This window comes from Paractinoplanes atraurantiacus, from assembly GCF_900215205.1.
Taxonomy (GTDB): domain Bacteria; phylum Actinomycetota; class Actinomycetes; order Mycobacteriales; family Micromonosporaceae; genus Actinoplanes; species Actinoplanes atraurantiacus.
Window position 1 is genome coordinate 55,178 of sequence record NZ_OBDY01000038.1, and the last position, 41,466, is coordinate 96,643.

A 41,466-nucleotide genomic window follows, 5' to 3' on the forward strand; every position below is an offset into this window, starting at 1 on the left:
CCACGACTGGTCCTGGCCGGGCCCGCTGGTGGTGGCGGCGGTGCTCTACCTTCCGGTCGGCGGGTTCATAGCCACCCAGGTGTGCGCGCTCTACCTGCTGATCGCGAGCCGCTTCGACGTCAACGTCAACGAGCTCTTCGCCGGCCAGGGCATCGAAGACGCGAAAAGCTTCCTGCGCCTGCACATCGACCGCGACGGCACCCTCACCATCCACCCGATTGGCATCGACAAAATCAGCCGCAAGTGGAAAGCCGACCCGGAGGGCGCCCCAGATGCCTCCTGGCTGCGCCCGGCCGAGCCCCTCGTCGCCCGTCGCATCGAGGAGCCGATCCAGGTGCGTTAGCCGCCGCCCTAGCCGTATTGCTCGTCGTGAGCCTGGCGAGGCCCGCAGACCGAGGCGCGGCTGCACGAGCAGCGGGAGCCGTCGGCGTCGAGACGGACGACGACCGAGTCTTTGGGCACGCTGTGCGCGACGACGCGGCCGTCGCCCTCTTCAGTGGTGACCCGGCTGCCGATCGTCGGGGCCGACGCCTGAAACTTTTGATACAGAGGATGTTCGTATTTGAGGCAGCACATGAGGCGGCCGCAGGCGCCGGAGATGCGCAAGGGGTTGAGGGGCAGGTCCTGGTCTTTTGCCATGCGGATGGTGACCGGCTCGAAGTCGGTCAGGAAAGTCGCGCAGCAGAGGTCGCGGCCGCATGAGCCGATGCCGCCCTGTACCCGGGCCGAGTCGCGGGCGGAGAGCTGGCGCAGCTCGACCCGGCAATGCAGGGTGGCGCCCAGGTCGCGTACGAGAGACCGGAAATCGACGCGGTGGGGCGCGGTGAAGTAGATCGTCGTGCGGGCGCTGTTGCCGCCCGTCGGGTCGAGCACGTGATCGACGGCGACGACCTTCATCGGCAGCTCGTGCGCCTTGATCAGCTTTTTGGCGGCGACCTTGGCCTCGGCCTTGCGTTTGCGCAGCAACTCGTCGCGCCGCAGATCGTTCTCGTCGGCGATGCCGGCGACCTTCGGGAAGCCCGAGGTCTCCTCGCTCACCCACTGCGCCGCCCAGACGCACTCCGCCACCTCGGGGCCGTCGTCCGTGGGCACCAGCACACGGTCGCCGACCTGGGGCGAGAACTCGCCCGGGTCGAGGTAGTAGAGGCGGCCGTACCGGTTGAAGCTGACCGCGCACAGCATGCCCATGGTCACCACCCTACGACTTCCGAAAGCGCGCACCAAATGCCTGTTTTGGGCTACCCGGCAGGGTTGTCGCATAGATGCGGCACAACCGCCCCAATCGACCGTCGTTGGGCAGACCCGTAGACGTCGCTCAACACGGAACACTTCGGGAGGGAACTACCCATGACGCCCGCCAGATCGCTGGCCGCCAGTGTCGTCGCGCTCGGTTTCACGGGTGCTCTCAGCGCCCCGCTGCCCGCGTTCGCCGCTCCCGCACCGTGCGAGCGGGCCGAGAGCTACGCGGCCCAGTCCGGCGCCGAACTGCTGCGCATCGAGAAGCTCGCCGTCCAGGTTCCCGAAGTCCGATACAAGAAGCCGAAGACGGAGAGCGCCCGCGACACCGGCGCCGCGGCCCGCGTGCTGGGCGCCGTGGACGATCCGATCGCCGACCCGGAGGACAGCGACACCCTCAGCGAGGGCATCGGCATGCTGGGCACGGCGGTCCTGGGCACCCTGACCCCGCGCCCCAACCCCAAGGCGGCCACCGACGGCGAGGCCGACGTCGTCACCCCGGCCAACGAGGTGACCGGCCACCTGGGTCAGGCCGCCGAGCACGGCGAAACCCTCGTGAATGGGCTGAAGGCGGCCGGAGGTGCCTCGCCCCTTTCGAGCGGAAGCGGCGCCGGAGGGCCGCTGGAGGGCGGAGTCGTTGGGTCGCAGCTGAAGGCAGCCGGCGTGGCGGCCGCACGGAACCCCGCCTCGGCCGACGACGACAGCGACGACGCCGATTCCGGCGACACGGACAGCGCGGACGCGAACGACGACTTGGACGCGCCCGGAGCTGACGGCAACGGCTCGAACGCGCGCGGCTCGGACGGCAACGGCTCGAACGCGCGCGGCTCGAACGCGCGCGGCTCGGGCTCGCACGGTTCAGGCGCGCACGGCTCGGCCGCGCGTGGCGACGCCGCGGGTGCCGGCGATGACGGCGCGGCCGGGGATGGCTCCAGCAAGGGCGCCACCGACAGGGACACCGGTCGGAACAAATCCGGCGACGAGGGCGATTTCGAGGACGACGGGGATTCGGCCGGGTCGACGAGTGCCGAGGAGTCGCCCGAGGACGGCGTCGCGGAGAAGGGTAGGACCGCGACTCTGTCCGATGTGGGCGTTGGGGAGACGCGGACGGCGATGATCGCTGAGGCCAAGGTTTCGGCGGCGGCCTATGGGCGGCTGCTGGACGGGGAAGCCCAGGGCAACGGCGGGCTGAGCAAGCCACTGCTGCAGAAGGCGCCGCCGACCAACCCGAAGGCGGCGCACCGGTCCACGCCGGCCGGTAAGGCAGGGCCGCTGAGGCTCGGTGCCGGGCAGATGACGGCGCACGCACAGTGGGAGGCCGGCATGGCCTGTGGTCGCGCCGCGGGTGAGACGACCCGCTCGGAAGCCGGGATCTCGGGTCTGCGGCTGTTGGACGGGCTTGTCCGCGTACCGCAGAAACTCTCGAGCGAAAGCACGACGGCGCTGGAGCGTAACGGCGAAGCCGCCCGGTCGGTGGCCTCGTCGACCGTGAAGGCGGGCCGGATCGAGCTGGCCGGTGGCAAGGTCGTGGTGCGCGTGCTGCGGGCGCCGGCGCTGACCACCTCGATGTCGGCCGCCGATGGTGGCAAGGTCGACTATCGTCCGGCCGTCGTGGAGGTCTCCGGCGACGGCATCGCCACGAAGCGGCTGGAAGCGCCGGGCGACCACGCCGACATCACGCTGGCCCCGGAACGCCACGCGACGGAGTCGGTGCCGTTGAGCCGCCTCTCCGAGCTGACCAAGGGCGGACGGCTGCCCGTGCCGGCCGTGCCGGGCCTGCCCCCGGTGGCCGCGGCCCCCGACCTGCCCCCGGCGACGGGCACGCCGAAGACCGAGTCGGCCACGAACGCTGGGACGCGGCTGCGCATCGCGCTCGGCGACGTCCGGCACGCGACCAAGGGCACCGCCATCGCCGCCCGGGCCTCGGCCGTCAAGGTCTCACTGGTGCAGGCCGCCTCGGGCAAGCCCGGCTCGAAGGACCGGGGCAAGCCCGGCTACGGCCCTCGAGCCACGACCACTTTGGACATGGCGTTCGGCGTGCTGGAATCCGCCGCGGTCTCCCCCGCGGCCGACCGCCCCGCCGGCGCGGGCACGGGCGGCGCGGGCGGCGGCCTGCCGGTGACCGGCCCCCGCCTGGACCGCCTGGCCATGGCCGGCGGAACCCTGCTGGTGGCGGGCATCGCGGCGGTGGCCGTGACCATGCGCCGCCGGCGCTCCCGGCACTGATGATCCGGAACCGGTCTCGACCGTATGGAGAGTTGTCGATCTCCTGACGGATGAGTACCGGTCGACGGACGTCCGGTCCTGCTCCCCCGAGCGGCCCGAAGCCGCCGCAACCCCGAGACAACCATCGATTGATGGCGTTGAGTAATCGGTACGCCTGCGGGGGGTGCAGGAGATCGCGGCGCCGCATTCGGACACGAGTGCGGCGCCGCGTCCATGTCCGCCCTACACCGGGATCGGCTTGGTCAGGTGGGTGGAGTTGTGCATCAGTTCCTCCGCTTCGGTGTAGAGACCGGCGATCACTCGCAGGACGTGGGCGGCAACCGCGGCGGCGGCCTCGATCTCGGCCGGCTCGGGTGGCTCGGGGTGTTCGGGTGGCGAGGCGGCCGGCGAGATCTGCAGGGTCAGAGCCTCGGTCGACAGCAGCACCTCGGCCAGCGTCGCGGCCAGGGCGTCGCGGGCCCGGGTCATCCAGTCGCTCAGGGCGTCGGCCAGGTCGGCCGTCGCCTCCAGTCGCTCGTCGAGGCTGTCGTCAGCGCCAGCTAAATGGGCGGCGACCCGGTGACGGAGGTCGTCGTACGCCTCGGCGGCCTCGCCCTCCCAGTCGCCGGGCGGCGGCAGGTCGGCGGCGGCGCCGGCGCACGAACGGGCCGCGGACCGCAACTCGGGCACAGCCTCGGACAACGCGCCGGGCCGCAGGGCGGCCACGGCCTCGACGGCGTCGGCGGGCAGAAGACGTACACACCGAAGCTCTTGCCAGATCTCATGCTCCGCGGGAGCCCCGGCCGCGTCGAGCACCCGCTCCGCGCGCCGCAGCAAAGGTGTCGCCGCTTCGAGCACCTGGTCCAAGTGATCCATCACAGCTCCAAGCGGCGGCGGACCGCGTCGTCGGTCTCACGATAGGCGTCGCGCGTGGCCCGGACCGAGGTCGCAATGGCGGTCAGGCGGGCCGACGCGCCGGAGGCCTCGTGAGCGCGGGCGGCGACGACGGCTGTCCAGTGCTCGCGCAGGGAGCGGCCGACGCGGCCGGGCAGACCAGGGCCGGTCTCGGCGAAAGCGCCGGGCGGGACGGTCAGCGGGGCCACCGCCCGCTCGGCGGCCCGCAGGTCGTCGGACGCGCGGTCGAGGCGATCGGCGAGGTGGTCCATGTCAGTCCTCTCCCAGGGAACGCGGCTGCCCGAAGATCTCGCCGCGCAACTTGTCGCGGGCCCAGCGGGCGGCGTCGGCGGCCGTCGACACCACGGCCTGGAGCTCGCGGGTGAACTCGGAGGACTCGCGGTGATGCAGGCCCCCGTGGACGCGCATGTCCGTTATGCGGCCGGCGGCGGTCACGGTGGCCTCGATCGAGCCGTCGGGCGAGTGCACGGAGACCGTGTGCGACTCGACGGCGCGCTCGTAATCGGCCCGCAACTGCTCGACGCGACGATGTCGGTCGATGGCTTCGCTGATCCACGCCTCGTCGATCTCACGCGCCATGCCCGAGACTCCTCACCGTGCGTCACCTGCCGGGACCAGAACGTACCCGGAAGAGTGAGGGCGCCGCTACGGCAACTTCTCCACTGTGGATAACCCTCCTGTGGATAACTTCGAGAACTGTCGGACCGGCGCAATACCATCGTGTGCGTGAGTGAAGTCTTCGCAGACCTGGTGGGTCAGAACGACGCGGTCGCCACGCTGCGCCAGGCAGCCTCGGCGGCGGCGCGGGTCGTGGCCGGCGAGCAGGTGCCGGCCGGCGCCATGACCCACGCGTGGATCTTCACGGGCCCACCCGGCAGCGGCCGCTCGGTGGCGGCGCGGGCGTTCGCGGCCGCGCTCCAGTGCGAGCGCGGGGGTGTGGGCTGCGGCGAGTGTCATGGCTGCCACACCGCGCTCGGCAAGACCCACGCCGACGTGCGGTTCGTGGTGCCCGAGGGCCTGTCGATCGGCGTCAACGAGATGCGGACCCTGGTGCTGCGGGCGGCGAGCGCGCCCTCCGGCGGCCGGTGGCAGGTCGTGGTGATCGAGGATGCCGACCGTCTCACCGAGCAGGCGGGAAACGCGCTGCTCAAGGCGATCGAGGAGCCGCCACCGCGCACGGTCTTCCTGCTCTGCACCCCGTCGACCCATCCCGACGACATCTCGGTGACGATCCGGTCGCGCTGCCGCGTGGTGGCGCTGCGCCAGCCGCCCGCCGACGCGGTGGCCGAGGTCCTGGCCCGCCGCGATGGGGTCGCGCCGGATGTGGCGGCGTGGGCCGCGGCGGCCGCTCAGGGCCACGTGGGCCGGGCGAAAAGGCTGGCCGGCGACCCCGAGGCGCGCAGCCGGCGCGAGGCCGTCCTGGCCGTGCCGAGGCGGCTGAGCAGCGTGGGCGCCTGCTACGAGGCGGCGTCGGCGCTGATCAAGGCGGCCGAGGCCGAGGCGGCGGAAGCGGTGGTCGAGACCGACACAGCCGAGCGGGCGGCGCTCGAGCAGGCCCTCGGCGCGGGCGGCACGGGCCGGGGCGCCGCGGGTGCGATGCGGGGCGCCGCCGGTCAGCTCAAAGAGCTGGAGAAACGCCAGAAGTCCCGGGCCACCCGCTCGAAGAGGGACGCGCTCGACCGCGCGCTGGTCGACCTGGCCGGCTTCTACCGCGACGTCCTGATCACCAACCTGCGCGCGCCGGTCTCGGTCGTGCACACCGACACCGCGACCCAGTCCGCGGCCGCCGCCGAGAAATGGACCGCCGAGAGCACGCTGCGCCGCCTCGAGGCCGTCCTGGCCTGCCGCGACGCCATCGACCAGAACGTCAAGCCCGACATCGCGGTCGAAGCGATGATGCTCACCCTCTGGAGAGGATAATTCGGATATACGGAATTAGCGGGCTCCGCCAAATCTTGGCTGATACCCGCCGCAGCGACCGGCTGAGTGCAACACCGGCCCGTCACCGGGCTTCCGGCCGGTTCGGTGGTCACCGCACGGCTGGTTGCCACACCGGCTGGGCGCCGGGCCTGCGCTGAGCCGGTGGTCACCGCACAGCTGGCTGCCACAACGGCTGGGCGCCGGGCCTGCGCTGAGTCGGTGGGCGCGGTCAGCGGTGGCCGGCGCGGGTGGGGCCGTCCGGGGTCTCGTCGTCGTTGACGCCCAGCAGTTCGGCCATCTCCTCGAGGGGTGGCTCCTCGTGCCGCCCGTCCCGGGGGTGGGCGGCCGAGGCGTGGTTGGGGGCGACGCCAGCGGCTGGGACGTGGCTGGAGGCGCCGGCGGGTGAGGCCTGGCCTGAGGCGTCAGCGGCTGAGGCGTGGCCGAGGGCGCCGGCGGCTGGGGCGTGGTCGGGGGCGTCGACGGCTGAGGCGTGGTCTGCGGCTTCGGCGGCCACGAGGTCGGGGGCCTCGAAGTCGGGGGCCGGGGGGACTGCGGTGGAGGCCGGAGCGGGAGCTGGGTGTACGCCGTCGCCGGTCAGGAGGGGGGTCAGGCGGTCGGTTACCGCGGCGCCGATCTCCGATGGGGGGCGGGCCGCGTCCAGGACCAGGTAGCGGCGCGGGTCGGCGGCCGCCAAGTCCAGGAAGGCGTAGCGGACCCTCTCGTGGAAGGAGCGGGACTCGCTCTCCAGGCGGTCCGTACCCTCGCCCCGGGAGTCGACACGGCCCAGGCCCACCGTCGGGTCGACGTCGAGCAGGACGACCAGGTCGGGTTTCAGGCCGCCCGTCGCCCAGGATGACAGCCAGGAGATTTCGGCGACCGGCAGGGTGCGGCCGGCGCCCTGGTAGGCCAGCGACGAGTCCACGTACCGGTCGCTGATCACCACCGCGCCGCGGGCCAGGGCGGGACGGACCACCGTCGCCACGTGGTGGGCCCGGTCGGCCGCGTACAGCAGGGCTTCGGCTCGCGGGGACGGCGCGTCGCCCTTGTCCAGGACCAGGCCCCGGATGCGGGCGCCGACGTCCGTCGCTCCGGGCTCGCGGGTCACGACCACGTCGTGGCCGGCGGCCTCCAAGGAGGCGGCCAGTTGGCGTACCTGCGTCGACTTGCCCGCGCCCTCGCCGCCCTCGAAGACCACGAAGACGCCGCTGCGGACGAACTGCTCGTCCGGTGAGAGCGGGCGGCCCCGGATCGAGCCCCACAGGTCGGCCAGCACCGGGACGCCGCGCTTGTCGTCCATCTGGCGGAACGAGCTGATGCCGACGGCCACCCCGGCCGCGCCCGCCACCAGCAGCAGGACCCGGGTGAAGGACACGTCGAAGCTGAATGCGCCCAGGTCGACGCGGCGTGAGCTGCCCAGGCCGACCAGGAAGCCGGCCAGGGTGATGGCGAGGAGCAGCACCATCCGTACGCCGATCTGGACCACCGCGAAGACCCGGCCACGGACCGCGTCGTCGACCTCGCCGTAGAGCAGCGTCGTGCCGGCCAGGAAGGCCATGCCCGCTCCGGCGCCGACCAGCAGCGCGCCGACCAGGGCCATCGACAGGTGGAAGGCGACGCCCAGGAACATCACCGAGCCGCTGGCCAGGACGATGCTCATGCCGAACCAGCGACGGCGGGACAACTCGCGGATGATCATCGGGCCGAGGCCGATGCCGAGCGCCAGGCCCATGAAGATGGTGCCGAAGAGCAGGTAGAACGCGGCTTCGCCGGCGCCGAGGGAGGTGGCGAAGGTCTTGGCCGCGCCGATCACGATGCCGCCGGCCGCGAACGCGCCGAAGATACCGAGGACCAGGCCGCGCACCAGCGGGGTGCCGCCGATGTATTTCCAGCCGTCGAGGAACTGGCGGACCATGCTCTGCTCTTGGGCTTCGCGCTGCCGTTCGGCGCTCTTGCCGCCGATCTCCTTGATGCCGAAGAAGACGGTGAGCGCGGTGACGAGCCGAGAGAACGCGTTCAGGTAGAGCGCCAGCTGGACCGGCTCGGCCCAGTCGGGCAGGGTCACCCCGGATTGCTGTACGCCCGCGGTCAGCGCGGAGAGGACCAGCGCGGCCAGGATCGGCGTGATGCCGTACGTGGTGACCAGGGTCAGCTGGTTGGAGACCTCAATCCGGGATTTCGGGATGAGGTTGGGCACCGCGGCTTCCTTGGCCGGGATCCAGATCAGCGTGATCGTCTCGCCGATGAAGGTGGCGATGGCGGCCCAGGCCACGGTGACGCCGGCTGAGCCGCCCAGCAGCGGCACCAGGGGGATGGAGAGGTAGAAGACGAAGCGGATCAGGTCGGTGATGACCATGGTGTAGCGCCGGTCGAACCGGTCGGCGAACACGCCGGCGATCGGGCCGAGCAGCAGGGCCGGCAGCAGGCGGACGGCGATGGTGCCGCCGAACGCCGCGCCCTGCCCGGCGCTGCTCTGGAACTGGGCCGCGGCGAAGATGCCGGTGGCGAGCAGGCCGATCCAGTCGCCGAAGGAGGCGAGGCCGAGCACGAGCCAGAGTCGCCGGAACGGCCGGATGCGCAGCACTGAGCGCAGGGCCGCCGCACCCGACAGGTCTACCGGCGCGGTTTCCCGCTTTTCGGTGTCGATGGCCGTACCTCCCGTGATCCCCGCAGGGTGCACTCTATCGTTCGCCTACGACCGCCCTGTTCACCCACGTTCGGGTATCGAAAAAGTGAAGGCCTTTCGCGTTGCCTTCATCACGCGTTAAGTTGCTCGCGTGATCGACCGCACACTCCTGCAGAAGCGGCTCGACCGGGCCACCGCGCACCTCGAGACACCGGTCGCCGCCGTCGACCTGGCCGCCTTCGACGACAATGCCGCCCAGCTGGTGGCGCGCGCCGGCGGCAAGCCGCTGCGGGTCGCGAGCAAGTCGGTGCGCTGCCGAGCGCTGCTCGACCGGGTGCTGGCCAAGCCCGGCTGGCACGGCGTCATGGCGTACACCCTGGGCGAAGCGATCTGGCTGGTCCGCCAGGGCGTCACCGACGACGTGCTGGTCGCCTATCCGACGGTCGACCGGATCGCCCTGCGCGAGCTGGCCACCCAGCCCGACCTGGCCGCCGCCATCTCGATCATGGTGGACCACCCGAGTCACCTCGACATCGTCGACCAGGTGACGCCCCCGAACGCACGGCCGGAGCCGGTACGGCTCTGCATGGACCTCGACTCGTCCTGGCGGCCGACGAACAAGATTCACCTGGGAGTACGGCGTTCACCCGTGCACTCCGCGGCCCAAGCCGGCGCCCTGGCGCGGCGCCTGGTCGAGCGCCCGGGCTTCAAGCTGGTCGGGATGATGTCGTACGAAGCCCAGATCGCCGGCCTGGGTGACCTGCCACCCGGGCAGGCGCTCAAAGGCCGGGCGATCCGCCTGATGCAGTCCAGGTCGCTTCCGGAGCTTCTCGAGCGCCGTGGGGCGGCTGTGAAAGCCGTCCGCGAGCACGCCGACCTGGAGTACGTGAACGGCGGCGGCACCGGAAGCGTGGCCGCGACCGGCGCCGACCCGGCGGTCACCGAGGTCACCGCCGGTTCGGGGCTGTACGGGCCGACGCTGTTCGACGCCTACAGCGCGTGGCGCCCGACCCCGGCCGCCTTCTTCGCGCTCAGTGTCGTGCGGCGCCCCGCGCCCAGGATCGCCACGGTGCTCGGCGGCGGATGGATCGCCTCCGGGCCCGCCGAGACGTCCCGGCAGCCCACCCCGTACCTCCCCGAAGGTTTGCGGTTCAAGCCCGACGAGGGACCCGGCGAGGTGCAGACGCCGCTGGTCGGCGACGCCGCGGCGACGCTACGGCCGGGCGACCGGGTCTGGTTTCGTCACGCCAAGGCCGGCGAACTGTGCGAGCACGTCAACGAGCTTCAGCTGATCGACGGCGAGACAGCCACGCCGACCCCGACCTACCGCGGGGAGGGCCATGCCTTCCTGGGGTGACCGCCGCTCAGTTGGTCACATGACGGTGCAGATACTCCCGGATCAGAGCCTTGGCCTCGGTCAGCACGGACTCGTCACCGTTCTGGTCGCGCCGGAACGCCAGCTTGATCAGCGCGTCCGCCGCCTCCACCGAGATCTGCAGCGCGAACCGCAGCCGCGCCCGGTCGATCAGCTGGAACTGGTCGACCAGCAGCTCGGCCAGGCGGTCGGCGATCACCGCGTTGTTGTCGCGCTCGACGTCGAGCAGGTGCACGTCGACCACGTCGCCGAAGTGCAGCGTGCGGAAACCGGGCACGCTGCGGTGCATGTCGATGTACGCGTCGATGGCCGCGTCGACACCGTCCCACCAGTGGGCGAAGGTCTCGTTGCCGAAGCGGTCGGACAGACTCTGCAGGTAAGCGTCCATGTTGCGCATGGCCAGCGCCTGGACGATGGCCCGCTTGTCGGGGAAGAACTGGTAGACCGAGCCGATGGCGACCTCGGCCCGCTCGGCGAGCAGCGTCGTGGTCAGGCCCTCATAGCCGACCTCGTCGACGAGCTCGGCGCAGGCGTCGAGCATGCGTTGGACCCGGGCAACGCTTCTGCCCTGCACCGGAACCCGGCGCAGGGGCCCGGTGGTGACGGTTGGTGTCGACACGCGTCGCCACTCCCTCTCAGCAGTGATAATCGGAACGTTACTCGGATCAACGAGCGAGAGGCATCGACGGGACGCGCGGGACACGCCGCTTTCCCGGTTTTGTGCGACTGTGCGCTCGTACGGAGGACAAAGCCATAATGACGACCCCCCTGAACGCCCGTCGCTGGATCAACTGGGGCGGCAACCAGCAGGCCATCGCCGCCGACGTCCTGACTCCTGGCACTGTCGACGAGGTAGCCGCCCACGTCAAGGACGCGTCGGGAAACGGACGCAAGGTAAAAGCGGTCGGCAGCGGCCATTCATTTACCGCCATCGCTGTCGCTAATGATCAGCGAATGGTGCTGCACCGCCTCAACGAACTGATCTCGGTGAACGGCGATCTCGTCACCGTGCAGGCCGGCATGCAGCTGGCCAAACTGAACGCGCTGCTCGCCGAGCACGGGCTCGCGATGCCGAACCTCGGCGACATCGACCAGCAGACCGTCGCCGGCGCGATCTCCACCGGCACCCACGGCACCGGCGAGAAGCACTGCACGCTGGCGTCCTGCGTGGAGGGCGTCACGCTGGTCACCGGCTCGGGCGAAATGCTCACCGTCGGCAAGGACGACGAGATCTTCCCGGCCACCCGGATCGGGCTCGGCGCGCTCGGCGTCCTGGTCGAGGTGACGCTGCGCTGCGTGCCGGCGTTCACCCTGCTGGCCGACGAGCGGCCGATGGCGCTGGCCGACGTGCTGGCCGGGCTCGACGAGTGGATCCCGAGCAACGACCACGTCGAGTTCTACTGGTACCCGTACACCGATCGGGCCCAGCTCAAGCGCAACAACCGGGTCGGCGAGCACGATCGCCCGCTGTCACCCTTCCGGGGCTGGCTCGACGACGAGTTCCTGTCCAACACGGTGTGGGAGGGCGTCTGCCGGCTCGGCAAGGCGCTCCCGGCGGCGGTGCCGACCATCCAGTCGGTCGCGGCGCGCGCGCTCACGGCCCGCACTTATACCGAGCGATCCGACCGCGTTTTCTGTACGCCTCGACGGGTGCGTTTCACCGAGATGGAGTACGAGGTTCCGCGCGAGGCCCTGCCCGAGGTGCTGGCCGCGCTGCCGCGGATCATCGACGGGCTGCCGTTCAAGGTGCAGTTCCCGGTCGAGGTGCGCTTCACCGGCCCGGACGACGTCTGGCTCTCGCACGGCTACGGCCGCGAGTCGGCGTACATCGCCATCCACCAGTACTCGGGCGTCGCCTACGAGCCGTACTTCCGGGCGATGGAAGCCGTCTGCCAGCCGTTGGGCGGGCGCCCGCACTGGGGGAAGCTGCACTACCGGACGGCCGGGGACCTGCGTCCCGTCTACCCGAAGTTCGACGACTTCCTGGCTGTGCGGGACCGGCTCGACCCGGCCCGGGTGTTCGCGAACGAATACCTGGACCGGGTGCTCGGAGCCTGAGCTTTACTCCGCGGAGGCGGCGGCCTTTTTCGGAGCCGCCTTCTTGGGAGCCGCCTTCTTGGCCGCGGCGGCCTTCTTGGCCGGAGCCGCCTTCTTCGCGGGCGCCTTCTTGGCGGCGGGCTCGGCCGTCTTGGCCGCGGCCTTCTTCGCCACCTTCTTCTTCGGGGCCGGGCCCTTGGCGCGTTTCTCGGCGAGCATCTCGGACGCCTGCTCGACGGTCAGCTCCTCGGGCGTCTGCCCCCGGCGCAGCGACGCGTTGTATTCGCCGTCGGTCACGTACGGGCCGAAGCGACCCTCCTTGATCACCATCGGTTTCTCGGTGACCGGGTCGGGGCCCATCTCGCGCAGCGGCGGCTTGGCCTCACGGCGCTGCCGGGTCTTGGGCTGCGCGAGCAGGGCCAGCGCCTCCTCGAGGGTGACCGTGAAGAGCCTGTCCTCGTTCTCCAGCGACCGGTAGTCGGTGTCGCGTTTCACGTACGGGCCGTAGCGGCCGTTCGCGGCCGAGATCTCCTTGCCCTCGGCGTCGACGCCCAGCACCCGCGGCAGGGTCAGCAGCTTGAGCGCCTGCTCCAGCGTGAGCTCGTCCGGCACGTGCGACTTGAACAGCGACGACTTGCGGTCACCGCTCTGGACGTACGGACCGAATCGCCCTGATTTCAGTTGGACGGCCTCGCCGGTCACCGGGTCGTCGCCGAGGGACCGCTCGCCGCCACCACCCAGGTAGAGCTCGTCCACCTTCTCCGGGGTCAGCTCGTCGGGCGCGATGCCCTCGGGCAGCGAGGCGCGGTCGCCCTGGGCCTCCTCGTCGGCGTCGGGCAGGCGGCGCTCCAGGTAAGGGCCGTAGCGGCCGACCCGGACCACGACGTTGCGGCCCTGCTCGTCGGTGAAGAGCGGGATCGAGTTGACCGAGCGGGCGTCGATCGCGCTCAGGTTCTCGGTGACCATCTTCTTCAGGCCGCCGGCCTTGGCGATCGAGTCGTCCGCGCCCGGGGTCTGGCTGCCGAAGTAGAAGGAGGTCAGGAAGTCGAGCGCGGCGTGGTCGCCGCCGGCGATGTCGTCGAGCTGGCTCTCCATCGAGGCCGTGAAGTTGTAGTCGACCAGGCGCGGGTAGTGGCCCTCGAGCAGGCCGATCACCGCGAAGGCCAGGAACGTCGGGATCATCGCCTGGCCGCGCTTCTCGACGTACCCGCGGTCCTGGATCGTCCGCATGATCGACTCGTACGTCGACGGGCGGCCGATGCCCAGCTCCTCCAGCGCCTTGACCAGCGACGCCTCGGTGTAGCGGGCGGGCGGCGAGGTGTGGTGGCCGACCGCGGCCAGCTCCTCGGCGGTCAGCGGCTGGTCCTTGACCAGGGTCGGCAGGCGGCGCTCGGCGTCCTCGGCCTCGGCGTTCTCGTCGTCGGAGGACTCCACGTAGGCCCGCAGGAAGCCCGGGTCGGTGATCGTCTTGCCGGAGGCGGCGAAGTCGACCTCCTCGTTCGCGGTGGAGATCGCGCGGATCCGCACACTGACCGAGTTGCCGACGGCGTCGGTCATCTGGGACGCGATCGTGCGGCGCCAGATCAGCTCGTACAGCTTGAACTCGTCGGTGGAGAGCTCGTTGGCGACCTCGCCCGGCGTCCGGAAGTTGTCGCCGGCGGGGCGGATGGCCTCGTGCGCCTCCTGCGCGTTCTTCACCTTGCCGGTGTAGCGGCGCGGCTGCGGCGGCACGTTCGACGGCCCGTACAGCTCGGCGATCTGGCGGCGGGCCGCGGTGAGCGCGGTCTCCGACAGGTTGACCGAGTCGGTACGCATATAGGTGATGTAGCCGTTCTCGTACAGCTTCTGCGCGGTGCGCATCGTCTGCGAGGCGGAGAACCGCAGCTTGCGCGCGGCCTCCTGCTGAAGCGTGGAGGTGATGAACGGCGCGTACGGCCGGCGGCGGTACGGCTTCTCCTCGACCCGGGTGACCGTGAACGGCCGGTCGTCGAGGCGGGCGGCGAGGCCACGGGCGCCGCTCTCGTCGAGGTGGACGACGCCGGCGCCGGGCTTGACCTGGCCGGTGGTGGGCTCGAAGTCCCGGCCGGTGGCGATCCGGTCGCCGTCGAGGGCGATCAGCGTGGCGTTGAAGTTACGGGGGCCCTCGACCTGGCCTTGCACGGCCAGCGTGGCCAGGATGTCCCAATACTCGGCGGTGCGGAACGCCATGCGCTGGCGCTCCCGCTCGACCACGATGCGGGTCGCCACCGATTGGACACGCCCGGCCGACAGGCCGGGCATGACCTTCTTCCAGAGGACGGGGCTGACCTCGTAGCCGTAGAGGCGGTCGAGGATGCGGCGGGCCTCCTGCGCGTCGACCAGGTCGCGGTCGATCTCGCGCGGGTTGGCCACGGCGGCCTGGATGGCCGGCTTGGTGATCTCGTGGAAGACCATCCGCTTGACCGGGACCCGCGGCTTGATCGTCTCGACCAGGTGCCAGGCGATGGCCTCGCCCTCGCGGTCCTCATCGGTGGCGAGGAAGATCTCGTCCACTTCCTTCGCCAGTTTCTGCAACTTGGCGATCTGGGCCTTGCGGTCCTGGGAGACGACGTAGAGCGCGTGGAAGCCGTTGTCGACGTCGACGCCGAGGCGCGCCCACGACTCGCCCTTGTACTTGGCGGGCACGTCGGCTGCCTTGCGCGGCAGGTCACGGACATGGCCGAACGAGGCCTCGACGAAATAGTCGGGGCCTAGATAACCGGCGATCGTCTTGGCCTTCGACGGAGACTCGACGATGACCAGACGGGTCGTCCTGGCGTCACTCGGCACGGCACTCCCACACTTCGAACTCGTCGTTGCTCAGCGTTCCGCCATCCGGACCGGCGGAGCACAGACTTTCAACGTAACGCGCCGGACGAGCACCCATTCCCTCCGCACCCCGAAGTCGGATGGTAACGGTCCGGCCACCGCACGCGTCCGACGGCGACACCGTACACCGGGAACATGCCGTCGTGTCGCACACAATCCAGGAAGATCACGCAGCCGCGCCCCGAGGCCAGAGGTCTTCCGGCGCGGCCGGGGGCCGTTCCCCGACCAGCTCGGCGAGCCGGGCGACACGTCTCTTGCCCTTGATCAGATATTGCCGTCCGTCTTCCGACAGCCGTCCCGCGAGACCGGCCCGGACCAGCGCCGCGTCGATCTCCGTGGCGTCCTTCTCCGGGTCCAGACCCAGCGCATATCCCCCCGGGACGGGCTCTCCGGCGGCCGCCACCCAGAGCCTCAGCCGAGGTCCGCTGAGAAAGAGCTCGGCGGCGGCCTCCGGCCAGGCCTGGGCAAGACCATTCAACCTTCGGGAGTACGCCGTGAGCACCTCGAAACGGGGCCTCGGCTCGGGTGGATCATCCACTTCCGTGATCTGCGCCTCGGTCGGCTGATCATCGCCCGTTTCCTGCGCCGTCGTCCCCGGCTCGCCGGATTTGTCGGTTTCGGTGGTTTCCACCGGCCGCCAGTTGACCACCAGCCCCCGGCTGACCAGCTCGGCCGCCAGCACATGAACCCGCCAGGCGGCGTCCACGACCACCGAGACGCGGGCCGTGCCGCCCATGCGGCCCAGCCGGCCCGGACCGGCCAGGAGCCCGGCCAGGTCACCGGGCGAGGGCTCCGTCGTACCGGCCCCGAAGATCGGAAGTTGCCTCCCCGCCTCCGAAGTCTGCCCCGGCGGACGAGGCGGCGGCCGGCGCTTGGCAGCCGGAACCGGCGCGGGGAGAACCTCGCGCGGGATCAGCGGCCACCCCGTCTCGGTCATCTCACCGGCACTCGGGCACTTCGTCGAAGGCGGCCTGAAGCTCCTGCGAGTTGAGCTTGCTCGTGTCGAGGCCACTCGCCTCGTAGTCGCTCTGCAACTGCGAGACGACCTGGGTCACCTGCTGATAGAAGGTCTCGGCGGGCGCGGTGGGCAGGCCCTGGATGCCGCCCTTGGCCTTCGCGTAGGCGTCGCGCATCGCGGAGAGCGAGCCGAGGAAACCGTCGGCGATCTTCTGACCGCCGTCCACGTCGGGCACTCCCGCCTTCTGCACCCCGGCCCGGGCACGCTCGCTCGCGTCCTCGGCGCCGGCGAACAGCCGCGACAGGTTCTCCTTCGCCTGGTTGGGCGTGGTGGCGGTCTCCATCTGCTGCTGGGTGCGGGTGGCCAGCGAGCCGATCTCGCTGCGCCACGGCTCGAGCGTGGTGCAGACGGAGGTCGCCCAGGCTCGGGCGCTGTGCGCCCCGGAGCAGGCGGTCAAAGAGGTCACGAGCGCGAGCAGAGCCAGCACTGCGAGGGGTCGGGCCGGGCGCATGGCATGCAGCGTACGGGCCATCCACGGCAGAGGGCACCCGGTGGTCACCGGGCGCCCCCCATTACCGTCGATCTTTGAATTCGTTACGCGGTGACCTTGGCGGTCGGCGTGGTGTCGCCGGCGGCCGGGGTCGGGGTGTCGTCGCCCATGGAGATCGGCTTGCGCTTGCTCCAGACGACCGCGCCCACCACGATCACCGCCGCCACGATGGCGATGGCGATGCGCAGCGGGTCGTTCTGGTCGCTGCCGATGCTCCACGCCACCACCGCCGGGGCGATCAGCAGCGAGACCAGGTTCATCACCTTGAGCAGCGGGTTGATGGCCGGGCCGGCGGTGTCCTTGAACGGGTCACCGACGGTGTCGCCGATGACCGTCGCCGCGTGCGCCTCGGAGCCCTTGCCGCCGAAGTTGCCGTCCTCGACCAGCTTCTTGGCGTTGTCCCAGGCACCACCGGAGTTGGCCAGGAAGACCGCCATCAGCGTGCCCGCGCCGATCGCGCCGGCCAGGTAGGCCGCGAGCGCGCCGGCGCCGAGACCGAAGCCGACCGCGATCGGGGCCATGATGGCCAGCACGCCGGGTGCGAGCAGCTCGCGCTGCGCGTCCCGGGTGCAGATGTCGACGACCCGGCCGTACTCGGGCCGCTGGGTGCGGTCCATGATGCCCGGGAACTCGCGGAACTGGCGGCGGACCTCCATCACGACGGCGCCCGCGGAACGGGAGACGGCGTTGATGGCCAGGCCGGAGAAGAGGAACACGACGGCCGCGCCGACCAGCAGGCCGACGATGCTGCGCGGGTTCGCGATGTTCAGCAGGCCGAGGATCTCGTTGCCGACCTGGTCGGGGCGGATGCCCGCGTCGGCCAGCGAGGTGGCCAGGCTGTTGGTGTACGAGCCGAACAGCGCCGTGGCGGCGAGCACGGCCGTGGCGATCGCGATGCCCTTGGTGATCGCCTTGGTGGTGTTGCCGACCGCGTCGAGCTCGGTGAGGATCTGCGCGCCCTTCTCGTCGACGTCACCGGACATCTCGGCGATGCCCTGCGCGTTGTCCGAGATCGGGCCGAAGGTGTCCATCGCGACGATGACGCCGACCGTGGTGAGCAGGCCGATGCCGGCCAGCGCGACGGCGAACAGCGACAGGGTCAGCGACGCGCCGCCGAGCAGGAAGGCGCCGTAGACGCCGGCGCCGATCAGCAGCGCCGAGTACACGGCGGACTCCAGGCCGACGCTGATGCCGGCGAGCACGACGGTGGCCGCGCCCGTCTGCGACGACTTGCCGATGTCCTGCACCGGGCGGCGGTTGGTCTCGGTGAAGTAGCCGGTCAGCGCCTGGATGGCGGCGGCCAGCACGATGCCGATCACGACCGCGCCGATCGCGACCCAGCGCGGGTCGCGGCCGCTGGCGGCGACGCCCGCCTCGATGCTGTCGTCGTTGAAGCCCGCGAACGAGCTGGGCAGGTAGATGAAGGTGACCACGGCGACGGCGATCGCGGAGATCACCGCGGAGATGTAGAACGCGCGGTTGATCGCCGTGAGGCCGTTGCGGTCGCTCGGGCGCAGGCGGGTGATGAAGACACCGATGATCGCGATCACCACGCCGATCGTCGAGACGATCAGCGGGAAGATCAGACCGTCCTGGCCGAACGCGGCCTGGCCGAGGATCAGGGCGGCGACCAGGGTCACCGCGTACGACTCGAACAGGTCGGCCGCCATGCCGGCACAGTCACCGACGTTGTCGCCCACGTTGTCCGCGATGGTCGCGGCGTTGCGCGGGTCGTCCTCGGGGATGCCCTGCTCGACCTTGCCGACCAGGTCGGCGCCGACGTCGGCGGCCTTGGTGAAGATGCCGCCGCCGACCCGCATGAACATGGCGAGCAGGGCGGCGCCGAAGCCGAAGCCCTCGAGCACAGTCGGGGCGTCCGCGCGGAAGATCAGCACGACCAGCGCGCCACCGAACAGGCCCAGGCCCACGGTGAGGAAGCCGACCACGCCACCGGTGCGGAACGCGATGCCCATCGCGGTCTCGCGGCCACCGTTCTCACCGGCGGCCGCCGCCACCCGCAGGTTGGCCCGGGTGGCCAGCGCCATGCCGGCGCCGCCGATGAACGAGCTGAAGACGGCACCGACGATGAAGAAGAGCGAACGGCCGATCTTGACCCAGACCTCGTTGTCGGTGTCGTGCACCGGCAGGAGGAAGAGCAGAACGACCGCGATCACCACGAAGATGGCGAGGGTCTTGAACTGACGGAACAGGTACGCCGACGCGCCTTCCTGCACGGCCCCGGCGATCTCCTGCATGTTCTTGGTTCCCCGGCCGGCCTTGAGCACCGACTGGACGAACATGGCGGCGAAGCCGAGCGCGATGAGCGCGAATACCAGCGCCACGATGACAAACGTGACGTTGGAACCACTTAACGAGGTCCCGGACATCAATGTCCTCCTGTACACCGACCGCGCCCGGGTCGGTGGACGAGACCGTCCGGGCGCATCCCCGTTCTAAGGGGAACGACAACCGGGTCCCGCGGACGCGGGACCAGGAGCAGTAGTTGATAACTCGCGTACTGTATCGGCCGACGTGGTGATGGTCACACCCGGATCCGGCCGTGTCGTGGTGATGTTTCCCGCTGTGTTAGCGGGCGAGAAATAGGGTATAGAAGCTGATTTATCTGTACGGGCTTCGTCCCATTTGTCCAAGCTTTTGTTTAGCGGCGCTGCACCGGCCACACCATGCGGACCTCAGTGCCCGTCCCGTCCGCGACCGGGCTGACCTTGAGATCGTCGACAAAACCGGCCAGCAGCGCGAACCCGACACCGGTGGTGAGGTCCTCGTCGGTCAGCGACTCGGCGGCCAGCTCGTCCGGGGGCAGCTTGGTCAAACCGATGCTGGCCTCGATCGGGGCGTGGTCGATGACCCGGACGGTGTACGAGTCCGAATCAGACATCTCGACGGTCACCAGGTCGGGCAGGCCGTACTGGTTGTGCAGGGCGACGGCCCGCGTGCACGCCTCACCGATCGCCAGCCGGACCTCGTCCAGCAACTCCTCGGCGACGCCGGCGCGGCGGGCCACGGCGACGCCGACCAGCCGGGCCGTGCGGACATGCACGGGCGCGGGCGAGAAGGACAGCCGAACAGTCGCCATCACGGAGTCGGACCGCTGCCGTCGCCGTCCTGGGTCGCCGCCTCGATCGTGGGATAGATCGGGAACACCTGGTCGAGCGCCGTGATCCGGAAGATCTTCAGCAGCGCTTCCTTGGAGCAGACCAGGCCGAACTTTCCGTTCGCCACGCGCAGGCGCTTCATCGCGCCGACCAGCACACCCAGGCCGGTCGAGTCGAGGAACTCGACGCCGCCGAGGTCGACGATGACGTTACGGGCACCGGAATCGACCAACTCGACGAGGCGCTCCCGCAGCCTCGGAGCCGTGTAGACGTCGACCTCGCCACCGACCTCGAGCACCGTGTGCTCGTCGATGGTCCGAGTCGCAAGGGACAGCTCCATCGCTCCTCCTCCCTGCGGGGCACGCTGATTCGGCAGCCGATCTCCCCAGCGAATCTAACCACCGCCCGGATTCAGGCGTCGCATGGCACCCACCGTCGTACCCGTTTGAGGTTCGCGGCATTCCGGTGTCACAGTGCTGTGCGTGACGTCGACCGCCTTCGGCCCCGCCGAGCTGCTGCACCTGCTGAAGGCTCGCACCTCATCGGCCCAGCCGTCGCCGATCACACACGTCGAGAATCTGCCCGCGCGCGCGGGGCGCACGGCACCGTGGCCGGACTGGGCCGCGGCTGATCTAGTCTCGGCCCTGACCGCACACGGCATCAAGTCGCCGTGGGAACACCAGGCGACCGCGGCCACGATGGCCCACTCCGGAACCCACGTGGTGATCGCGACCGGGACGGGGTCGGGGAAGTCGCTGGCCTATCAGTTGCCCGCGCTCACCGCCCTGCTGAACGATCCGCGGGCGACGGCGCTCTACGTCTCGCCGACGAAGGCCCTGGCCGCTGATCAGCTACGGGCCGTCGCCCGCCTGAACCTTTCCGGCGTGCGCCCGGCCACATACGACGGTGACACTTCGCGCGAGGAACGGGAGTGGATCCGCCAGCACTCCCGGCTGATACTCACAAATCCCGATATGTTGCATCATGCGATGCTTCCGGGGCATTCGCGCTGGGCGTCCTTCCTGCGCCGTCTGACGTACGTGGTGATCGACGAGTGCCACGCCTACCGCGGCGTCTTCGGCTCCCACGTGTCGCACGCGATCCGCCGCCTGCGCCGCACGGCGGCCCGCTACGGCGGCACACCCACCTTCGTCCTGGCCTCGGCCACCTCGGGCGACCCGGCCGACGCTGCCTCCCGCCTGACCGGCTTGCCGGTGACCGCCGTGACCGAGGACGCCTCCCCCCGCGGCGCCATGACCTTCGCCCTGTGGGAGCCCCCGCTCCAACCCGCTCCCGCCGACTTGAACCACATCCCATCCCAGCCGACCTCCTCTCCCGCCGCTGACGGGGCCGTCCCGCTGGCGGAGCTGGACGAGGTGGAGCTGCCGCAGGTGCGCCGGTCCGCGCTGCGGGAGACGGCCGACCTGCTCACCGACGCCGTCACGGCGGGCACCCGGACGCTGGCCTTCATCCGTTCGCGGCGCGGCGCCGAGGTGGTCGCGACGATCGCGCGGCGGCAGCTCGACGAGGCAGTGCCCGGCCTGGGCGACCGGGTGGCCGCCTACCGCGCCGGCTACCTGCGCGAGGACCGCCGCCAGATCGAACGCGCGCTGCTCTCCGGCGAGCTGCTGGCGCTGGCCTCGACCAACGCGCTGGAGCTGGGCGTCGACCTGGTCGGCCTCGACGCCGTGCTGATCTGCGGCTACCCCGGCACGCGGGCGTCGCTGTGGCAGCAGGCGGGCCGCGCCGGCCGTGCCGGCGGCGAGGCGCTGGCCGTGCTGATCGCCCGCGACGACCCGCTGGACACCTATCTGGTGCATCACCCGTCGGCCGTGTTCGGCCGCCCGGTCGAGGCCACCGTGCTCGATCCCACCAACCCGTACGTGCTGGGCCCGCAACTCTGCTGCGCCGCCTCGGAGGCCCCGCTGACCCAGGCCGATCTGGAGCTGTTCGGGGGCGAGCCGGCCCGGGCCGCGGTGGAGGGCCTGACCGCTTCGGGCGCGCTGCGCCGCCGCCCGTCGGGCTGGTACTGGACGCATCCCGGCCGCCCCGACGTCGACCTGCGCGGCGCCGGCGGCGCCCCGGTCTCGGTGGTGGAGGCGTCCACCGGCCGCCTGCTCGGCACGGTCGACCAGGGTTCGTCGCACATGATGCTGCACACCGGCGCCGTCTACCTGCACCAGGGCGTCAGCTTCGTGGTCGACGACCTCGACCTGGACGACGCGATCGCCCTGGTCCACCAGGAGGAGCCGGACTGGTCGACGCACGCTCGCGACGTCACGGACGTGTCGGTGCTCGGCGTCCGCTCCCGGGTGGACGCCGGCCCGGTCAGCCTCTTCCTGGGCGACGTCGAGGTCACCAGCCAGGTGGTCAGCTACCAGCGCCGCCGCATCGGCTCCGGCGAGGTGATCGACACCAAGCCGCTCGACCTACCGGTCCGCGACCTGCGCACAGTGGCCGTCTGGTTCACGATCACCCCCGACGCGCTGACCACGGCCGGCGTGGAGCCCCCGGACGTCCCCGGCGCCCTGCACGCCGCCGAACACGCCGCGATCGGCCTGCTCCCCCTGATCGCCACCTGCGACCGCTGGGACATCGGCGGCCTCTCGACGGCCAACCACGCCGACACCGGGGCCCCCACGGTCTTCGTCTACGACGGCCACCCGGGAGGCGCCGGCTTCGCCGAACGCGCCTACGCCACCGCCACCGACTGGCTCAGCGCCACCCGGGAGGCCATCGCCGCCTGCACCTGCGAGACCGGCTGCCCGTCCTGCGTCCAGTCCCCCAAATGCGGCAACGGCAACAACCCCCTCCACAAGCCCGCCGCCGTCCAGGTCCTGGACGCCGTCCTCACCGCCCTGACCACCACCGGCGCCCCGGCCCTCGACACCCAGGCCCTCGACACCCCGACGACCTGAGCCGGGATCAGGGCGGCGCCTGGATCGGGCCCGCCCGGGCCGCCCCGGTGGCCTTTCCCACGAAGCCGGGCAGCGGCTCCAGCTCGACCGTCACCCGCACCACGATCTCCAGGCCGGTGACCACGCAGGACGTCATCCGCGCGCCGTTGGCCACGACGAACCGCGCCGCACGCGCACAGGCCACCCCCTCCCCGTAGATCGCCTCCGCCGCGCCGGCCAGCGCCCCGAGATCGGCCGCCGTCCGAGCCTGCTGCCGCCCCACCCGGGCCGACCCGACGGCCGCTCCGGCCAATCCGGCCGCCACGAGACAAAGCCCCACCGCCAACAACAAGATCGACGCGGCCCCTCGATCACGCTCCCGGCCCGTCATCCGGTGCCGACCGCCGCTGAGGGCTCACGCGCGGCCACGGCCGAACCCTCCACCGTGAGCACAGTGAGGCCGCCGCCCAGCAGACGGACGGGCGCGCTCACCCGGGCCGTGACCATCTCCCCCTCTCCGCTGATCTGGACGACCGCACCCGCCGGCCCGGCTGCGGCGCCCGGCGCGGGCTCACCGCGTGCTGTGGCGAGGGCGGCGTCCCGGGCCACGGCCACGCATTGGGCGTGGACCGTCACCGCCTTGACGGCCGTCAGCCCGGCCGCCAGCAGCAGCATGAGCGCCGGCAGCCCGGCCGCGAGCTCGGCCGTGAACGCTCCCCGGTCGCGGCCGGGCCACCGGCGCCGTCTCACTTCAGGGCCCGAGCGATGACCGCGCCGAGCGCCGCCTGCACGCTGCCGCTGGTGAGGACCTTGAACAGGATTCCGGCGAACGCGACGGCGGCCAGCGTGCCGATGGCGTACTCGGCGGTGCTCATCCCGGCGTCGGCGGCCCCGGTCCGCAGCCGGGCGAAGTTGGCGATCAGTTTGCGCACGTGGTTCTCCTTCGGTTGTGTTCCCTGCCGGCCGCCGGGAGAGCGACCGGCCATCGAGCACCGCGCCCGGCCACCACACATGGCCGGCCACGGAGTCAGAGCGCCCTCACAGCACGTCCTTCAGCACGGAGGTCATCACCGGGACGAGCCCGGCCAGGAAGAACGCCGGCAGGAAGCACAGGCCGAGCGGCAGCACGATGAGGACCGCCGCCCGCTGGGCCTTCGCCTCGACCGCGGCCGCCAGGTCGGCTCGCAGGTCGCCGGAAAGCCGGGCCAGCGCGCCCGCGAGCGCTCCCCCGCTGGCGCTGGAGCGGATGGCCGCCGCCACCAGCCGTTGCGCTCCCGCCATGTCGGCGAGATGCGCCCAGGCCTCGTCCGGCGCGGCGCCCAGGTGAAGCGACCGCGCCGTCCGTCTCAGCCGGACACCCAGCGGACCGTCGAGCGCGTCCGCCACCGCGGCCACCGCCCGGTCGACCGGGGCACCCGCCCGCAACGCCGCCGCCAACAGGTCGGCGCCGAGCGGCAGGTCGGCCGCCGCGGCGAGCCGCTCCTGTCGAACCCGGGCCGGCTCCCGCCGCCGGAGAAGCCGCTCGACCCCCACTCCGGCAACGGCCCCGACCGGCAGCCCCCACCAGGTGCCGATGAACACGGCCACGGCCACCGCGGCGCCGGTGGCCGACGCCAGCCGCCCCCAGACCGGCGACAGCGGCCGCCGAGCACGCCGCCGGGGAAGGCTCCCCGGCGCCACCAACACCGCCACAGCCGCAACGATCAGCAACGCCATCACGACACCACCGCCACGACGACCAGCGACGCCATCACGACGCCGCCCCCACGACGATCAGTAGAGGCATCACGACGCCGCCGCCGGCGTCAGCAGGTCGGCGTCGTCGAGGTCGAGCACGTCGCCCGACCGCGTCTCGCACAGCTCGGCGACCGCGTCGGGCGCCTCACGCCCGACCAGCGCGGCCACGCAGCACATCCGCGAGGGCATCCGCACCGGCCCGGCCGCGCGCAGGAACGCCGCCAGCTCGCACACCGCGGTCACTGCCCGACCAGCCTTTCCGCCCAGAGCAGCCCCGCGCCCTGCAGGAGCACCGCCGTGACGGCGCAAACCCCACCCAGTGGCGTTCGGAGCAGGACGTACAGGGGGTCGGCGCCGATCAGCAGGCCCAGCCCGATGCCACCGATCGGCAGGGCCGCCAGCAACATCGCCGTCGCCTGCGCCCCGGCCGCTTGCGCGTTCGCATGCGCGGCCGCCCGATCGGCCGCTCGCGCGTCGGCCTCGATCCCCTCCACCAGGTCAGCCACCGGCGCCCCGGTCCGCTCGGCCAGCTGCCACACCGCCGCCGTGAGCCGAGACAGCCGTTCCGCTCCCGCCACGGCCTCCACGGCCTGCGACCGCCCCACACTCATCTCCGCCGGGGGCAGGCCGGCGCGCAGGTCGGCCGCCAGGGCGGCCAGCAGGTCGAGGGCGGCCGCCCTGTTCGCGGCCGCTCGGCGGCGGGCCGAGCGCCGAATCAGCGCGCGGCCGGCCAGGCCGGCGTAGACCGCGGCGACGATCGCCGCGACCGGGCCGCCCGCGATCAGGGCCACCGCCATCGTGCCGCCCACCGCGCACGCCAGCGCCTGTCGCGGCCGGGCCGTCGCGACCGGCAGCAGCCGCCGGCGCAAATCTACGAGCGACACCGCCGGTGGGCGCGGCCCTCCCCGCCAGACGATCGCCAGCGCGGCCGCCATCACCAGACACGGACCCCACCAGTTCATGACGTCCCCTGCGGAGGCGAGAGCACCGCCGGGATCCGGACGCCTCGCGCCGCCAGCATCCGGGCCAGAGCCGCCGCCCCCGGCCCCGGGCCGCGCAGCCGTCGCCAGGCCGGGACCACTGTGGCCAGGCGCTGGTCGCCGGCCGGGAGCAGGACGCTCACCGACTCGAGCACCCGGCCCTGCTCGCCCCGCCGGACCTGGAGCACCACCTGCAGGGCCGCCACCACCTGCGCGTGCAGCGCCGCGCGGGGCAGCCCACCCAGCAGGCCGAGCGCCTCCAGGCGGGCCGGCACGTCGGCCGGCGCGTTCGCGTGCAGGGTGCCCGCGCCGCCCTCGTGGCCCGTGTTCAGCGCGCCCAGCAGGTCGACGATCTCGGCGCCGCGGCACTCGCCGATCACCAGGCGGTCGGGGCGCATGCGCAGCGCCTGGCGGACCAGGTCGGTCAGGCCGATCGCGCCGGCGCCCTCCACGTTCGACGTGCGCGTCTGCAGGGACACCACGTGCGGATGCACCGGGCGCAGCTCGGCCGCGTCCTCGACCAGGACGACCCGCTCGGTCGGCGGCACCAGGCCGAGCAGCGTGGCCAGCAGGGTGGTCTTGCCGCTGCCCGTGCCTCCCGTGACCAGATAGGCCAGGCGGGCCGCCACGATCGCCGCCAGCACCGGGGCCACCGTCGGCGGGACCGTGCCGTGATCGACCAGCTCGTCGAGGGTGAACGGCCGTTGCCGGAACGTGCGCAGCGACAGATACGGCCCGTCGGTGGCGACCGGCGGCAGCACCGCGTGCAGCCGGGTGCCGTCGGGCAGGCGCGCGTCCGCGTACGGCCGGCCGTCGTCGAGCCGCCGCCCGCAGGCCGCCGCGAGCCTCTGCGCGAGCCGGCGAACCTCGTCGTGATCGCCCAGCGGAACCGGCACGCGGCACAGGCCGGCGCCCCGGTCGACCCAGACCTCGAGGCCGTTGACCAGGATGTCGGTCACCGCCGGGTCGTCGAGCAGCGGCGCCAGCGGGCCGGCGCCGACGAGCTGGTCGCGCACCCGGTCGGCGAGCCGCAGCACCGCCGTGTCGCCCAGCACCGCCGCGCCCGGCTCCCGCCGCACCGCCTGCACCACGGCCGCCGGAGTGGCCTCGACACCCTCCATCGCGAACCGGTGGCGCACCCGCCCGGCCACCGCGGGCGCGGACCCGTACGCCGTCATGCCGCCTCCAAGAGCTCGCCGACCAGCCGGCGGCAGAGCTCGGCCAGCTCGCCCCGGCCCGTCTCGCCGGGCGCTATGCCACGCTCGAGGGCCTGGCACATCGCCGGCTCGGGCCGCAGCGCCCCGGCCAGCGGCAGTTTCAGCGACGAGGCCACGTCGCGCGGCTTGAGCCGCCCCGGCGCCGGGCCGCGGACCACCACCGACAGCTCGTCGCGGTGGGTCAGCACCATCTGGGCGACCCGGGTCGCCGCGGCCACCGCCCGCACCTCGGCCGGGACGATCAGCAGCGCCCGGTCGGCCGACTCGAGCGCCAGCACCCCGGCGTCGTCGAGCCGGCGGGGCAGGTCGGCGACGATCACGTCGCGGGCCCGGCGCGCGGCGTCGATGGTCGCCGCCATCGCGGGGGCGGGCACGGGCGGCGACTCGTTGCGGGCGAACGACAGCAGCACCAGATCGCCCCGGTGCGGCAGCGCCCTGATCAGCGCTGGCGGATCGACCCGGCCCTCCGTCTCGGCGAGCGAGGACCAGCGCAGGCCGTCTTCGTGTTCCCAGCCGAGCAGCAGGTCGAGGCCACCACCGAGCGGATCGCCGTCGATCAGCAGCGTGCGGTGCCCGGCGCCGGCGGCGGTCACCGCGAGACCGCTCGACAGGATGCTGGCGCCGGCGCCGCCACGGCCGCCGATCACGGCCACCACCCGGCCCACCGGCTGGTCACGCTGCTCGGCGAAGCGGTCGACCACCCACGCCTCGGCGGTCGGCAGCTCGATGATGTGCTCGGCCCCGCTGGCGCGGGCGAGCCGGTCGAGCACCGGCGGCAGCTCACCGCGGTAGACGACGGCGACCCGTGAGCGGCGGGGTAATCGGGCCCGGCCGCACGCCTGGAGCTGGTCGGCCCCGAGCATGACCAGCGGGGCCAGGCCGTACCGGGCGCGGGCGGCCACCGGGTCGGGCGCCACGTCGACCTGGGTGCCTCCGGCGGCGGCGAGCCGGAGCAGGTCATCGAGCAGGTCGGGGTCGGCGGTGACGACGAGGGGCAGGCGAGGTGCGGACATGGCGCCCACGGTGGCGAAGGCCGGTAGGGCTCGGCAACGGGGCCTGTGGACAGCCGGAGCGCCTGTGGATAGCGACCGGACGCGGCCCGGATGTGCTACGGACGGACTACCGCTGAGGCCTGTTGGGTATGTTGTTTCGGGACACGGATGGGGTTGGCATGGAGAGCTCGTTCCAGCGCACACTCGCCGACGACGGCGGGGCCACGATCGTCGTCGCGGGCGAGGTCGACTTCTCAAACGCTGACGAGCTGGCGGATTGTGTGCGCGCGGCGGTCGCCGAGTGGTCACCACCGACCGTGCGGATCGATCTCGGAGCGGCGAGCTTCATCGACTCGAGCGGCCTCGGCGCCTTGATCGAGGGCTACCGCGCGGCCGGCGAGGCCGGCGCGACCTTCGTCGTGGTCAACCCGTCGCCGTCGTTCCGGCGCGTTCTCGACGTCACCGGCCTGTGCGAGTTCTTCGGCTTGAGCTTCGAGAGCGAGACGGCCGATCAGAGCCGGGCCACCGGCGCATAGGGAACGACCCCCGTCGGGGGAGACGGGGGCCGTCCGAGGATTCGGCTCCGGGGGGGTCGAGCCGAATCGCTCGGTGATTACGGGGGGCGTAATCACCGAGGGCTTGAGTAAAAGAGCGCAACCGTAACAACATGAATCCCGATCGCAACAGCACAAGCATGCCTCACGGATGCAGCGCAGTCGAGTACCGATTGTGTCCGAGTGGGATATGCCTGCCCGTCTGACCGTTTTCACAGCGCGTCACCATCGATGGGCTCGACGCGCCGAGGGCCACGAAGGTCGGCACGGTACGGCTACACTTGCCGCCCGTGGGCCTCAGTGCCGCGTTTTTCGACCTCGACAAGACCGTCATCGCCAAGTCCAGCGCGCTGGCCTTCGGACGGCCTTTCTACCGTGATGGCCTGATCAGCCGCCGCGACGTCGTGAAATCCGCTTACGCACAGCTCATGTTCCGGCTGGGCGGCGGCTCCGACGAGCAGACCATGAGCCGCACGCGTGACTACCTCGCGGCGCTCTCCAAAGGCTGGCGCGTCGAGCAGTTGCAGCAGATCGTCGCCGAGACGCTCGAGGAGCTCATCAACCCCTATGTCTACGCCGAGGCGGCGACGCTGATCGCCGAGCATCAGGCGGCCGGCCGCGACGTCGTGCTGGTCTCCGCCTCGGGCGACGAGATGGTCCGCCCGATCGGGGCGCTGCTGGGCATCACCGATGTCATCGCGACGCGCATGAGCATCGTCGACGGCCGCTACAGCGGCGAGGTCGAGTTCTACGCGGCCGGCCCGAGCAAGGTGGTCGGCATCCGTGAGCTGGCCGCCGAGCGCGGTTACGACCTGGCCGAGTGCTATGCCTACTCCGACTCGGTCACCGACCTGCCGATGCTCGAGGCGGTCGGTCACCCCAGCGCCGTCAACCCCGATCGCGCCCTGCGCCGCGCCGCCGTCGAGAACTCCTGGCCCATCCTCGAGTTCCGCCACCCCATCCCGCTGAGCAGGCGCCTGCGCGATCGCCCGGCCGTCCCGGTCGCCGCCGCTCTGAGCGTCGGCGTCGGCGCCGCCATCGGCATCGCGATCTACGCACGCCATCGGCGCACCAAGACTCTGGCCTGACTTCACATTATTTTGTACGGGGTTGGCACCAGCGCCCCGATGCGACAGGGCCGCCAGTCGCCGGGCGCAAGGTCAATGACCAGCGCGAATGCCTTCGGTCTGAGTAATTTCGAGGACGCACTTTGGGCCCGGAAACCCTGGCGATCATGCGGCGACGGGCGTAGAAAGAACTGGCGAGGTTCGAAGCGGAAAGCCCGGGATAACCGGAAATTCCGTAGTCCGGATCTCGTGCACGGCCACCGGGAACCCACGCGCGATCAGCCACGGCAGGCACGTTGCGGCGGGACCTGGGCCACCGGGCTCCCACAGTGGACTCGCGAGGCTCTGGACCGTCGACAACGACCCAGGTGCACGCTTGATAACCCGGTCCGGACGCGCAAAGCCGGCGCCCCATGCGGGACGCCGGCTCTATTTTCTGCCTTTGACGGTTTGAGCGTGAGCACCGAACCGGCCGGTCGTGCGTGAGGAGAACGAGTTGCACCCAGCCGGTGCGACGAAGCGGGGGCTTCTCGCGGATGCGTACTAAATGGGGTTTCTTGCCTCTAGATGCCTGTTGCGCAGTTCGTGATAGACGGCTTTGAAGAGTTTGGGGCGCGAGTGGAAGTCGACGCCCTGCGCCCAGAGCTCGGTGTTGACCGTGGAGCCGTCGGCGCGCTCGATGAGGACCGTCAGCCCGCTCTCGATCTCCCACGGGCCGAGCTTGTGCGTGGCTTTGTGCAGGCGCACGTGGGCGATCTCGGCCCAGCTCATCGTGTGTGACCGGAGCAGACCGCGGATGCGCAGGCCGGCCGGGCCGACGTAGGCGCCCATCTGGAGGATGCGGTAGGAGCCGAGCACCCAGACGGCGGCCAGGACGCCGGCGAGCACGCGGATGCCGTGACCGCTGAGATCGAATTGGCGAGCCGTGGCCCAGCCGAGCAACGCCAATGCAGCGATCTCCCAGCCGATTACCAGCCAACGTCCCGTACCCGGCGTGTACGGGCGCTCCCAGGTCGTCTCCACGCGAGCGAGTATTCCAGCGGAATTGTCATGATCCGGCGGTGTGCGGAAAAGACTGACCGATCAGACGGAGGCGAGGACCCCATCGCCGATGCGGGTGATCTCATCGGCGGCCTCTGTGACCGCTGCGGCGTAATGACGCAGCCATGATCGGACGCCGTCGGGGGTCCCGGTCGCGTAGGCGCCGGCCGAACCGACGTATTCCGGCTCGCGGTTGTGGTGGCCGACCTCGACCGCGACCAGCCCGCGAGGGTCGAAGCCGCGGTTGATCAGCGTGAGGTGGGCGGCGGCGCGGGCGACGACGCCGGCCGGACCGGCGAACGGGCGCAGCGTGATCAGCTCGGCGTGCACGATCGCGGCCAGCAGCAGGGGCGGCGTCTTGTCGTTGCCGGCCACCAGGCCGGAGAGGGCGTCGACGCGGTCGGCGGCGCCGGTGAGACGGCCCAGATCGGCCGCCGGGACGACGCCGCGCGCGGCGAGCACGTGCAGCTTGGCCAGCACCTGGCGGGGAGCGCGCGGCCACAGATCGACGAGGCCGCCGAGGCTCTCGGCGACGCGCAGGGCGCCCTGGACCACCGGGTCGGTGACCGTGCCACCGCGGACCTCGTCGAGGTCGTAGACGTTGCCCTCCAGCGCGGCGCTGGCCACGGCGCCGCGCAGGCTGGCCTCGGCCGCCACCTGACCGCCGTGACGGCGCAGAGCGCGGTGACGCATCGCGGCGTCGACGCGATCACGCGCTTCGGTCAGCGCCGGAGCGACGTCGGCGAGCTCGAGCAGCGGGGCGAGTGGATCCACGCCGGTAAGACTACAGAAACATGGGCTGCACAAAACGGCTCGGAACTGGCAAGATTCGCGCAGGACCGATCAATGGGCGGTCATCCAGCGCGCCCATGATGCCACCCGGCGCGCTGGGTGACGCAACCCTCGCCGGTCACATCAGGCCTGACTAATGTGCAACAAAGAAGCCCCGGTCAGCAGTGAAGAGGAGCCGCCCTCATGAGCGAGACATTGGCGAACCTGTCATCGGAGACGCGGCAGTTCCCGCCGCCGGAGCAGGTGGCCGCCGACGCCAACGTCAAGGCCGAAGCGTACGAGGAGGCGGCCGCCGACCGGCTCGCCTTCTGGGCCACGCAGGCCGACCGCCTCACCTGGGCGAAGAAGTGGGACCAGGTGCTCGACTGGTCGAACCCGCCGTTCGCCAAGTGGTTCGTGGGCGGCGAGCTGAACATCGCCTACAACTGCGTCGACCGGCACGTCGAGGCCGGCCACGGCGACAAGGTGGCGATCCACTGGGAGGGTGAGCCCGGCGACACCCGCACGATCACCTACGCCGACCTGCTCAAGCTGGTCAGCCAGGCCGCGAACACGCTGACCGGCCTCGGTGTCGGTGCCGGCGACCGGGTCGCGATCTACATGCCGATGATCCCCGAGGCCGCGGTGGCGATGCTGGCCTGCGCGCGCATCGGCGCCACCCACAGCGTGGTCTTCGGTGGCTTCTCGGTCGACGCTCTCTCCACCCGGATCAAGGACGCCGACGCCAAGCTCGTGATCACCGCCGACGGCGGATACCGGCGGGGCAAGCCGTCGGCGCTCAAGCCGACCGTCGACGAGGCCGTCGCCCAGTGCCCCAGCATCGAGAACGTGCTGGTCGTGCGCCGCACCGGCCAGGAGGTCGCCTGGACCGACAAGGACAAGTGGTGGCACGAGACGGTCGAGCAGGCCGGCGCTGAGCACAAGGCGCAGGCGTTCGACGCCGAGCACCCGCTCTTCATCCTCTACACGTCGGGCACGACCGGTAAGCCGAAGGGCATCCTGCACACCACCGGCGGCTACCTGACCCAGACGTCGTGGACGCACCACGCGGTCTTCGACCTCAAGCCGGAGACCGACGTCTACTGGTGCACGGCCGACATCGGCTGGGTCACCGGCCACTCCTACATCGTCTACGGCCCGCTCTCCAACGGCGCGACCCAGGTGATGTACGAGGGCACGCCGGACACCCCGGGCCGTGACCGCTTCTGGCAGATCGTCGACAAGTACAAGGTGTCGATCCTCTACACCGCGCCCACCCTCATCCGCACGATGATGAAGTGGGGCGACGACATCCCGGCCGGCTACGACCTGTCGTCGCTGCGCATCCTGGGCAGCGTCGGCGAGCCGATCAACCCCGAGGCCTGGATGTGGTACCGCAAGAACATCGGCCACGACAAGACCCCGGTCGTCGACACCTGGTGGCAGACCGAGACCGGCGGCGTGATGATCTCGCCGCTGCCCGGCGTGACCGCGGCGAAGCCCGGCTCGGCGATGACCGCCCTGCCCGGCATCACGGCCGACGTGGTCGACGACCAGGCCCAGTCGGTGCCGAACGGCGGTGGCGGCTTCCTGGTGCTGCGTGACCCGTGGCCGTCGATGCTCCGCACGATCTGGGGCGACGACAAGCGGTTCATCGACACGTACTGGTCGCGTTTCGGTGCCGGCGCCGGCACCGGCGACGACTGGATCTACTTCGCCGGTGACGGCGCCAAGAAGGACGACGACGGCGCGATCTGGCTGCTCGGCCGGGTCGACGACGTCATGCTGATCTCGGGGCACAACATCTCCACCACCGAGGTCGAGTCGGCCCTGGTGTCGCACCCGTCGGTGGCCGAGGCGGCGGTGGTCGGCGCGACCGACCCGACGACCGGCCAGGCGATCGTGGCCTTCGTGATCCCGCGGGGCAATGTGGACACTGAGGGCGACGCGGGCGAGAAGCTCAACGTCGACCTGCGCAACCACGTGGCCAAGACGCTCGGCCCGATCGCCAAGCCGCGGCAGATCATGCTCGTTCCCGAGCTGCCCAAGACCCGCTCCGGCAAGATCATGCGCCGTCTTCTCAAGGATGTGGCCGAGCGCCGCTCGCTGGGCGACGTCACCACGCTGCAGGACTCCGCGGTGATGGACCTGATCTCGTCGGGCATGAAGAACACCAAGTCCGAGGACTGACCGTTTCCTATACGCTGTGGCGCCGCGGCCCGTCAGGGCCGCGGCGCTTCGGTCACGGGGGTTCCATGGTCAAGACCTTTGGGGGTACGGCGGTAGCGCTGTCCCTCGGCATAGTGGTGCTGAGCGGGTGTTCGAGCGATTCCCCGCCGCCCGCCGCGGCTGCTCCGGCCCCTGCGGCTCCTCTCGCGGCGGCCACCAGCTCTGTCACCGCGGCCGCGCCGCCGCCCGGCACCGCCGCGCCCGCCCCGGTCTCCTCGCCTCCGGCCCCTGTGGCCGGCCAGTCGACGTCGGCCGCGGCCCCGACGGCCACCCCCAGCCGCCCCGCCGGCGTGCACGTGCCCAACGTCGGCGGCATCCAGCCGGGGTGGGTGAACGGCAAGGTCACCGGCGTCTCCGGCTCCTGCCTGACCGTCAAGGACGACACCGGCGTCACCTGGAGCCTCTACTCGGCCGGCGCCGTACCGGTCACCGCCGGCACCGCGATCCGTGCCCGAGTGAACCCCGGCCCGACGAAAATCAACTGCGGCAAGGGCCAACCGGGCACGCTCGTACGGGCCATGGTCGCAGGCAGCTGACGCGAGCGCCTACCCTGGAGGGCATGGGCGGTCGGGTGGATGAGTCGTGCGTGCTGGTGGACGGCCCGTGGACACATCGCTTCGTCGGCGCCAACGGCAGCCGCTTCCACGTCGTGGAGGCCGGCACCGGCCCGCTCGTGCTGTTCCTGCACGGCTTCCCGGAGTTCTGGTGGGCCTGGCACGACATCCTGCCCCGGGTCGCCGACGCCGGCTTCCGGGCCGTGGCGATGGACCTGCGCGGCTACGGCGCCAGCGACAAGCCGCCGCGAGGCTACGACGGCTACACCATGGCGGCCGACGTCACCGGCACGATCCGGGCCCTCGGCGAGCGCAACGCGACCATCGTGGGCGCCGGCGCCGGCGGCATGATCGCCTGGGCGGCCGCCGCGTTCCATCCCAAGCTGGTCAACCGCCTGGTCGTGCTGGGCGCGGCCCACCCGCTGCGGCTGCGGGCGGCCCTGTTCGCCGACCCGCGCGGCCAGCTCTCCGCCTCCACGTCGGCGCTGCGCTTCCAGGTGCCGCGCTACGAGCACGTGCTCACCCGCGACGACGCGGCGATGGTCGGCGAGCTGATGACCCGCTGGACCGGTCCCCAGTGGAGAGAGACGCCCGAGTTCGACGACTACGTGCGCCGGTGCCGCGAGGCCATGCAGATCCCGCAGGCGGCGTTCTGCGCCCTCGAGGCCTATCGCTGGGTCTTCCGCAGCGCGATCCGGCTCCAAGGCTACCGATTCGTCAAGCTGATGCAGAAACCCCTGGTCACTCCGACCCTGCAACTGCACGGCGAGCTCGACACCGCCACCCTGCCCCGCACGGCTCAGGGTTCCGGGCGCTACGTCATCGCGCCGTACGAGTGGCGGCTGATCCCCGACGCCGGCCATTTCCTGCACCAGGAGGCGACCGACATGGTCACCGGCGAGATCCTCCGCTGGGCGAAGACCAGTTAGATCCGCTGCTCGTGCAGCTCGGAGACCTCATGCACCGGGGCCCACCCCTGGTAGACGCCGAAGTCGAACTCCTCGAGGCCGAGCTGGCGGGCGATCGGGGCGCGGCCGCCCGCGTACTCCACCCGAAGCCACGAGTCGGTCTCGGCCAGCACGATGAACGGGGCGCCGCGCCACGAACAGGTCGTGCGCACGTAGACCAGCTCTTCGTACTCGTTGGGGCTCAGCACCCGCACGTACCGGCCCGGGCGTACCTCTTCGAAGCCGTCAGCCGGCTCCTCACGGTAGATCCGGACGTTGTCGCCGTCCGGCACCGCGTCGTACTCCCGGCCCTGCCAGGTGGCCACGTATCCGTCGCGCATCACTGCTCCCCAACCCGGCGCCACAGCGGGCCGTCGTTGTCGAAGATCGCCACCATGCGCTCGTTGCCGTCCACGTCGATCCGCCACAGCTGCGAGCCGTGCGGCAGCCGGACACTGTCCACCTTGAACTCGGCGACGACGTCGCGGCTCTCACCGGGCGCGAAACCGTTGCCCCGGAACGGCGCCCGCTCGATCACCCAGCCGTCCATGGCGCGCAGCGCCTGCTCGTTCTGGCCGCCGTAGGGAATCCGGTAGAGGCTCGGCCGATACGCGGGCCAGCGCAGCACGTACGCCTCCTTGGCGTCCGGCTGGTGCTGGGAGCCTTCATAGCTCAGACCCAGGGCGGCGAAGAGCTCGGCCGGCGTACGCAGATGCTCCACCTCGGTCGCGCGGTGCACGAAACCGGCGACCCGGTCGTAGCCGCGCTCCAGGTAGTAGTCGACCTGGTCGGGCGGAAGCGTCTTCTGCATGACGGTCGCGTGCTGGGCGTCGTCGCTGGCCGGCTGAGGAGCGGGCACCGGAGTGACCGCCTCGTCGGCCACGGGCGCGTCCGGGTCGTTGCCCAGGCCGGCCTCGGCGGCCCAGTTGGCCAGGGCGATGACCTGCGGCCCGGGATATTTCGCGCCGATCGGGCTGTTCGGGTTGACCGCGAACGACCAGGCCGGGTCGGGCCAGTTGCGGATCAGCTCGTAGAACCGGACGCCGACCGTGCGGGTGGGCTGGGCGTAGTGCTCGTCCAGCCGGTCCTTGCTGGTGAAGACGATGAGGAAAGCCTCGCCGTCCATCTGCTCGGTGCGGAAGGCGAAACCGGACTCGCCGGGGGCGCTGCCCGGGCGGGAGTGGTCGGCCACCGGAACGAGGACGGTGGCGAGCAGCAGGGTGGAGAGGAAGGCATCGGTGCTGTGCCCACCGGCGGCTTCGTAGAGCTCCCGCTCGACATCGTTGGCCGGGACGAAAGGATCGACCGGCGGAGGCGGGCTGTACGAGGGAGCGGCCCCACGAGTCTCGAGCGGCGGGTGCCCGCCGGGACGGGCCGGGCGGTCGCTGCCGGGCGAGCCGGGAATGACGGGCGGGGTGGGACCCGGGCGCTCGGCGGGGGTCTCGGCCGCCCGGGCGGCGTCGGAGCGCGTCTGGAACGCGGGGAACGACGTCATGGAGGCCGGCGGCCCGGCGGAGGGCGACGTGGCCTGGCGGCGGGGCAGCGGGGTGCCGAAGCCGCGGCCGGGCTCATTGCTGCTGCCCGGCTGCTCGCCGAGCCCACCCTGCTGGACCGCGGGACTCGTCTGGGCGGCGGCGGCCTGCGGCGAGGCCGGCCCCTGGGGGAAGCCGCCGCGCTCGGCGGGGGCGAAGCCGCCGGCTTCCTCGGTGGGTGGCGTGGCCGTGCGGCGGGGCAGGCCGCCGGCCGGGGTGGCCACGGTGGGCTGGGCCCAGCCGGGGTCGAAGGTGCTCTCGGCGGGGTCGCTCGGCACGAAATGCTCGGGTACGGGCGGGGTGTTGGCGCCGGGGCTGCGGACCGGGAGCGGGGCGTTCGGGTCCTGAAGGTCGCTCGGCGGGGCCGAACGACGGCTGCCGAGGGCGCCGAACGCGCCACCCAGCGTGGGCGTCGAAGGCGGCCCGGAAGCCGGGATGCCGGAAGCCGGGATGCCCGAAGCGGGGATGCCCGACGCCGGAATGCTCGAGGAGGGGATGCTCGAGGTCGGGATGGACGGCGGCTGGTAGGCCGGGGGCACCGCGGGTGGCGGAGCCATCGGTGAGACCAGCGGAGCCGCGCTGGCCGCGCTGATCGGGCCGGGCGGCGTCGCGGGGCCGGCCGAGGCCGGCGTGCGAGCGGGCAGGCCACTGGGCAGCACGGAGCCGGGGCTGCGGATCGGGAGACCGCCGGGGCCGGTCGGCTCGGCCTTCGAGGGCTTAGCGGCCGGCTGAGCGCCGTACGTCCCGGGTCCATTGACCGGAGGCGCGCTGATCGGCACAGCGCTCGCCGGACGGCCGCCGGTCGCCGGGCTGACGGGCCGCCCGTAGGCGGGCGGGGCACTCGCGGCCAGGCCACCGGGCTGCCCATACGCAGGCGTGGCAGGGCTCGCGGGCTGGTCAAGCGCGGGCGCGGCAGGGCTCGCCGGCTGCCCGTACGCGGGCGCAGCAGGACTCGCCGGCTGCCCGTACGCGGGCGCGGCCGGACTGGCGGGCTGCCCGTACGCGGGCGCAGCAGGACTGGCGGGCTGGCCGAACGCAGGCGCGGCGGTGCTCGCGGGCTGACCAAATGCGGGCGCGGCGGGGCTCGCCGGCTGGCCGTACGCGGGCGGGGTGTTAGTGGCGTCGCCCTGAGGCTGGCCGTAGGCGGAGGGCGCCTGCCCATACGGCGGGTTCGCGCCCGCGGCCTGACCGTAGGCAGCCGGGGCGCTGGGAGCCGACTGCTGCCCGTAGGCGGGAGGCTGCGCTTCGAACGGCGACTCGCTCAGAGGCTGGCCGTACGGCGTGTTGCCCTCGCCGTAGGCAGCGCTGGCCGCCTGGCCGTACGCGCTCGGCGCGGCGACCGGCGAGGTGCTCGCCGGATATTGCGGGTAGGCCGCCGTGGCCGGAACCGGCGACGGCGCCTCGGTGGTCGGCCCACCCGGAAGGGCGGCCTCCTCCTGACGGGTGGCGGCCGCGTTCGCCGCCAGCGCGGCGGCCTGAAGGTCCTGCATCTTGGCCGACGCCGGGGTCGCCTCGCGGCCCGGGCCGCGGGTGGGCAGCCTCAGATCGCCCCGGGACAGCTGCGCGACGAACCACGCCGGCAGATATCCCTCGATCGGCAGACCGGGGTTGACCGCGAGCCACCACTCGAGGTTGGGCCAGGTGTTGGCGAGCTCCTGATAAGGAACGCGCCGGGCCGAACCCGTGTAGTCGGCCAGACAGGCCTGCAGCGCGGCGGTCGACGTGAAGGCGAGCACATGGGTGCGCCCACCGGTGCTCCAGGTGCCCCAGCCGAGCGGCGCGAGGCCCGCGAGGGCATCGGCCGACACCGGCAACAGCAGGTCAACCCTGGAGAGAATGCGGAAGTACGACTCCTGGTCGTCGGTGCGCAACGCATCGCGCATCGCGACCTCGGCGTCCGTAGCCGGCTCCCACTCGGACACGTCCACCTCTCCCCACGCGCGACGAGGCCATCTCAACGCGTACAACCTACAAGGTCAGGCCGCGATCACAATGGGCGGCAGTACGCGGAGTAGTAAAGCAGGTGTACGACGCCCTCGGCACGCGCTCGGAAGGTCTTCCCAGCGCCTTGATCAGTAGCTGGCAGCGAGCAGCCAACAACCGATCGTAGCGTCACCGGACTTTTCGGCCAGTACGCGTTCGGGGGACACCAAGGCCCGCAAGAACGGACTAAACGGAACGGCCGGCACAGTCGCTGTCGACTGCCCGGCCGTCTCAGGTGGCATCGGCGCTCACTGGAAGCGCTGAGTCGCCGTCTTCTCGGTGTGGATGTAGTCCTCGACCGACTGGTCGACGGCCACCTTGATGTTCTGCAGGATGCCCTGCAGATCGGCCGAGGCGGCGCGCCAGGTGGCCTGCCGCTGGGCGTACGCCTCCTTGGCCTCACCCTCCCAGCTGGCGACCAGCGGAGCGGCGTCGCTCTCGAGCTGGTCGAGCCGGGACTGCAGGGTGCTGATCGCCTTCTGGATGTCGGCACTCGCGTTCTGCAGGGCGCCGAAGTTGACGAGCAGAACTCCGTCGTTGGGCATGTCTTCTCTCCCCGTCAGAGCGGCAGCTGGAAGCTGCCACCGGAGTTGGCAACCCGGCTCTGGGCCTCGGTGTCGGAGGCGTCGTAGCCGACACCGGACACCTTGATCGAATCGGCGGTCTGCGCGAGTGCCCCGTTGAGCTTCTTGAGGTCTTCCGCGTACTGCACCTTGACCTGCTCGAACGCGGCCGCGCCAAGTCCCTTCCACGCGCTGCTCAGCACGGAAAGCTCGGACATGAGCGTGCTCAGCATCTGCTGGAGCCCCGCGTTCACGTCGTCGAAGTTCGCGGCGGTCTTCGCCATCACCGCGGATTCTGCCTGCGTCTGGGCCACCCCGGACGTCACCCCGCTCTCTCGCTCGGTTCGCCGATCGCCGAGATCCGCTGACGTATCGACGGTGGCCACCAGGCTAGCCCCAGCAAACAAGCCGTGGGGCGTGCCGTGAGCGGCCGACTACTCTTCAGGTACGTCGCCGACCGTAGCGAAGTCCGTCAAGACGGGAAAGCTCGGGGATCGCAACCTGTGGATAACTTTCGCACTGTCCACAGGGCGCCCCGCCGGTGGGCCCTTGCCCCTACGATGGGCCCGCACAAGGAGAAACGCGGCGCGAAGGGCGGTGTGTGATGACGGTCGGCGTGGCGGGTGACCGCGACTACCGCGACCTCAGTGGCCCGGCCAAGCCGTCACCCAAGGTCAGCATGCGACCGGTCCGAGGTGGACGATTGTTCGGCGTCCGGGCCGGTCAGATCGTCGCCACCCAGGTGGCCGCGGTCGCCGTCGTGGTCGGCGCGCTGAACGGGCCGATCGGCCTCGCGGCCGGCGCCGCCGTCGCCCTGCTGGTCCTCGCGGTGACGTGGCTGCGGCTGCGCCGGCGTTGGCTGTTCGAGTGGTTCGGCGTGATGCTCCGCTTCGGGGGCCGGCGGCATGCGGCGGCGGTCGACACCCAGGCCGCGCTGCTCGAGCTCGTCGCCCCCGGTGCGCGCGTGGAGCAGACCGATCTGGCCGGCGACCCCGCGGCGATCATCGTCGACGGCCGCGGCCTGACCGCCGTGCTCGAGCTGGGCGACCCGGCGGGCCTGCTCGCCGAGGATTCGGCGTCGCTGCCCTCCCCCGCCTCGCTGCTGCCCTCGGCCGAGGCCGAGCTGCCGCCCGTGCTCATCCAGTTGCTGCTGACCGGCGCCCCCGCCCCGTCGCTGCGGGCCGGCGCCGGCACCCCGGCCAACTCCTACCGTCAGCTCACCGAGGGCCGCCTGCTCGGGCACAGCCGCGCGCTGCTCGCGGTCCGGGTGCTGCGCGCCGAGGGCTGGTCACCCGAGGAACTCCACCGCTCCCTCTCCGGACTGGTGCGCAAGCTCGTCCGCCGCCTGTCGGCCGTGCCGGCCAAGCCGCTCGGTGAGGCGGCCGCGATGCGGGTCATCGCCGAGCTGGCCCATCACGACGGCGTCGGCCCGGCCCAGGAGACGTGGCCTGGCCTGCGCGTCGGCGGGCTGGCGCAGAGCACCTTTCAGCTGCGCCGGTGGCCCGACCCGCGGGTCGAGACGTCGCGGCGGCTGATCTCCCGGCTGCTCACCCTGCCCGCCTCGGCGACCACGGTGTCGCTGACGGCCGGCCCGCGCCCGGCGCACGGCCCGACCCCCCTCGACCTCACGATCCGGCTCGCGGCCCCCGACACCGGCACGCTCGGCACCGCCGCCCAGGCCCTGCACAAGGTGGTCGCGGCCGAGCAGGCGAGCGTGCGCCGGCTCGACGGCGAGCAACTGTCCGGCCTGTCGGCGACCCTCCCGCTGGGTGGCTCGCCGTCCGCGGTGCCGGGCCTGCCGCCCGACGGCCTCCAGCCGGCCGAGCGACTCGAGGGCCTCGACCTGCCGGTCGGCACGTCCGGCCTGATGCTGGGGCGCAACCGCCACGGCAACCCGGTGGTCGCCCGCCTGTTCCGCCCCGAGCAGACCCGGGTCCTGCTGATCGGCGGCGTCCGCTGCGCCCAGCTCGTCGTCCTGCGCGCGATGGCCCTGGGCGCCCGGGTCATGGTCCAGACCGCCCGCCCGCGAGCGTGGGAGCCTTTCGTGCGGGGCGCCGCCGTCCCTGGCGAGTCGATCGCCGTCGTCCCACCCGGCCGCCCGGTCGAGATCGCCCCCGGCTCAGCTTTGCAGCCCCTCCTGGTCGTCGTGGACATCGGCCCGGTCGGCTCCGACACCCGCCCCGGCGCCGGCTGGCAGGCCACGCTGGTGGTCCGGGACGAGTTCTCCGCCGCCGACGTGGACGTGGCCTCCCGAGCCGACCTGCTCGTCCTCCAGCCTTTGCGCCCCGACGAGGCCACTCTCATCGGCGGCGCCCTGGGCCTGGGCGAGGTGGCCCAGTGGATGACCAAGATCCGCCCCGACATGGTCGGCGTGGTGAACCGCCGAGCCGTCCGCTGGGCGGCCCTGGCCCACACCCCGATCGAAACCCAACTGGTAGGCCCCCCAGGCCGTTAACCACCGCGCGCCCTTCAACCCCCAACCACCGCGCCCCTCTAACCCCCAACCACCGCGCCCCTTCAACCCCCAGCCGTCGTGCCCCTTCAACCCCCAGCCGTCGTGCCCCTTCAACCCCCAGCCGTCGTGCCCCTTCAACCCCCAGCCGTCGTGCCCCTTCAACCC

The 41,466-nt window shown here is 71.8% G+C and carries 38 protein-coding genes (1 of these 38 running past the window's edge); 12 read left to right on the plus strand and 26 right to left on the minus strand.

The window, feature by feature from the left end; genetic code table 11:
* Positions 1-343: the 3' portion of a metallophosphoesterase gene (locus CRP55_RS46230; RefSeq protein ID WP_097328454.1), read on the plus strand. The gene continues 1,379 nt to the left of window position 1, outside the view; the window shows 343 of its 1,722 coding nt (coding positions 1,380-1,722); its start codon lies beyond the left edge, outside the window; its stop codon occupies positions 341-343.
* Positions 344-351: 8 nt separating this feature from the next.
* Here CRP55_RS46230 and CRP55_RS46235 read toward each other — a convergent pair whose 3' ends face one another.
* Positions 352-1,188: a PSP1 domain-containing protein gene (locus CRP55_RS46235; protein WP_097328455.1), complete on the minus strand. Its 837-nt coding sequence runs from the start codon at positions 1,186-1,188 to the stop codon at positions 352-354.
* A gap of 159 nt (positions 1,189-1,347) precedes the next feature.
* Here CRP55_RS46235 and CRP55_RS46240 point away from each other — a divergent pair, with 159 nt between their 5' ends.
* Positions 1,348-3,462, plus strand: a complete 2,115-nt coding sequence (locus CRP55_RS46240; RefSeq protein WP_097328456.1) for a hypothetical protein — start codon at positions 1,348-1,350, stop codon at positions 3,460-3,462.
* A gap of 222 nt (positions 3,463-3,684) precedes the next feature.
* Here CRP55_RS46240 and CRP55_RS46245 read toward each other — a convergent pair whose 3' ends face one another.
* The 3 genes from CRP55_RS46245 to CRP55_RS46255 are packed head-to-tail and all read right to left on the minus strand — an operon-like array spanning position 3,685 to position 4,935.
* Complete coding sequence (locus CRP55_RS46245) at positions 3,685-4,317, minus strand: hypothetical protein (protein WP_097328457.1); 633 nt, start codon at positions 4,315-4,317, stop codon at positions 3,685-3,687.
* Positions 4,317-4,607, minus strand: coding sequence for a hypothetical protein (locus CRP55_RS46250; RefSeq protein WP_097328458.1), 291 nt, complete (start codon positions 4,605-4,607; stop codon positions 4,317-4,319). The genes CRP55_RS46245 and CRP55_RS46250 overlap by 1 nt, the downstream gene beginning before the upstream one ends.
* Before the next feature lies 1 nt (position 4,608).
* On the minus strand, positions 4,609-4,935 hold the full coding sequence (locus CRP55_RS46255) for a hypothetical protein (RefSeq protein ID WP_097328459.1): 327 nt from the start codon (positions 4,933-4,935) through the stop codon (positions 4,609-4,611).
* Between the two features lie 147 nt (positions 4,936-5,082).
* On the opposite strand from CRP55_RS46255, the gene CRP55_RS46260 reads away from it, so the two are divergent.
* A complete protein-coding gene (locus tag CRP55_RS46260; RefSeq protein ID WP_097328460.1) occupies positions 5,083-6,276 on the plus strand; it encodes a DNA polymerase III subunit delta' in 1,194 nt (397 codons plus the stop codon).
* Between the two features lie 229 nt (positions 6,277-6,505).
* Here CRP55_RS46260 and tmk read toward each other — a convergent pair whose 3' ends face one another.
* On the minus strand, positions 6,506-8,821 hold the full coding sequence (gene tmk, locus CRP55_RS46265) for a dTMP kinase (protein ID WP_245923788.1): 2,316 nt from the start codon (positions 8,819-8,821) through the stop codon (positions 6,506-6,508).
* A gap of 229 nt (positions 8,822-9,050) precedes the next feature.
* On the opposite strand from tmk, the gene CRP55_RS46270 reads away from it, so the two are divergent.
* Positions 9,051-10,256 carry an amino acid deaminase/aldolase gene (locus tag CRP55_RS46270; protein WP_097328461.1) on the plus strand — a complete coding sequence of 402 codons (1,206 nt, stop codon included), beginning with the start codon at positions 9,051-9,053 and terminating at the stop codon, positions 10,254-10,256.
* Positions 10,257-10,263: 7 nt separating this feature from the next.
* On the opposite strand, the gene CRP55_RS46275 is transcribed toward CRP55_RS46270, so the two are convergent.
* Positions 10,264-10,893, minus strand: coding sequence for a TetR/AcrR family transcriptional regulator (locus CRP55_RS46275; RefSeq protein ID WP_097328462.1), 630 nt, complete (start codon positions 10,891-10,893; stop codon positions 10,264-10,266).
* A 137-nt stretch (positions 10,894-11,030) separates the two neighbouring features.
* Between CRP55_RS46275 and CRP55_RS46280 the strand changes: the two genes are divergently transcribed.
* Positions 11,031-12,332 carry a D-arabinono-1,4-lactone oxidase gene (locus CRP55_RS46280; RefSeq protein WP_097328463.1) on the plus strand — a complete coding sequence of 434 codons (1,302 nt, stop codon included), beginning with the start codon at positions 11,031-11,033 and terminating at the stop codon, positions 12,330-12,332.
* Positions 12,333-12,335: 3 nt separating this feature from the next.
* Here CRP55_RS46280 and topA read toward each other — a convergent pair whose 3' ends face one another.
* The 6 genes from topA to CRP55_RS46310 all read right to left on the minus strand — a co-directional run bounded on the left by topA (position 12,336) and on the right by CRP55_RS46310 (position 20,122).
* Positions 12,336-15,119, minus strand: coding sequence for a type I DNA topoisomerase (gene topA, locus CRP55_RS46285; protein ID WP_097328464.1), 2,784 nt, complete (start codon positions 15,117-15,119; stop codon positions 12,336-12,338).
* Positions 15,120-15,324: 205 nt separating this feature from the next.
* Positions 15,325-16,095 carry a hypothetical protein gene (locus CRP55_RS46290; protein ID WP_097328465.1) on the minus strand — a complete coding sequence of 257 codons (771 nt, stop codon included), beginning with the start codon at positions 16,093-16,095 and terminating at the stop codon, positions 15,325-15,327.
* 1 nt (position 16,096) lies between these two features.
* A complete protein-coding gene (locus CRP55_RS46295; protein ID WP_097328466.1) occupies positions 16,097-16,627 on the minus strand; it encodes a hypothetical protein in 531 nt (176 codons plus the stop codon).
* 83 nt (positions 16,628-16,710) lie between these two features.
* Positions 16,711-19,053 (minus strand): sodium-translocating pyrophosphatase, encoded by a 2,343-nt coding sequence (locus tag CRP55_RS46300; RefSeq protein ID WP_097328467.1) that lies wholly within the window; start codon positions 19,051-19,053, stop codon positions 16,711-16,713.
* 272 nt (positions 19,054-19,325) lie between these two features.
* The gene (locus CRP55_RS46305) at positions 19,326-19,766 is read right to left on the minus strand and encodes an ATP-binding protein (RefSeq protein WP_097328468.1); all 441 of its coding nucleotides are present in this window, start codon (positions 19,764-19,766) and stop codon (positions 19,326-19,328) included.
* On the minus strand, positions 19,763-20,122 hold the full coding sequence (locus tag CRP55_RS46310) for an STAS domain-containing protein (protein WP_097328469.1): 360 nt from the start codon (positions 20,120-20,122) through the stop codon (positions 19,763-19,765). The genes CRP55_RS46305 and CRP55_RS46310 overlap by 4 nt, the downstream gene beginning before the upstream one ends.
* Positions 20,123-20,264: 142 nt before the next feature.
* On the opposite strand from CRP55_RS46310, the gene CRP55_RS46315 reads away from it, so the two are divergent.
* Complete coding sequence (locus CRP55_RS46315; protein ID WP_245923783.1) at positions 20,265-22,700, plus strand: DEAD/DEAH box helicase; 2,436 nt, start codon at positions 20,265-20,267, stop codon at positions 22,698-22,700.
* Between the two features lie 7 nt (positions 22,701-22,707).
* Here CRP55_RS46315 and CRP55_RS46320 read toward each other — a convergent pair whose 3' ends face one another.
* From CRP55_RS46320 to ssd, 8 genes are all read right to left on the minus strand, one after another.
* Positions 22,708-23,004 (minus strand): Rv3654c family TadE-like protein, encoded by a 297-nt coding sequence (locus CRP55_RS46320; protein ID WP_245923784.1) that lies wholly within the window; start codon positions 23,002-23,004, stop codon positions 22,708-22,710.
* Positions 23,005-23,066: 62 nt separating this feature from the next.
* A complete protein-coding gene (locus CRP55_RS46325; protein WP_097328472.1) occupies positions 23,067-23,429 on the minus strand; it encodes a TadE family type IV pilus minor pilin in 363 nt (120 codons plus the stop codon).
* The gene (locus tag CRP55_RS46330) at positions 23,426-23,554 is read right to left on the minus strand and encodes a DUF4244 domain-containing protein (protein WP_438865854.1); all 129 of its coding nucleotides are present in this window, start codon (positions 23,552-23,554) and stop codon (positions 23,426-23,428) included. Before CRP55_RS46330 ends, CRP55_RS46325 begins: the two co-directional genes overlap by 4 nt.
* Positions 23,555-23,717: 163 nt before the next feature.
* Positions 23,718-24,395, minus strand: a complete 678-nt coding sequence (locus CRP55_RS46335; RefSeq protein ID WP_097328474.1) for a type II secretion system F family protein — start codon at positions 24,393-24,395, stop codon at positions 23,718-23,720.
* 69 nt (positions 24,396-24,464) lie between these two features.
* Positions 24,465-24,659: a hypothetical protein gene (locus CRP55_RS46340; RefSeq protein WP_097328475.1), complete on the minus strand. Its 195-nt coding sequence runs from the start codon at positions 24,657-24,659 to the stop codon at positions 24,465-24,467.
* On the minus strand, positions 24,656-25,378 hold the full coding sequence (locus CRP55_RS46345) for a hypothetical protein (RefSeq protein ID WP_245923785.1): 723 nt from the start codon (positions 25,376-25,378) through the stop codon (positions 24,656-24,658). Before CRP55_RS46345 ends, CRP55_RS46340 begins: the two co-directional genes overlap by 4 nt.
* Positions 25,375-26,574: a TadA family conjugal transfer-associated ATPase gene (locus tag CRP55_RS46350; RefSeq protein ID WP_097328476.1), complete on the minus strand. Its 1,200-nt coding sequence runs from the start codon at positions 26,572-26,574 to the stop codon at positions 25,375-25,377. Before CRP55_RS46350 ends, CRP55_RS46345 begins: the two co-directional genes overlap by 4 nt.
* Positions 26,571-27,626: a septum site-determining protein Ssd gene (ssd, locus tag CRP55_RS46355; protein ID WP_097328477.1), complete on the minus strand. Its 1,056-nt coding sequence runs from the start codon at positions 27,624-27,626 to the stop codon at positions 26,571-26,573. Before ssd ends, CRP55_RS46350 begins: the two co-directional genes overlap by 4 nt.
* 158 nt (positions 27,627-27,784) lie before the next feature.
* Between ssd and CRP55_RS46360 the strand changes: the two genes are divergently transcribed.
* Complete coding sequence (locus CRP55_RS46360; RefSeq protein ID WP_097328478.1) at positions 27,785-28,141, plus strand: STAS domain-containing protein; 357 nt, start codon at positions 27,785-27,787, stop codon at positions 28,139-28,141.
* 308 nt (positions 28,142-28,449) lie between these two features.
* Positions 28,450-29,247, plus strand: a complete 798-nt coding sequence (locus tag CRP55_RS46365; RefSeq protein WP_097328479.1) for an HAD family hydrolase — start codon at positions 28,450-28,452, stop codon at positions 29,245-29,247.
* A gap of 522 nt (positions 29,248-29,769) precedes the next feature.
* Here CRP55_RS46365 and CRP55_RS46370 read toward each other — a convergent pair.
* A complete protein-coding gene (locus tag CRP55_RS46370) occupies positions 29,770-30,249 on the minus strand; it encodes a PH domain-containing protein (protein ID WP_097328480.1) in 480 nt (159 codons plus the stop codon).
* A 60-nt stretch (positions 30,250-30,309) separates the two neighbouring features.
* Positions 30,310-31,041 carry a Fic family protein gene (locus tag CRP55_RS46375; protein ID WP_097328481.1) on the minus strand — a complete coding sequence of 244 codons (732 nt, stop codon included), beginning with the start codon at positions 31,039-31,041 and terminating at the stop codon, positions 30,310-30,312.
* Between the two features lie 201 nt (positions 31,042-31,242).
* Here CRP55_RS46375 and acs point away from each other — a divergent pair, with 201 nt between their 5' ends.
* From acs to CRP55_RS46395, 3 genes are all read left to right on the plus strand, one after another.
* A complete protein-coding gene (acs, locus tag CRP55_RS46380) occupies positions 31,243-33,228 on the plus strand; it encodes an acetate--CoA ligase (RefSeq protein WP_097328482.1) in 1,986 nt (661 codons plus the stop codon).
* Positions 33,229-33,293: 65 nt separating this feature from the next.
* Positions 33,294-33,803, plus strand: coding sequence for a hypothetical protein (locus CRP55_RS53690; protein WP_179855647.1), 510 nt, complete (start codon positions 33,294-33,296; stop codon positions 33,801-33,803).
* 23 nt (positions 33,804-33,826) lie between these two features.
* Positions 33,827-34,750: an alpha/beta fold hydrolase gene (locus CRP55_RS46395; protein WP_097328485.1), complete on the plus strand. Its 924-nt coding sequence runs from the start codon at positions 33,827-33,829 to the stop codon at positions 34,748-34,750.
* Here CRP55_RS46395 and CRP55_RS46400 read toward each other — a convergent pair.
* From CRP55_RS46400 to CRP55_RS46415, 4 genes are all read right to left on the minus strand, one after another.
* Positions 34,747-35,112 (minus strand): UCP033725 family protein, encoded by a 366-nt coding sequence (locus CRP55_RS46400; RefSeq protein ID WP_097328486.1) that lies wholly within the window; start codon positions 35,110-35,112, stop codon positions 34,747-34,749. The genes CRP55_RS46395 and CRP55_RS46400 overlap by 4 nt on opposite strands.
* On the minus strand, positions 35,109-38,222 hold the full coding sequence (locus CRP55_RS55395) for an SseB family protein (RefSeq protein WP_245923786.1): 3,114 nt from the start codon (positions 38,220-38,222) through the stop codon (positions 35,109-35,111). Before CRP55_RS55395 ends, CRP55_RS46400 begins: the two co-directional genes overlap by 4 nt.
* A 309-nt stretch (positions 38,223-38,531) precedes the next feature.
* The gene (locus CRP55_RS46410; protein WP_097328488.1) at positions 38,532-38,828 is read right to left on the minus strand and encodes a WXG100 family type VII secretion target; all 297 of its coding nucleotides are present in this window, start codon (positions 38,826-38,828) and stop codon (positions 38,532-38,534) included.
* Between the two features lie 14 nt (positions 38,829-38,842).
* A complete protein-coding gene (locus CRP55_RS46415) occupies positions 38,843-39,232 on the minus strand; it encodes a WXG100 family type VII secretion target (protein ID WP_342751623.1) in 390 nt (129 codons plus the stop codon).
* Positions 39,233-39,450: 218 nt separating this feature from the next.
* Here CRP55_RS46415 and eccE point away from each other — a divergent pair, with 218 nt between their 5' ends.
* Entirely contained in the window at positions 39,451-41,301 is a 1,851-nt protein-coding gene (eccE, locus tag CRP55_RS46420) for a type VII secretion protein EccE (protein WP_097328489.1), read from the plus strand.
* Positions 41,302-41,466: the final 165 nt, after the last annotated feature.

Excerpts from the sequence above, each read along its gene's own strand:
- CRP55_RS46235 (WP_097328455.1), bottom strand. The coding sequence starts at position 1,188 with ATGGGCATGCTGTGCGCGGTCAGCTTCAACCGGTACGGCCGCCTCTAC.
- CRP55_RS46240 (WP_097328456.1), top strand. The coding sequence starts at position 1,348 with ATGACGCCCGCCAGATCGCTGGCCGCCAGTGTCGTCGCGCTCGGTTTC.
- CRP55_RS46245 (WP_097328457.1), bottom strand. The coding sequence starts at position 4,317 with ATGGATCACTTGGACCAGGTGCTCGAAGCGGCGACACCTTTGCTGCGG.
- CRP55_RS46250 (WP_097328458.1), bottom strand. The coding sequence starts at position 4,607 with ATGGACCACCTCGCCGATCGCCTCGACCGCGCGTCCGACGACCTGCGG.
- CRP55_RS46255 (WP_097328459.1), bottom strand. The coding sequence starts at position 4,935 with ATGGCGCGTGAGATCGACGAGGCGTGGATCAGCGAAGCCATCGACCGA.
- CRP55_RS46280 (WP_097328463.1), top strand. The coding sequence starts at position 11,031 with ATGACGACCCCCCTGAACGCCCGTCGCTGGATCAACTGGGGCGGCAAC.
- CRP55_RS46290 (WP_097328465.1), bottom strand. The coding sequence starts at position 16,095 with ATGACCGAGACGGGGTGGCCGCTGATCCCGCGCGAGGTTCTCCCCGCG.
- CRP55_RS46295 (WP_097328466.1), bottom strand. The coding sequence starts at position 16,627 with ATGCGCCCGGCCCGACCCCTCGCAGTGCTGGCTCTGCTCGCGCTCGTG.
- CRP55_RS46300 (WP_097328467.1), bottom strand. The coding sequence starts at position 19,053 with ATGTCCGGGACCTCGTTAAGTGGTTCCAACGTCACGTTTGTCATCGTG.
- CRP55_RS46310 (WP_097328469.1), bottom strand. The coding sequence starts at position 20,122 with ATGGAGCTGTCCCTTGCGACTCGGACCATCGACGAGCACACGGTGCTC.
- CRP55_RS46330 (WP_438865854.1), bottom strand. The coding sequence starts at position 23,554 with ATGAGCACCGCCGAGTACGCCATCGGCACGCTGGCCGCCGTCGCGTTC.
- CRP55_RS46335 (WP_097328474.1), bottom strand. The coding sequence starts at position 24,395 with ATGGCGTTGCTGATCGTTGCGGCTGTGGCGGTGTTGGTGGCGCCGGGG.
- CRP55_RS46345 (WP_245923785.1), bottom strand. The coding sequence starts at position 25,378 with ATGAACTGGTGGGGTCCGTGTCTGGTGATGGCGGCCGCGCTGGCGATC.
- CRP55_RS46350 (WP_097328476.1), bottom strand. The coding sequence starts at position 26,574 with ATGACGGCGTACGGGTCCGCGCCCGCGGTGGCCGGGCGGGTGCGCCAC.
- ssd (WP_097328477.1), bottom strand. The coding sequence starts at position 27,626 with ATGTCCGCACCTCGCCTGCCCCTCGTCGTCACCGCCGACCCCGACCTG.
- CRP55_RS46360 (WP_097328478.1), top strand. The coding sequence starts at position 27,785 with ATGGAGAGCTCGTTCCAGCGCACACTCGCCGACGACGGCGGGGCCACG.
- acs (WP_097328482.1), top strand. The coding sequence starts at position 31,243 with ATGAGCGAGACATTGGCGAACCTGTCATCGGAGACGCGGCAGTTCCCG.
- CRP55_RS53690 (WP_179855647.1), top strand. The coding sequence starts at position 33,294 with ATGGTCAAGACCTTTGGGGGTACGGCGGTAGCGCTGTCCCTCGGCATA.
- CRP55_RS46395 (WP_097328485.1), top strand. The coding sequence starts at position 33,827 with ATGGGCGGTCGGGTGGATGAGTCGTGCGTGCTGGTGGACGGCCCGTGG.
- CRP55_RS46410 (WP_097328488.1), bottom strand. The coding sequence starts at position 38,828 with ATGCCCAACGACGGAGTTCTGCTCGTCAACTTCGGCGCCCTGCAGAAC.
- eccE (WP_097328489.1), top strand. The coding sequence starts at position 39,451 with ATGACGGTCGGCGTGGCGGGTGACCGCGACTACCGCGACCTCAGTGGC.